The organism is uncultured Olsenella sp. (assembly GCF_959602185.1).
GTDB classification, from domain to species: domain Bacteria; phylum Actinomycetota; class Coriobacteriia; order Coriobacteriales; family Atopobiaceae; genus Olsenella_I; species Olsenella_I phocaeensis.
Window position 1 is genome coordinate 1 of the sequence record NZ_CAUGRZ010000002.1, and the last position, 57,325, is coordinate 57,325.

The following is a 57,325-nucleotide window of genomic DNA, read 5'->3' on the forward strand; positions in this document are numbered from 1 at the left end:
GCTCCTTCTCTATGCCACTTCCTGAACCTCGGCTCCTTCTCTATGCCACTTCCTGAACCTCGGCTCCTTCTCTATGCAAATTCCTGAACCTGGATCTCTCCCAACTGGGGTTTTACATGATCGATTTCAGAGAATGGCATAGAGAACGCAGGGGGAGGTCAATGGCGGGAGCGGACGGGTGCCACGACGCCGGCGCCACGAAGACGACGCCGTGGCGCCGAGGCTGCAATGTGAAGATTGCAAGGTACCTCTCAAATGATTCCTAGGTACCTTGACATCGATTTGCTAGGTACCTACCATCCCTCAGGTCAAACAACGCGAGGAAGGAATCTGGTGACCACGGAAGACGAGATGAACAGGGAGCTGGAGGAGGCATCGAAGTCCGTCGAGCGACGCATCCTGCGCCGCCTCGGCTACTTCGGCCACTTCCTGCACGTGCACGCGGGAGGGCGGGGCGGCAAGCAGTTCGTCCTCGTGCGCCTGCTGCACTGCGGGGGCCAGCTCACCCAGCGCGAGCTGCAGGAGAGCGTGGGCATAAGCTCCGCCGCCCTCTCGGAGGTGCTCGCGAAGCTCGAGGGAGAGGGACTGGTCGTCCGCACCCGCTCGGAGCAGGACAAGCGCCAGCTCGACATAGCCCTCACCGAGGCGGGCCGCGAGCTCGCCTGCGAGGTCGCGCGCAAGAAGATCGACTTCGAGCGCGAGGCCTTCGAGCCGCTCGACCAGGCGCGGCGCCTCGAGCTCGCGGACGACCTCGACCGGCTCATGGAGCACTGGAAGCTCATCGAGCAGAAGGAGAGGGAGGCAGGAAATGAGTAACGAGGAGAAGGCGATGCCGGGCCTGAGCTACGGCCAGATCCTCTCTACCCTGGGCGGCAGCGTCAGGGAGTTCAAGTCCACCTCTGTGTGGACGCCCATACTCGTCGTGGGCGAGGTGGTCATCGAGTGCATCATCCCCTTCATGACCGCCCAGCTCATCGACCAGCTCAACCTCGGCGCGGGCATGGACGTCATCGTCCGCTACGCGCTCATCCTGGTGGGGCTCGCCCTGGCGTCCCTCGCCTTCGGCGCGGGTGCGGGCTACACCTGCTCCGTCGCGGCGACCGGCTTCGCGCGCAACCTCCGCCACGACATGTTCCAGAGCATCCAGGACTTCGCGTTCTCGAACATCGACCGCTTCTCCACGAGCTCGCTCGTGACGCGCCTCACCACCGACACGACCAACGTGCAGCAGGCCTACATGATGCTCATCCGCACGGCTATCCGCAGCCCGCTGATGCTGACCTTCGCCATCGTGATGGCCTTCGTCACGGGCGGCAGCATGGCCGTCATCTACGTCGTCGTGGCCATCGTCCTCGGCTTCTTCCTCTTTGGGATTGCAGCCAAGGTCATGCCCATGTTCAGGCGCATCTTCCGTGAGTACGACCGCCTCAACGACTCCGTCGAGGAGAACGTCTCGGGCATCCGCGTGGTCAAGTCCTTCGTCCGCGAGGAGTTCGAGAAGCAGAAGTTCAAGCAGGCCTCCGGCAACCTCTACCACGACTTCGTGCACGTCGAACGCCTGCTGGCCTTCAACGCCCCCATCATGACCCTGGCCATCGACGTCATCTACACCGTGGTCATCTTCTTCGGCTCGCGCGCCATCATCCAGAGCCAGGGTGCCCTCATGAACGTGGGGCAGCTCTCGGCCCTCATCACCTACGGCTTCTCGATGCTCATGAGCCTCATGATGTTCTCGATGGTCTTCGTGATGATCACCATGTCCGAGGAGAGCGCGCGGCGCATCTGTGAGGTCCTGCTCGAGAAGAGCGACCTCACCAGCCCCGAGGGCGGCCTCACCGAGGTGCCCGACGGCTCCGTCGACTTCGACCACGTGGACTTCGAGTACTCCCGGAAGGCCGAGCGCATGGCCCTCTCCGACATCGACCTCCACATCAAGAGCGGGGAGGTGATCGGCGTCATCGGCGGCACGGGCTCGTCCAAGTCCACGCTGATCCAGCTCATCAGCCGCCTCTACGACGTCACCAACGGCAGCGTGCGCGTGGGTGGCCACGACGTGCGCGAGTACGACCTTGACACCCTGCGCGACCAGGTCGCCGTGGTGCTGCAGCGCAACGTGCTCTTCTCGGGCACCATCAAGGACAATCTGCGCTGGGGCAACGCCGACGCCACCGACGAGGAGCTCGTCGAGGCGTGCAGGCTCGCGCAGGCGGACGAGTTCATCCAGCTCATGCCCGACAAGTACGACACCTACATCGAGCAGGGCGGCACCAACGTCTCGGGCGGCCAGAAGCAGCGCCTCTGCATCGCCCGCGCACTGCTCAAGAGGCCCAAGATCCTGATCCTGGACGACTCCACCAGCGCCGTCGACACCAAGACCGACAAGCTCATCCGCGCCGGGTTCAAGAGCTTCATCCCCTCCACCACCAAGATCATCGTCGCCCAGCGAACCTCCTCCGTGGAAGACGCCGACCGCATCGTGGTCCTGGACAGGGGCCGCATCTCGGCTGTTGGCACCCACGAGGAGCTGCTGCGCACCAACGCCATCTACCGCGAGACCTACACCAGCCAGAACAAGCAGTCGCACGACCAGAAGATGGGCGCCCTCGCCTCGGACGGCTCGGCTGAGGGAAGGGGGGCGAAGTCCCATGAGTAGCAAGGACACCAAGGACCTACAGGCAAAGGCAGGCGCGGCCGGAGAAGCAACGTCCAAGGCGGACGAGGCCACGCAGCCCGAGGGCGGCTGCGGGCACGGTCCCGCCAACCCCATGAAGGTGCTGGGACGCACGCTGAGGCTCGTCTTTGGCTTCTATCCCGTGCAGACCGTCGCCATGGTCGTGTGCATCGTCGCGGCAGCGGTCATCGCGTCCCTCCCCTCCATCTTCCTGCAGCAGGCGCTGCAGGTCGTGACCGAGCACTGGCAGAGCGGCGACTGGGCGGGCGCGTCCGGCCCGATCCTGCAGATCGTGGCGTCGCTCGTCGTGCTCTACCTCACCGGGCTCGCCTTCGTCACCGCGCAGGCGCAGCTCGCCGCCGTCGTGACCCAGGGCACCCTCATGAAGGTCCGCAACACCATGTTCGACCACATGGAGGACCTGCCCATCCGCTACTTCGACAGCACGCAGCACGGCGACATCATGAGCCACTACACCAACGACGTCGACGTGCTCAGGCAGCTCATCAGCCAGGCGCTGCCCAACATCCTCTCGACCCTCATGGCCATGGCGTCGGTGCTCGCCATCATGCTGTGGTACTCCCTGCCCATGACCGTGGTCGTGCTGGTCATGGTCGCCGTCATGGCGCAGTCCGTGAAGGTGCTGGGCGGCAGGAGCGCCCACTTCTTCCTGGCCCAGCAGCGCTCCCTCGCCAAGGCGGAGGGCTTTGCCGAGGAGGCGATGACGGGCGAGAAGGTCGTCAAGGTCTTCACCCACGAGCGCCAGATGGTACGGGACTTCGACGTCGTCAACGACGAGCTCTTCGAGGCTTCCAAGAGCGCCAACATCTACGGCAACACGATGATGCCCATCCTCATGAACCTCGGCAACCTCGCCTACGTCGCGGTCGCCCTCATGGGCGGCGTATTCCTGGCGCTCAACGTGCCCAACCCCTCTATCTCGGGACTGGCGCTCACCATCGACATCGTGGTGCCCTTCCTCAACCTGACCAAGCGCTTCGCCGGCTCCATCGGCCAGGTGTCGCAGCAGATCAACTTCGTGGTCATGGGACTTGCCGGCGCGGAGCGCATCTTCGGCCTGCTCGACCGCGAGGCCGAGGTGGACGAGGGCTACGTGACCCTGGTCAACACCGAGCGTGACGCCTCCGGAGAGCTCGTCGAGTGCGACCGGCGCAGCGAGACCTGGGCCTGGAAGCACCCCCACGGGGACGGCAGCGTGGAGTACGTGCCCCTGGCGGGCGACGTGCGCCTCTCCCACGTCGACTTCGGCTACACGCCCGACCACACCGTCCTGCACGACGTGACCCTCTTCGCCAAGCCCGGCCAGAAGGTCGCCTTCGTCGGCGCCACGGGCGCGGGCAAGACCACGATCACCAACCTGATCAACCGCTTCTACGACATCGCCGACGGCAAGATCCGCTACGACGGCATCAACATCAACAAGATCCGCAAGGGCGACCTGCGCCGCTCCCTGGGCATCGTCCTGCAGGACGTGAACCTCTTCACCGGCACCGTCATGGACAACATCCGCTACGGCAGGCTCGACGCCACCGACGAGGAGTGCATCGGCGCCGCCAAGCTCGCGGGCGCGCACAGCTTCATCGAGCGCCTGCCCCAGGGCTACGACACCATGCTCACCGACAACGCCGCCTCGCTCTCGCAGGGGCAGCGGCAGCTCCTCTCCATCGCCCGAGCCGCCGTGGCCGACCCGCCCGTCATGATCCTGGACGAGGCCACCTCCTCCATCGACACGCGCACCGAGCAGATCGTCCAGAAGGGCATGGACGCCCTGATGTACGGCCGCACCACCTTCGTCATCGCCCACCGACTCTCGACCGTGCGCAACTCGGACGTGATCATCGTCCTGGACCACGGCCACATCATCGAGCGCGGCACCCACGACGAGCTGATCGCCCAGAAGGGCACCTACTACCAGCTCTACACCGGGGCCTTCGAGCTCGAGTAGGCAGGCTGGCGCCGCGCCGTCTCGACGTCGCGGCAGGGACGAGACGCGCCTCGCGGGCCCGTGCGGAGAGATCCGTGCGGGCCCGTCCCTTTGGCGCTCCCCCGCCGCTCGCGCTACCATGGTCGCCATGAGCCGAGCCAAGGGAGAGAAGCATGCCATACCTGGACAAGACCAAGGAACGGACCACGAGGCCGCGGGCGATCGGACGCCGGGCGTTCCTCTCGCTTGCCCTGGGAACGTGCGGGGCGGTCGCACTCTCCGCCTGCGGGAAGGACGCGGGAGGGAGCACGGGTGACGACGGAGGCAGCTCGGGCTCGGCTGGCGGCGACGCGGCCGGAAGCGGGACGTCGGGCGTGCTCGCGAAGCCGCTGGACAACGGCTACGGGAGCGGAACCCACCACGCGACCATCGAGGTCGAGGGCTTCGGGAGCATCTCGCTCGAGCTCAACGCGGGCGCGGCGCCCATCACCGTCAGCAACTTCGCGGAGCTCGCGGGCTCGGGCTTCTACGACGGGCTGACCTTCCACCGCGTGATAAGCGGCTTCATGATCCAGGGAGGCGACCCAAAGGGAGACGGCACCGGCGGCTCCGACCGTCGCATCAAGGGAGAGTTCAGCGCAAACGGCGTGGTGAACCCCATCATGCACAAGCGCGGCGTCATCAGCATGGCGCGCAGCAGCGACTACGACTCCGCCAGCTCGCAGTTCTTCATCATGCACGGGGACTCGAGCTCGCTCGACGGGCAGTACGCCGCCTTCGGCAAGGTGACGGACGGCATGGACGTGGTGGACGCCATCACCCAGCAGACGCCCGTCCAGGACTCCAACGGCAGCGTCGCCGCGGCGGACCAGCCCCGGATCGTCCGGATCGCGATGGTCGACTAGGGCGCCGCAGTTCGCTGCCCGGGCAGGCGACGAGCGGCGGGTAGCGAGCGGCGGACGGAGAGACGGGACGGACCCCGGACGGCAGGCGGGAGCCTCCGGACGATGGACGGGAGTCTCCGGACGCCTAGCGTCAAACGTCAATCTCCAGGCGATAAGTTCAAAAAATTGTATGCGGTTTTTCGATTTGAGCTTTGATTAGTTCTTTCAGCTGTTTGCGTCTCCGCAGGTAGGAGCTTTATAGCATTTGAGAGTTGTATGCGGAATCAGCATACAACTCTTGGGAGAGCGCCCAAACCGCCGCGCGAGAGCCCATTTGGCGCTGCGCGAGACTCCAGGCCGCTGCGCGAGAGCCGAGGCCGCCGCACGAGACCCCACGTCGCCGCGCGAGGGCCCGCCTGACGACGAGCGAAGGCACACCACCCCAGGCACGCGGGCCGCCACGCTGCCCCAACGCGGCGCACCACCCCGAATCGCCCCGCGCCGCCCCTAGCCCCGACCCCTAAGCCCCAAACCCTCAAGCGCAGGTTCATGTTTTTTCTGCCGAGGGGACGGCAAGGCCCTAACATATCAAAGATGCCCATTCGCTCACGAGGGCCAGGCAGGCCTTCTAGCTGCGGTTTCTCTGGCCGTGGCATGCCACCCTCGCCCGAGGAGGACCATGTTTGACCTAAATCCCAACAGTGGTAGAGTCGCTCGCGCAGCCGGGACGGCCGCACTCGTCGGCCTTCTCTGCCTGGTGAGCCCGCGCGTCGCCCTGGCGGCGGAAAGCCTCGAGTCCCTCGAGCAGGCCGCCATCCAGGCCGCCGACAACTACCAGGCGGCAACGGAGAAGGTCGCGCAGATCCAGGACCAGATCGAGGACAACGCCGCGCACAAGGCCCAGCTCGAGGCCGAGCTGCCCGCCCAGCGCGAGCGGGCCGCCTCCGCGATCAAGGCGCACTACATCCTCCAGCAGGACCAGGCGAACCTGGTCTCCATGCTCCTCTCGGCCGAGGACTTCAACCAGTTCCTCTCGCAGGCCCAGTACCTCTCCGCCATAACCACCAGCAAGCTCAACGAGATGGTCCAGCTCACCCAGATGGAGCGTGACCTGGACCAGACCAGCCAGGCGCTGGAGTCCGCCAAGGCCGCGGCCGACGCCCAGGCGAGCGAGGCGCAGAGCGCCTACGAGCAGGCGGAGGCGGCGAAGCAGGCCGCCATCCAGGCCGCCACCGCCAACGCTGCCGCCCAGCAGGCGGCCTACGAGCAGCAGCTCGCCGCAGGCACGCCGGACCAGTCGACCAACCAGGCCATCGAGGCTGCCACGGCCAAGCAGGGTGCCGACGCGGCCGATGCCTCCGCCCCCAAGGGCGGGCAGGGCCAGGACGAGACGACCCCCACCGCCAAGGCCGAGGAGCCCCAGCGGGAGGCGACGCCAGCCCAGCCCGCCAAGCCCAGCTACAACTACGTGGGAGCCTCCACCTACGGCGAGGGCGACGGGCTCATGTACAGCGCCACGGCCTCCGGTGACGTCGTGACCCCCACCTCCATGGGCGTCGCCATGAAGAGCATGCCCCTGGGCACCGTGGTCGAGATCACCTACGGCGGCAACACCGTGACCGCCGTGGTCAACGACCGCGGCCCCTTCATCGCCGGCCGGGAGATCGACCTCCAGCCCGCCGTGGCCCACGCCCTGGGCTTCGACGGCGTCGGCACGGTGGGCTACCGCGTGGTAGGCTAGGCCAGGGGGCTAATCCAGGCAGAGAGCGACACGAAGCACAGGCGCCCCGTGGCTCCCAGCGGCCACGGGGCGCCTTTCTTCTCTCGCGTGGGTGCTTCTCTCGCGTGGCCGCGTCGCGTCGGCGCAGGCTGCCCGCCCGGACCCGGACGGGGAGCAAGCTCCGGCCTGCCCTACAGCCGCTCCGCCATGTCGCGCACCAGGCGCTCGCTCGCGTCCCACCCCAGGCAGGCGTCCGTGATGGACTGGCCGAACACTCCCCCGCCCACAGGCTGGCTGCCGTCCACCAGGTAGGACTCCACCATGAAGCCCCGGAAGAGCCCCGCGACGTCGGCGCTCCGGCTCACGCTGTCCAGCACCTCGTCCACGATGCGCGCCTGCTCGAGGGGCCGCTTACCCGAGTTGTCGTGGTTGCAGTCGATGACCACGGCGGGGTTCTGGTATCTCTCACCCTGGTACTTCTGGGCCAGCCGCTCGAGGTACTCGTAGTGGTAGTTGGGATAATTGATGCCGCCGAGGCCCTGGTAGCCGCGAAGCAGCGCGTGCGCCAGGGGGTTGCCCGTAGTCTGGACCTCCCAGTTGCGGTAGATGAAGGTCTGCGGTGCCTGGGCGGCATAGATGGAGTTGAGCATCACGTCTGTAGAGCCGCCCGTGGGGTTCTTCATGCCCACGGGAGCGGCGATGCCACCCGCGACCAGCCGGTGCTCCTGGTTCTCGACCGAGCGGGCCCCCACCGCGACGTAGCTCAGCAGGTCCACGAGGTACTGGTAGTTGTCCGGGTACAACATCTCGTCGGCAGTGAACATGCCGCACTCGCGCACCACGCGCAGGTGCATGCGGCGGATGGCGCGGATGCCCCCGAGGAGGTCCGAGCCTCCCTCGGGGTCGGGGTTGTGGAGCAGGCCCTTGTAGCCCGTCCCGCGCGTGCGGGGCTTGTTGGTGTAGACCCGCGGGATCACCAGGACCTTGTCGCTTACCTCGTCGGCCAGGCGAGAGAGGCGGGACATGTACTCGAGCACCGAGTCCTCGCGGTCCGCGGAGCAGGGCCCCATGATGAGGAGGCGCCGGTCGCTCCTGCCGCAGACGACGTCGGCCACCTCCGCGTCGAAGGCCCGCTTGCGGGCGACCTCCTCGGCGCTGAGGGGCATCTCGTCGCGGATCTCCTTGGGGATGGGAAGGCGACGCTTGAAGTTCATGGGCATGCTGCGGACCTCCGGACGCTCGTCTTGGCGCAATGGCCCGGAGCGCGTGCCCGGGCCCAGGACCCGACGGCACGGGGGCCGCGGGCTCTGGGAATTATGGCATGCCCGACGTCACATGCGCGGGCGGCACGACGGCGTTCTCGCACGCGACACATACGCCTGCCTCACGCCCGGCCGAGGCGGCCCGCACGACTAGGCCAGGAGTCCCGCCAGCCAGTCCAGGGCGATTCCCACCGGTGTCCGCCCGTCTCGGTCCTGGAGCGCCTCCCGAACTCGCGGCACGTCGTCGGTTATCACGCCGTCCACGCCATTCTCCACGACGCGCAGCACGTTGGGCTCGTCGTTGACCGTCCAGGCCAGGACCTCGCGACCCTGCGTGTGCAGGTAGCCCACGAGCTGCGCCGTGCAGCTCGTCTCCTCCACCGAGAACAGGTCCGCCGCGTCCAGCTGGCAGAGGTCGCCGTACGCCAGGGTCATCACGTAGGCGCGCCTGACCTCGGGCGCCGCCTCGCGCAGGCGCAGCAGGCAGTCGTAGCTCATCGAGGTGAAGACGCACTGGGAGCCCATGCCCGCCTCCCTCACCTGGCGCGCGACCTCACCCTCGAGGTCGCGCTCGTGGCCTGTGGGCTTGAGCTCGATGTTCAGCCTCATGCCGGTCTCCTTGGCCCAGGCGAGGACCTCCCCCAGGGTGGGGTAGCGCTCCTCGGCGAACTCGGGCGAGAAGTGCGAGCCCGCGTCGAGCGCGCGAACCTCTTCCAGCGTGAGCTCCCAGGCGGCCTTGTCCACGCCCGAGACGCGCTTGAGCCGCGCGTCATGGCTCACGAAGATGCCCCCGTCCGCGCTCTGCTGCAGGTCGAGCTCGACCCAGTCCGCGCCTTGCTCCTGGGCCTGGCGGAAGGCGGCCATGGTGTTCTCGGGGGCCTCCAGGCACGCACCGCGGTGGGCGGTCAGCTGCACGGCGGCTCCCCCCTGGCCGAAGGGCTCGAGCAGCGCCGGTCCGAAGGCGAGGAGCAGGGCCGCGCACGCACAGACGCCCAGGCCTGCCAGCCCCGCCACCAGGGCGACCCTTTCCCTGTCCCACGCACGTTGCGTCCGCGCCACGGCATGGCGCCCCTCTCGCGCCAGGTAGAGCGCGCTCACGCTCGCGTATCCCAGGGCGGGAGAGAGCGCCAGGCACACCACCGCGAAGAAGGCGAGAGGCGCCAGCACGAGGGACGAGGCGACGGCCGCGGCGACGGGCCGCTCGGAGAGCGCCTGTGCCAGGACGCCCGCCGCGCCACCACCTGCGAGCAGCACGAGACCGGCGACAAGCGCGGCCAGCGCCTGGATGCCCACGAGCCAGAGGAGGTCGCGCAGGCGCCGACGCCGGCCCAGCTCGACCGAGCGGGCGAGGCTCTGGCGAAAGTCGAGCCCCTCCCACACGAAGGCGTTGAGCGCGTAGGACCAGCGCACGAGCAGGACCACGACGAGGACGAGCGCGAGCGCGTGGGCGACCGTGAGCGCGCCGCTCTGGTAGATGAACTCCTCCACGAACTCAGGCACGGCGAGCGAGCGCACCACGCCGGTCGAGACCCCCAGGTTCACGAGGGGGACGAGCACCAGGACGTAGGCGGCGAGGCCGAGGTTGCGCGGGGCGAGGGCCCGCAGGGAATGCCGCGCGGCCAGGGGCAGCAGCTCCCGGAGGCCCATCGCCTCTCCCCTGCTCCCACGCTCGAGGGTGACGAGGACACCTGCGAGCTCGAACACCGAGAGGAGCATGAGCAGCGCCCCCACGACGACGACCAGGGCCACGCTGAGCGGACGCAGCAGGAAGGATCCCACGTTCTCCCAGGTCAGGTACGCATAGCCCTGGGCGGCCATGGCGGCGTCGAGCAGCAGGCGGAGGAGCGGCGCCAGCCCCAGCGCCGTGCCGGCCCTGAACAAGAGCTCGAAGAGGGCCAAGGTGCGCCAGTTGGCGCACAGGAGTCGCAGGATGTCGCGAAGCGTCTTCATGGGGCCCTCTCTCCACGGGATTCGCCAAGACAGACTAGCAGAAGCCCCGGCGGACCCGATGCGGCTCCCTGCCGCGCGACGACTTCCCACGGACCTATCATGAGAGGGCACACGAGACGAGAAGCGGAGGTACCCATGCCCTGCACCACCCTACTGGTCGGCAAGAAGGCCAGCTACGACGGCTCCACCATCATCGCGCGCAACGAGGACTCCCCCTCTGGCGTCTTCACTCCCAAGCGCATGGAGGTCGTCCTCCCCCAGGACCAGCCCCGCCACTACCGCTCGGTCGTGAGCCACGTCCAGATCGAGCTCCCCGACGACCCCCAGCGCTACAGCTCCGTGCCCGACGCCGTCAACAGGGACGGCATCTGGGCGGAGGCCGGCGTCAACGAGTCCGACGTCGCCATGAGCGCGACCGAGACCCTCACCACCAATCCCCGCGTGCTGGGCGCGGACCCCTACGTGGAGCTCGTCCCCGCCAAGGGCACGCCCGGCGAGGAGGGCTACGTGCCCGAGGTCCCCGGGGGTATCGGCGAGGAGGACATGGTCACCATCGTCCTGCCCTACGTGAGGACCGCCCGCGAGGGCGTGCTGCGCCTGGGCTCCCTGCTCGAGGAGTTTGGCACCTACGAGCCCAACGGCGTCGCCTTCTCGGACCTGGACGAGGTCTGGTGGCTCGAGACCGTGGGCGGCCACCACTGGATCGCCCGCCGCGTCCCTGACGACTGCTACGTGACCATGCCCAACCAGCTGGGCATCGACTCCTTCGACCTCTCCGACGCCTTCGGGGCGCAGAGGGAGCACCTCTGCTCGGCCGACCTGCGCGAGTTCATGGCCAAGAACCACCTCGACCTGAGCCTGGAGCCCGGCGACGCATTCAACCCCCGCGAGGCCTTCGGCAGCCACTCCGACGCCGACCACGTCTACAACACGCCGCGGGCCTGGTCCATGCAGCGCCTGCTCAACCCCCACACCGGCAACTGGGACGACGGCTCGGGCGACCTCTCCCCCGAGTCGGACTCCCTCCCCTGGAGTCGCGTGCCCGAGCGCAGGCTCACCGTCGAGGACGTGAAGGACGCGCTCTCGCTCCACTACCAGGGGACGCCCTTCGACCCCTACGGACGCGGCGACGACGTCCAGCGCGGCAGGTACCGCCCCGTCGGCATCAACCGCAACGGCGAGCTTGCGGCACTGCAGCTCAGGCCCTACGCGCCCGAGGGCTGCCGCGCCGTCCAGTGGACGGCCTTCGGCTGCAACGCCTTCAACGCGCTCGTGCCGCTCTACGCGAACGTGCGCTCCATGCCCGAGTACCTCTCCAACACCACCGACGAGGTCACGACCCAGAGCTTCTACTGGTCGAACCGCCTGGTGGCGGCACTGGCGGACGCCCACTTCAACGCGACGGCGGCGGCCGTCGAGAGCTACCAGGAGGCGGTGGCGGCGCGCGGCCACGAGGAGCTGGCCCGCACGGACGCGTCTCTCCTCGCGCAGGGCTCGAGCCGCGAGGATGCCTGCGACGAGCTGGAGGAGGCCAACGGGCGCATCGCGAGGATGCTCCGCGACAAGACCGGCGAGCTCCTCTCCAAGGTCCTCCTCCAAGCCTCCCTCGACATGAGGAACGGCTTCGCCCGGAGCGACCGCTAGAGGACACGGGCCGCGAGGCGAGAGGGGCGTGGGCTGACATGCATGCGGGGGCGACGAACACGAGGGAACGGTCCGGGGACGCCGAGGGTCAGGGCCCCATTCCGCCCGAGGGCTTCACCTTGGGGCTCGCCCTCTTCGACGGCGTGCCGGTGGCGCTCTTCTGCCTCTCCACCCTCGTCCTGGGCGGCAGGCTGGGGAGCCCGGCCTTCGTGGCAGGAGCCGTCCTGGCCTTCGCGGCGGGCCTCGGCAAGGTGTGCTGGAAGCTCCTCCTCGCCCTGGGCAGGGGCGACCATCCCCTCCTCAGCCGACAGCTCCGCTACCTCATGCCCCTGGGCTTCGCCCTCATGGCGGCGGGGATCGCGACCAAGACGGCCGTGCTCGCCCTGGTCGCAGGCAGGCTCCTGAGCCTCCCCTCCTGCCCGCTCCTCGCCCTCTAGCTCGCCTGCATGCTGGCCATGGTCCGCTTCGCGCGGCACCGCGACCAGCTGGACGCCCGCTCCAACTAGGTCGAGCAGGCGACCAACTCCCTGGGACAGGCCGCCCTCCTCGCGGCACTGCTCCTGGCCTAGCGCCACGGCGAGTGACGCCGCCGCTCCGGGCGGACTCACGGTACGGCGGCGTCACCTCTCGCCTGGCGTATAGCCGGACGGCAACGAGAGCGACGCGGACCCGCTAGGCCAGCGCCGCCACCAACTCGTCGGTGCTCGCGACCACGGAGCCGAAGCACTTCCGGCAGTGCTCGACGGCGCCCTCCTGGCTGCCGCAGAGGAAGGTCCTCGTGGCATCCTCGACCAGCACGCTGTCGTAGCCCCTGAAGTAGGCGTCCGCGAGGGTGTGGAGCACGCAGACGTTGGTGTCGCAGCCCACGGCCACGACCGTCCTCACCCCAAGCTCCCTTAGGAGCAGGTCGAGGTCGGTCTGGAAGAAGCCGCTGTAGCGGCGCTTGGGCACCATGAAGTCACGCTCCCCCGAGCCCGCCCCGAGCGCCGCCGCGGGCGCCGTCCTCCCCTTGATGCCGTGCGGCCCCCAGAGCTCGAGCTCGCGGTCCACGCCCTCGAGGTGCTCGTCGTCGCAGAACACGACGGGGAGCCCCGCCGCGCGCGCCGCGTCCACCACGCGCGCGCAGTTGGCGACCATGGCCCCCTCCTCCGGCGAGGGCGCGTACACCGCGTCCTCGCCCACCGCCTCGAGCACGTCGATCACGAGCAGTGCCGTCGTCTTGCGGTCGATGTCCAGCGCGTTCCCCATGCCTTGCCTCCCTCTGCCGATATGGTGCCTTCCATGTTAGCCCAGTCTCCGCGTCCCCCTGCCCCCAGGGCGCGAGGACACGGGAGCCGCCCCCGCCCCAAGGCATGTGGAGCTTACGCAGATGAGGGCGCTCGCCTGCGTCTGGGTAGTATCCTTTCATGTCAGCACACGCCGATCTGCCAAACGCAGCCCAAACGAACAAGGGGACAACGTGGGACTCAACGACATGACGCGCCGGAGCGCCCTCAAGCTCCTCCTCGGCGCGGGAGCGAGCGCCACCGTGGCCGGCCTCCTCAACGTGACGAGCGCCTTCGCCGACACGGCGAGCGACCTCGAGCAGACCAAGCAGGACCTCAGCGCCGCGCAGGAGAGGTACGACCAGGTGCAGGCGCAGCTCGACCAGATCGCCTCCGAGTACGAGGCACTCTCGCGCGAGCAGTCCAAGACCCTCGACCAGATCGAGGGCGTCAACGACCAGATCGACAAGACCCAGGAGCAGATCGACAAGACCCAGGCCGACCTAGACAAGAAGAAGGAGCGCCTGGGCGAGAGAATCAACAGCGCCTACAAGTCGGGCAACACCGACTTCCTGAGCATCATCATGAACTCCGCCTCCTTCGGCGAGCTCACCTCGAACCTCTACTACATGGGCAAGATCACCGAGGCCGACGAGCGCATGATCCAGGAGGTCAAGGACGCCAAGGCAGCCCTCGACCAGCAGAAGGCCGAGCTCGAGGGCCAGAGGGCCGAGCTCGAGGCCCTGAACGAGACCCAGAGGCAGCAGCTCGCGCAGATGCAGTCCAAGCAGGAGGAGGTCCAGGGCGTCCTCGCGGGGCTCGACCAGGACGTGAAGGACCTCATCGCCAAGCGCGACGCCGAGATCCAGGAGATGGCCGAGGAGAAGGCACGCCAGGAGGCCGCCGCCGAGGCGGCCCGCAAGGCGGCTGCCGCTGCGGCCTCGTCCTCCGCGGGCGGGGGCGCCTCGTCCAACGTCTCCGGGAGCCTGGGGGCGGACGGCGCGACCACCGGCTCGCAGGCCCGCGTCCTCGCCGCCTGCCAGTCGACCCCCTCGCCGGGTGCCGGCCTCTGCGCCATGTGGGTCAGCCAGGTCTTCAGCAACGCCGGCTACGCCTATGCCGGCGGCAACGCCAACGACATGTACAACGCCTGGTGCACGAGCTCCAACCTGGGCCAACTCAAGCCCGGCATGATAGTCGCCGTGTCGAGCCACCCGCACACGAGCGCGGGACGCATCTACGGCCACATCGGCATCTACGTGGGCAATGGCACCATCATGGACAACGTGGGCTACGTGCGCACGGGCAGCCTCAGCGAATGGATCAGCTACTACGGAGGCACCGTCACCCCGCGCTGGGGCTGGCTGATGGGCATCGTGCTGGCCTAGGCGCGGCAGGCCTCCTAACAGGCACTCGAGTCGAGCAGGGCAAAGAGCGCGGCGGCAGGGGGAGAGAGCGGCGCGTCACGCCTGCAGGCGACGTAGGTCGTGCGGAAGGCGGGATTGTCGAGGTGCCGCACGATCACGTCGAAGGGGCAGCGCTCGAGCGCGAGCGAGGGCAGGAGCGACACGCCCAGCCCGCTCTCGACCATAGAGATGATGGCCGTGACGTCCGCCGTCTCGAAGCGCACCCTGAGGTGGCGCAGGTCGGCCTGGAGCAGGGGCGCCGTCTCGGCGTCCGCCACGAACTCCTCGTCCGCTAGCTCCTCGATGTCCACGCGCGCCCGCGACGCAAGACGGTGGCGTTCGGGGAGCACGGCCACGATCTCGTCCCTGTCGAAGGGCCGTGCCAGCAGGTCCTCCCTTCCCGCCACGTTGGGAAGGAAACCCAGGTCGACCTCGTCCTCCAGGATGAGCCGCTCGACCTCGGCGTAGGTTCCCAAAAGGAGGTCCACCCGGATTCGCGGGTTCTCGGCCACGAAGAGCCCGAGCGGGCGGGGCAGCCGGTAGGCGGCGATGCTCGAGGTCGCGGCGACCCTCACGGAGGGCAGGTCCTCGTCCGCCTCGTCGAGCTTCAGCTGGAGGCGGTCGTAGCTGCGGCAGAGCTCCTCGACCAGGGGGAGGAGCTCCTCTCCCCTGCGCGTGAGCACCACGGGGCCGCCACCACGCCCGAAGAGCCTCACGCCCCAGAGCCGCTCGAGGTCAGAGATCATGTGGCTCACGCCCGACTGCGAGTAGCCGAGGGCGCCCGCCGCCTTGGTGAAGCTCCCCCTGCGCGCCGCCTCGAGGAAGGCGCGGTACTTGTTGATGTTGGCGCTCATGTCCCCTCCCCAGAACGCCCCGAGTCTAGGACGCGGACGCGGCGAAGAGAAGCCCCCATCCACCGGACGGGGACGAGGGCGGGGGAGGCGGTCCCGGCACGGGCTGGGACCGCCTCCCGGGCAAGGGACCCCGCGGCCCGCAGCGCAGGACGGGCCGAGAGAGGGCGGGGGGGTGGGCGCCCCGCCCAGGGAGTGGGAGCGGGGCGCCTCGGGGGGTCGGTGGCAGGGCTACAGGGCGTCCTTGATGATGATGTCGCCCTCCTTCATGATCACGTCCATGTTGTCGGGCGTGAGGTCGTGGATGTCGGCCAGGACGTCACCCCTGACCATGAGGAGGTCGGCGAGCTTGCCCTTCTCGATGGAACCGAACTCGTCCTCCTTGTGGACCATCTTGGCGCCGTTGAGCGTGGCGGCCGTGATGGTGTCCATGGCCGGAATCTCGCAGTGGTCGACCCAGGCGTACATCTCGTCGATGGTGGTGTAGCCGTAGGGCGTGCTGAAGCTGAAGGAGTCGGAGCCCACGGTGAGGGTGACGCCCAGCTCGTAGGCGCGCTTGAGGTTGGCCCAGGTGCGCGCGATGCCCTTCTCGGCGTTGTCCTTGCCGGGGAACTTGTCCAGCTCGGGCGTCCACTCGGGCGGGTAGGTGCCGTACCAGCTGGGCAGGAAGCCCACGGTGGGCGTGAAGAAGGTGCCCTGCTCGGCCATGAGGCTCATGGTCACGTCATCCAGTTCGAAGCCATGGATCAGCTGCTCGCAGCCGAAGCGGACGGAGTCGTACGCGGCCGAGATGCTGTTGTAGGAGTGCGACCAGACGGGGATGCCCACCATCGCGGCCTCGTCGCAGACGGCCTTGATCTCTTCCGTGCTCATGAGCTGGGCACGGCCGGAGTCCCAGCGCCAGATGCCGCCGCCGGTCGCCCAGATCTTGATGGCGTCGGGGTTCTCGCGCAGGCGCATGCGGATGGCGTGACGCAGCTCCCAGGGACCGTCCACCTGATCGCCCCAGGGGTGCCCGTTCTTGGACATCTCGAAGGGCAGGTGGTGGGAATCGCCGTGGCCCGCGGTGCGGCAGAAGCCCAGGCCGGTGGCGAAGATGCGCGGCCCCTTCATGACGCCCATGTTGACCAGGTCGCGGATGGCTATGCCGTTGCGACCGATCTCGCAGCAGGTGGTGAGGCCGTGGGTCACGGCGTCGTAGGCCTGCTTGACGGCGCAGGCCTGCTTCTGCGCCACGGTCTCGATGACCCAGTCGTTGTCGTTGTCGGTCAGGTTGCCCGAGAAGTGGATGTGCGTGTCCACGATGCCCGGCATGAGGGTGTGACCGGCCGCGTCGATGACCTTGTATCCCTCGGGCACCTCGGTCGCCGTGCCGGCATAGGCGATGGTCTTGCCGTCCACCAGGACGAGGCTGTCCCCGACTGCGGCCGCGCCGGTTCCGTCTACGAGCTTGCCGCCCACGAATGCGTACTTGCCCATGATCCTGCCTCCACTTTCCTAGCTTGACTTCCTGCCTTGCGTGAGACCGCCCGGCATGCGCGCGGCGAATCCCGGGCGATGGTTGCCTTACTGGCGCCCTTGGGCCACGCCCGCGGACGCACGCCCCTCTCCCCTTCTGCCGAAGGCCAGGAGCAGGGCGAAGCCTAGGACCACCCAGGCGATGGTGATGGCCCACTCCACGCCGTTGAGGGCGGCGGGGCTCGCGGGGACCACCATGAGGGCGATGATCAGGAGCCCGGCCACTATGGCGCAGCAGATGCCAAACCTGCCGCCGTTCACCTTGTAGGGACGCTTGAGCTCGGGCTCGGTCCTGCGCAGGCGCAGGCAGGCGAAGCCGGCCATGGTGCAGGCGAAGATGAAGCCCAGGGAGGCCACGTTGGTGAGGGGGACGAGCATGTTGCGGCCCAGGAAGGGCCCGACGAGCGTCAGGACGGCCAGCACGACGTTGGCCTTCTTGGGAGCGCCGGACGCAGGGTCGATCTGGGCGAAGGACGCGGGGAGCATCTCCTTGCGTCCCATGGCGAGCATGAGGCGGGTCGAGGCGCCGAAGAAGGAGTTCATGGGACCCAGGGGGCCTAGGGTCGCGATGACCAGCATCGCGACATAGAAGAAGAGGTTGATGCGCTCGAGCACTGCCAGGGCGGGCACGGAGGCGCGCACGAACTCATGCCAGTCGATGATGGAGCCGAAGGAGTAGATGCAGACCAGGTAGAAGACCCCGGAGGCCAAAAGGGCGATGGCCGGGACCAGGCCGAACTTCTTCCAGTCGAGGTTGGCGGAGGCCTCCTCGGCCTGCTGCGGGATGGTGTCGAAGCCGGCATAGAAGAAGGGGGTCATGACCAGGACCGCGACCACGCCGCCCAGAAGGCTCGTGGCACCGGTCGACCTACCGCCCGCCGCCTCGCTCACCTGGGAGAAGACGGGCAGCGCGTTGGAGGGGGATCCCGTGGCGATGGAGATGGCCATGGCGAGGACCATGCCGGCGAGGAGCGCCTTGGTGAGGAAGGACGAGAGCTTGGCCGCGGCGCCGGCACCCTTGAAGTTGAGGTAGATCACCAGGACGGCGAAGCACAGGGCGATGACCGTGGGCCAGAGGTAGACGTCGGCGCCGAGGATGGTGTAGAGGCGCACGGAGCGCAGCCATGCGAGGGTGGGAAACTCGGCGAAGCGGTCGGTGAGCAAGGTCGAGATGGCGATGGCCTCCCAGGGACAGAGCGGGGCGTTGCCCAGGAGCAGCATCCAGCCGGTGAGGAAGCCGAGCTTGCGCCCGAAGGTGCGGTCGACGTACTCGATGATCCCGCCCGAGATGGGGATGGCGGCGGTGAGCTCGCCGAAGCACATGCCTATGGGAACGAGGAAGACGGCGCCCAGGGCGAAGGCGATCATGGCGGGCACGGGGCCTCCGCCCAGGACCATCCAGTCGCCCACCAGCAGAACCCAGCCCGTGCCGATGATCGCTCCGAAGCCGATGGTGAAGAAGTTGAAGAGCGTGAGCTCCTTCTTCATGCCACCGGAGGCGACGGGCTGCCCAGCCTTGTCAGACATGCGTCCCTCCCCCTCTTGCGCGGGGCGTGCCCGCGTCGGAATCGGTTCGCATCCCCCGACGGGGTGCGCCTTCTCACATAGCCTTCTCACATAGGAAAAGTTAGTAAGTGGGGTCCGGGGCCGACCCCGCCCGAAATGCGGGCGGATGCTCTGGCGGCGCGAACGGCAGGAGCGCGCGAGGAGGGCATGACGCTTCCTAATGGGCGCATGAGCGCGGATCATCTGGGTGCCTCGCAGAGGCAATGGGGCGAGCGTCGCGGGCCCCTGCCGTGTCAGGCAGCCCCTTTTGGCGCCCCCTAGCGAAGGGCGACCAGCAGGAGGGCGGCCACGGAGATGACCGGCGCCCAGGCGAAGTCCTGCCGGAGGAGGGAGCTGCCAGGTCCACCGCGACCCGCGCGCACGAGGTGCGAGACGAGCGCGGGAGGCAGGGCCAGGAAGCAGGAGAGGGCGACCAGGACGAGGCCCCCCTCGAGCCCCAGGTGGCAGGAGAGGGCGGCGAGGAGCTTCAGGTCTCCCCCGCCCATGCCGGGCGCATGCAGCAACCGCGCGGTCGCGAGGGAGAAGGCGAGGAGAAAGGCGCCCACGGCAAGGCCCGGCACGAGGGCGCCCGCGAGCTCGAGCGCGAGCGCGACCGGCCCGCGGGAGGGGTCGTGCGCCCAGACGACGCGCGCCATCCCCAGCACAAGGACGGCGACGACGCACCCGTTGGGGATCCTGCGCTCCCTGAGGTCGACGACCGAGGCCACGACGAGGACGAGCGCGAGGCCAGCGAGGGCAGGCAGGGGTGGCATGTCTCCTCCAAACCGTATCTTGCGTGTGGCTCGCGACGCCGCCATTGTCCCTTCACCGGGCCGCCACTCCCTCGTCCTTGCCTAGAATGTCAGCTGAGTTTGCCCGGTCAGGGCACTCCCCGATGCCAGCACGCAGGAAGGCCACGTTCCCATGCTCATGATCGTCTCGCCCGCCAAGAGGATGGTCCGCCAGGAGGGCGAGCCCCCCGCCGACGCGACACCGCGCTTCTTGGACGACGCCCACGAGCTCGCACACGCCCTGCGCGCCCTCGGGCCCGAGGGCGCGCGCGAGGTATGGCGCTGCTCGGAGGGGCTCGCCGCCTCCTGTTGGGAGCAGCTCCGCACCCTCCCGAAGGACCTGCTGGCCCCCACGACGTCCCTCTCCCCCGCTGTCATGTCCTACGTGGGAATCCAGTACCAGCACCTGTCCCCGCAGGTCATGGAGGCGCGCGAGCTGGAGTGGCTGGCCCGCCACCTGCGCATCGTGTCGGGGCTGTACGGGCTGCTCAGGCCCTTCGACGGCATCTGCCCCCACCGGCTCGAGATGCAGGCGCGGCTCGCCGTCGACGGCGCGGACGACCTCTATGGCTTCTGGGGCTCGCGCATCGCAGACGCGCTCGCGGAAGGCCCGGGAGCGGACGTGGTGGTCAACCTCGCGTCGCAGGAGTACGCCCGTGCCGTGCTCCCCTGGCTCCGGCCAAGAGGCCCCAGGCAGCTGACCTGTTCCTTCCTCGTGCCGCGCGGGCGGGACGGTAAGCTGGTCCAGCAGGCGACCGAGGCCAAGGCGGCGCGTGGCAGCCTCGTGCGCTGGGCCGCGGAGCGCGGCGTCGAGGACGTGGATGGCCTGCGCGGCTTCCGCGAGCGCGGCTACCGGCTCGACGGGGCTCTCTGCGACGAGGGGACGCTCGTCTTCGTGCGGCGCTAGGGCCGGCGCGGGAGGCCGGGAGCCTCCGAGGGCGCGGTGCCCCTCGCCTCGTCCCGGACGAGGGCCGAGGCGGGTGCGGGTGCCGCCTCCCTACTTGTTCTGGATGCTCCCCACGTTCTTGATGAGGATGGACACGCGCCCCTCGGCGTCGCGCGAGAACTCGATGTAGTCGTCGTTCGAGGCGTACTCGGAGGGGAAGCTGATCTCGATTCCCGTGTCGGTGCGTATCTTGTGGCTCTTCGCCATGCGGTTGGCCACGCCGCAGCGCACGCTGACCTCCTCGGGCAGGCGCTCCTCGCGGGCCGCCTGCTCGTAGCGCTCCTGGACGTCGGGCCTGCCCTCGAAGACCTCGCGGCCCACCTCCTCGGGAGAGAACGCCTCCTCGCGCTCGGCGCTGCTCGCCACGTAGGCCTTGGCCTGGGCCACGGCCTCGACGGGGCTGATGCCGCACTCCTCCGCCACGTCCTCCACGATGCGCTCGACGGCCTCCATCGCCTCGCGGCTCGAGGCCTCGGCGCTGCACTGCAGGAGGCCGTCGGGAATGATCAGGCGCTCCTGGCTACCCTGGGTGCGCGGCTTGTCCCTGAAGTCGATGCTCAGGTCCTGGAGGTCCACCAGGAGGTAGGAGTCCACCTTGGCGGTGGGGTTGGGCAGGGTGGAGTCCTGGCGCAGTATCTCGTTGGCGGCCATGCCGGACGCGTCGTTGCCCAGGTCGTGCACGAAGGCCTGCTTGCGGGGAAGGAGCACCGCGGCGAAGCAGCGCCGGCTCAGGTCCGGCGCCTCGTCCTCGTCCAGGCTGGTGGCCGCGTCCTCGAACGCCTGCGCCACCTGGGTCTTCTCCGCCGCCTTGGAGCCCATATCCTGCGTCTCGCTGAAGTCGGCCACCAGGAGGTCACACTCCTCGAGCTCCTCGCAGCGCCTCAGCTCCTCCCAGAGGTACCGTCCCAGCTGGTCGGATATCTCGACGAAGCCCACCTGCCCCCGTCGGTACTCGTCGAGGGTCTGCGCGAAGGCGCTCTGCTCGCTGAAGCTGCCATGCCGGTTGTCGGGGCTCGACGACACGCTCCTGAGCCGCCGCTGCACGTAGGACCTCACCGGGCGCTGCGAGAGGTCCAGCTCGCGCTCCGAGAGGTAGCTGCTCCCGGTCTCGAACTCGAAGGCGTGCAGTATGGCGTGGGTCACTCTGAGCATGGTCTCTCCCTGCTTGTCGTTCGCGGGCGGCCGGGGTCGGCCGCGGGCACCTAGGATAGCCCAGCCGAAGCCCAGGCAGGCATCGACAAGCAAGGTGGCCCCTCTCCCCTTTCGTGGCGAGAGGGGCGGACTGCCTCGCCCCTAGCGCTCCACCTGGAGCAGGGGGTCTCCGACCTTCACGAGGGGACGGCCCCCGATGAGCGTGCCGCTGCTCGACACGTTCTTGACCGACCTCAGGCTGTCGCTGTTGGTGATGGCGACCGTGACGACGTCCTCGTACCCCGCGGCGGCAATCCTGTCGCGGTCGAAGACGATCAGCGGGGTGCCCGCAGCCACCTCGTCGTTGGCCTCGACGAAGCGCGTGAAGCCCTTGCCCTCCATCCTCACCGTGTCGATGCCCACGTGGATGAGGACCTCGACGCCGCCGGGCAGGGTCATGCCGATGACGTGGTTGGTGACGGCCGTCACGCTGATGCGGCCGGTGGCCGGAGCGTAGACGATGCCCACGGAGGGCAGGATGCCGCAGCCCTCGCCGAAGAAGCCCGACGAGATCGCCTCGTCGTGGACCTCGCCCAGGCTCACGACGGCGCCCGTGACCGGGGCATAGACCATGTCGTCGTCCACGTGGAAGACGGCGGGCTTGGGCGCGCCCGCCTCGTCCCCGGAGGAGAAGAGGCTTCGCTTGATGGTGTCGATGAGTCCCATTGCGTTTCCTTTCGCGCGGGAGGTGGCTACCGCTCAGACAGTCCGACGATACCCGATTGCGGGGATGGGACGGGCCTGGCGGCGGCCGTCGGCGCCAAACGGCCCGCCTGGGGCTATGGCCCCAGGCGAGGTGGGGCTACGACCCCAGGCGAGGTGGGGCTACGACCCCAGGCGCAGGCCGTAGAGGTAGACGGATTCCTCGCCACCGTCCGCGGCCCGCCTGCGCTCCTGGACGAGCGAGAAGCCGCGCGACTCCATGAAGTCGACGTCACAGTCGTCGCCCATCACCAGGAAGCAGCCACGCTGCCCACCCTCGTCGAAGCGTGCCACCATGTCGCCCAGAAGGCGGCTCCCTATGCCCCTGCCCTGGGCGTCGGGGCGCACGACGAGGAGGTTGACCTCGGCGTCGGAGCTCGCGTACTCGCGCGAGATGAAGACGTCCGCCATGGTGTAGCGACGCAGGCGGCCGAAGAGCTTGTCCTCGACCTCGATGCCGCCGAGCTTGGCACGCTTGCGGGCCTTGACCATGACGTCGGCGAAGCGCTGGCCCCAGTCGGGGTCGACCTGGGCCAGGCCGCCCCGTGAGACGCCGCCGAAGCAGGCCCCCACGACGCGCTGGCCGCGCACGGCGACGTGCGCGTGCTGGGAGCGCTGGAGGGCGCCGAGCGTCATCACGCGGCCGAACACTATGCGGTCATAGACGCCCTCGACGCTCGAGCACCAGATGCGCGAGCAGATGTCGGTCACGTCGTCGAAGTCGCCCTCGCGGAAGGGGCGGTAGCTGATCTGCGGCTGGTCGGAGCCTGGTGCTGGGGTCATGCGCTGGTTTCTCTTTCGAATTGCTTCTCTGGGCCCTGATTATGAGACAAAGCGAGAGGGGCTGCCTGCGGCATGCGCGGCGAGCGGAGCGCGAGGCAGGGGCTCGTCCGGACGCCACGACGCCCGGCGGGCGGGGCGGGGCGCAGGTGTGGCGACCGACGGTCATAGCGTGCGCCACGGGCCCGCGTCACGGGTCGGCCGCCGCCCGCGCCCAAGGTGCCGGCGGCAGCCGAGGCCCTCGGCCACTCTCGCCTGGCCGTGGCTAGTCCTCCAGGGCCGCCCTGCCGTAGGCGTCGGCCGCGAGCATGGCGTTCGCGACCTTCTGGGGCGTGACCTCGAAGGGCATGTTGTGGAGGGTGTCGTTCTCCGCGCAGGCGAGCTTCGCCACCTCGAGCACGCGCTCCCAGCTCGCGTCCTCCACGCCCAGCTGCGCGAAGGTCACGGGCAGGCCGACCTCGACGCAGAAGTCGAGCACGTCGTAGAGCTCGTCGGCGTCCTCGAGCACGAGCTGGGTCAGGGTGCCGAAGGCCACCTTCTCGCCGTGGTAGCAGGAGTGGGTCTCGGGCATCGCGGTGAGGCCGTTGTGGATGGCGTGCGCACCCGCCAGGCCAGCGGACTCGAAGCCCAGGCCCGAGAGCAGGGTGTTGGCCTCGATCACGTTCTCCACGCTCTGGGTGCAGGCGCCTGCCTCGAGGGCGAGCTTGGCCTTCATGCCATCCGTCATCAGGGTGTCGTAGCAGAGCTTGGCGAGCGCCATGGCGGCGGCGGTCACCTTGTCGCCGGCGCAGGTGGTGGCGTCGGAGCGCCTGCAGGCGCGGGCCTCGAAGAAGGTCGCGAGCGCGTCGCCCATGCCGCTCACCGTGAGGCGCACGGGGCTCTTCGAGATGACGTCGGTGTCCATGAGCACCAGGTTGGGGTTGGCCTTGAAGAACTGGTACTCCTTGAACTGCCCCTCGGGGGTGTAGATGACCGAGAGCGCCGAGCAGGGGGCGTCGGTCGCGGCGATGGTGGGGACGATGACCACGGGCGCGTCTACCCCCGAGGCCACGGCCTTGGCGGTGTCGAAGATCTTGCCTCCGCCCACGCCCACCACGACGTCGGCCTGAGTCTCGCGGTACGCGGCGACCAGGCGGTCGATCTCGTCCTGGGAGCACTCGCCGTTGAAGCTGTCATACGCGAGCTCGACGCCGGCGTCGGCGAAGCTCTTCGAGACGAGGTCGCCGAAGCGCCTGATGCCACCGGCAGAGATGACGACGAGCGCCTTCTTGCCAAAGGCCGAGACGTAGCCGCCCAGGCGGGACAGCTCGCCGGGCCCCTGGACGTACTTGGACGGAGAGATGAAGATGCGTGCCATGGTGCTTCCCCTTTCGCCGTATGCGTGCGGCCGGGCATGTGCCACGGGCCACGTCCCCCAGTGTAGGGCAGCGGGCAGGGGCCGCCCCAGCATCGTTGCGTGTAATTTCTCGCCTGATGGGCTTGGCGGGACAGCACGACGGATGCTGGCGTACCATCTTGTCGGCCACTGCCCCAGAGGGGTACCAGGAGGAACGGAGCGACCCAGGATGCACGCAGGCTTTGACAACGACAAGTACATCGAGATGCAGGCGGCGCGGATCCGTGAGCGTATCGACCAGTTTGGCGGCAAGCTCTACCTCGAGTTTGGCGGCAAGCTCTTCGACGACTACCACGCAAGCCGCGTCCTGCCCGGATTCGAGCCCGACTCCAAGGCGCGCATGCTCCGCCAGCTCGCGGACGACGCCGAGGTCGTCTTCGCCGTCAGCGCCATCGACATCGAGCAGGGCAAGCGCCGTGGAGACCTGGGCATCACCTACGACGAGGACGTCCTGCGCCTGATGGACGTCTTCCGCGGCATGGGGCTCTCCATCGGCGGCGTGGTGATCACCCGCTTCTCGGGCCAGCCCAAGGCCGAGGCCTACCAGGCGCGCCTCGAGCAGATGGGCATCGAGGTCTACCGCCACTATCCCATCGCCGACTACCCCTCCAACATCGACCTCATCGTGTCCGACGAGGGCTTCGGCAAAAACGAGTACGTCAAGACCACCAAGCCGCTCGTCGTCGTCACGGCACCGGGCCCCGGCTCGGGCAAGCTGGCCGTCTGCCTCTCGCAGCTCTACAACGAGCATGTGCGCGGCATCGAGGCCGGCTACGCCAAGTTCGAGACCTTCCCCGTCTGGAACCTGCCCCTCAAGCACCCCGTGAACGTCGCCTACGAGGCCGCGACCGCCGACCTCGACGACAACAACATCATCGACCCCTACCACCTTGAGGCCCACGGAGAGGTCACGGTCAACTACAACCGCGACGTCGAGACCTTCCCCGTGCTCCGCGCCATGATGGAGAAGATCGCGGGCCACAGCCCCTACCAGTCCCCCACCGACATGGGCGTCAACATGGTGGGCTACTGCATCAGCGACGACGACGCCTGCCGCAAGGCCGCCCTGCACGAGATCGTCCGGCGCCACTACTGGTGCGCGGAGAAGATCGCCCGCACCGGCATCGGCGAGTCCGAGCTGAGGAAGATCGGCCTCCTCATGAAGGAGGTGGGCGTGGACAAGAACCTCAACCCCGCCCACGCCGCCGCGCTGCTCAAGGAGGAGGTCACCGGCAAGCCCGCCGGCGCCATGGTGCTGCCCGACGGCAGCGTGGTGACGGGCAAGACCTCCGAGCTCCTGGGCGCCGCCTCGTCGCTCCTGCTCAACGCCCTCAAGCGCGTGGCCGGGGTGGAGAAGGACCACTGGGTGGTCTCGGACGAGGCACTCGCGCCCATCAGCCGGCTCAAGACCACGCACCTCAAGAGCAAGAACCCGCGCCTGCACTCGGACGAGACCCTGATCGCCCTCTCCATAAGCAGCGCGTCGAACCCCGAGGCCAAGCGCGTGATCGAGGCCAGCAACCAGCTGCACGGCTGCACGGCGTACTTCTCGGTGATCATCAGCTCCACTGACGAGCGCGTCTACCGCAAGCTGGGCATCAACGTCTGCTGCGAGCCCAAGTTCGAGCGAGGCACCTTCTATCACCGCTAGGGTCGGGCAGGACGCCACCAGGGGCCGGGCGGGACTGTACATTTCAGCTTTGCAATGTACAGTCCCCAGCATTTGCGCAGCTCAGGGACGAGGGGTGTACATTCTAATTTTGAAATGTACACCCCTCCCCTCCTCAAGGCCTCAGCCCGCGCCGCGCGTCATCATTTCCCAGCTCAAGGCCTATTCGTGCGCAGCTGCCCGCAAGCCTCGTGCCAGCCTCGTGCAAGCCCACTTTTTTCTCTCGCCCGAAACGGGTCTGGAGCGGGCTAGCGTTGATGCATGAGGATCACGTTCTCGCATACCACGGCCTTGGCGCTTCTTAGGGCGCACCGGCGGGGAGAGCTGTGCCGCGGAAGGACCGAGCAGCCTCTTCGCATTAGCACCCTTCTCAACCACCCTGGAAAAAGGCGACCTGCCAGCAGGTATGAGTCGACGCTAGCCAATGCGCTCGAGTCGCTTGGTAAGGGAATGTCTGCGCTGCTCGATCGCCAAGGCCACCTGGACGTCCTGGTCGGGTCGCCGAACGATCGCATCAGGTCAAGGCATGTCACCTGCCATGTCTGGAGCGAGATGCCGCCACGGCCGGCAACGATCGAGCTCGCCCCAGGCATCCTGGCCTCGTCGCCCGAGCTCGCCTTCGCGCAGATGGCAGAGACCCTGACGGACGCGCAGCTCCTCGTCCTGGGCATGGAGCTCTGCGGCAGCTTCGCCTGCGACCCTCTCGACCCGGTGCACAGCCCCGCTCGTTACGGCCTGCCGCCCCTGACGAGCCAGGGCAGGATGCTCTGGTTCCTCTCGCACGCAAGGTGGCTCCGCGGCAGAGAGCGCGCCAGGAGGGTGGCGGCGCTCGTCGCCCCCAACGCCTGGTCTCCCCGCGAGGCGATGCTGGCTGCGCTCCTCCTGCTGCCCGCGCAAGAGGGCGGGTTCCCCCTGGCGCCACTCACGCTCAATGCCCGCGTCTTCCAGGCTGGCGCGCCCATGACCAGGCCCTCGCGCGTCCCGGACATCCTGCTCGAGGGCACGGGCGTGGGCCTCAACTACGACGGCCACGACCACCTTGCGCTCTCGTCCCTCGAGTCCGCCGCGATAGCCGTGGCATGCGACCCAGGAAACGCCGAACGCCAGCGCGTGGTCCAACGGCTGAGGGCACAGATACGCGAGAGGTACGTCGATGACCGGCGCCGGGACCGGGACCTCGCGAGCCAGGGGCTCACCATCCTTCCCGTGACCGCCGAGGACCTGAGGGGGCCCGCCGGCCTTGAGCTCCTCTTGTGCCAGCTCGTCTCCTGCGCCGAACGAGGGGCGAGAAGGCGAGACGGGCGAGCCCGCACGTTGTTGGAGGACCCAACGCTCCAGGCGGTTCGCGCCAGGGTCCTCGAAGAATTGAAAAGGTGAGAGAGACTGTACATTTCAACGACAGAATGTACAGTCTCTCCCATTTGCCCAGCTCAATCGCTTAGGGTGTACATTTCAAATCTGAAATGTACACCCCACAGCTCGTCTTACAGCACGTGGACATCACTCGCGTGGAAGTCGAGGAAGGCCTTCTCGCCCACCTCGTAGATCCTCTTGTTCTTGGGGTTGAACTCGGTGATCTTGACCAGGTGCTCGCCGCAGCGCACGTGGTAGTTCTGGTAGTGCCCCATGAAGCGCGAGAGCACGACCTCGCAGGGCAGCGCGCCCTCGTCGGCCACGTGGGCGGACTCCGGCCTCAGCACCAGCGTCACGTCGTCACCCACGGCCTTGCCGTTGCGCTCGGCGACCTCGATGGCACGGCCCTCGACCATGACCTGGCCGGACTCGCCGTCGATGGACGCCAGCTTGCCGCGCAGGAAGTTGGACTCGCCGATGAAGTCGGCCACGAACTCGTCCACCGGGCGGTAGTACACGGTGTGCGGGTCGCCAATCTGGTCGACGACGCCCTTCTTCATGACGATGATCTTGTCCGAGAGGGCCATGGCCTCGGACTGGTCGTGCGTGACGTAGACGGCCGTGATGCCTGCCTCCTGCTGGATGCGGCGGATCTCGGTGCGCATGTCCACGCGGAGCTTGGCGTCGAGGTTCGAGAGCGGCTCGTCAAAGAGCAGCACGCCTGGCTCGATGACCAGCGCGCGGGCCAGGGCGACGCGCTGCTGCTGGCCGCCCGAGAGCTGGTTGGTCATGCGGTCTTCCATGCCCTCGAGGCCCACGAGCCCCAGGATGTTGGTGACCTTCTCGCGGATGGTGTCCTTGTCCATCTTGCGCAGTTTGAGGCCGTAGGCCACGTTGTCGAAGATGTTGTAGTGCGGGAGCAGCGCGTAGCTCTGGAAGACCATGGCCGTGTCGCGCTTGTTGGGCGTGAGCTCGTTGATGGCCTCTTCTCCCAGGTAGATCTCTCCCTCGTTGGGGCTCTCGAATCCGGCGATCATGCGCAGGATGGTGGTCTTGCCGCAGCCGGAGGGTCCCAGCAGCGTCACGAACTCGCCGGGCTCGATGTTGATGTTGGCGTCATGGACGGCATAGAAGTCCTTGCCGGTCTTGGGGTCCTGGTAGATCTTGGAGATGTGCTCCAGGCGCACGCCCTTCTTCTCCTTGGCCATGGCTTAGTCCTCCTCGGTGGTCTTGATCTTGGCGCTGGTGCCGAAGTGCTTGATGGCGACGTTCATCAGGAGCACGGCACCGTAGGTGATGGCAATGAGGATCGTGGCGAACGCGCAGGCGACGCCGTAGGCGCCCTTCTCAGCGTACTCGTTGATCTGCACCGTGATGAGCAGGAACTGCGGCGTCACGAGCAGGATGATGGCCGAGATGGCGGTGATCGAGCGCACGAAGGCGGTCACGAGGCCCGAGAGGAACGAGTCCTTGATCAGGGGCAGCGTGACGGTCATGAAGACCTGCAGCGAGTTGGCGCCCATGTCGTAGGCGGACTCCTCGATCGACTTGTCGATCTGCCTCAGGGCCGAGATGCCCGAGCGCGTGCCGGTGGGCAGCGAGCGCACGATGAAGACGATGATCAGGATGGCGCCCGTTCCATAGAGCCCCTGCATGAGGCCGGTGTGGAAGATGCCGCCCGAGAAGCCGCGGATGTAGCCGACGCCCAGGACGGTGCCCGGGACGGCCATGGCCAGCATGGACACGGCCTCGATGAAGCCCTTGGTGCGGAAGTTCCTCTTGACCACCAGGTACGAGATAATCATAGAGAGGAGCGCGGTGATCGGGCTCGCGATCAGCGACAGCAGGAAGGAGTCGCGGAAGGCCTGGAAGCCATGGTGCATGGTAAAGACCTGCTGGAACCACTTGGTGGTCAGGCTGAAGTCGTAGCCCCAGGTCTTGAAGAGGGCGCCGAAGGGCACGCAGACGTACATCATGATGACGAAGATCGCGATGGCGCCACAGAGGGCCGAGAGGGGCAGGCGCACGGAGTTGTCGGTGATGAGCATGCGCGCGCGGCTCGCCTTGCCCGTGAGGGTGGCCGTGGACTTGGCCTCGAGCACGTACTTCTGGACCACGAACATGGCCAGGGTGATGAAGAGGAGGACAACCGCCATCGCCGCGGCGCCCTGCTTGTCGTAGGCACCGGTGATCTGCAGGTAGATCGAGGTCGCCAGCGTATCGTAGGAGCCGCCGATGAGCATGGGGTTGGCAAAGTCGGCGATGGACTCGATGAAGGTCACCAGGAAGGCGTTGCCCAGGCCCGGGAGGATCAGGGGCAGCGTGACGGAGGTGAAGACCTTCCAGCGGGAGGCGCCCATGTCGCGGGCGGCCTCCTCGAGCGACGGGTCGATGTTCTTGAGCAGGCCGCGGAACATCATGTAGCAGACCGGGAAGAAGGTCAGGGTCTGCACCAGGGCGATGCCCCAGAAGCCGTACACGTTGTTGTCATAGATGCCCAGCAGATAGCGGGTGATGATGCCCGCCTTGCCGAAGAGCATGATGACCGAGAGCGAGAGCACGAACGGCGGCGAGACGACGGGCAGCATCGAGACGACCTTGAACAGGCCGCTCACGAACTTGGTCTTGAGCTGCACGTACTCCTCGACGTAGGCAAAGAGAAGGCCGATGAGGGCCGCCAGGATGCCGACGAAAAAGCCCACCCTCAGCGTGTTGGTGATGGCCGTGTCGAAGGACGGCATCGAGAGCACGCGCTTGAAGACGTCGAGCGTGGGGCCATTCTCCCCCACGATGCTGTCCACCATCAGGATGGCCAGCGGATACAGAATGAACAGCGTCAGGAACGCTATGAGCACGGCAATGGTGGTGACCATGATCGGGTCGGCCATCAGCTTCTTGCGGTCAAGCTGGGCGCTCTGATTCTTGGCCATTGCTCCCCTCCCTAGGTCGTGGGCCAATACGGCGCGCACCCCGATGCAGAAGAGCCGGGCGGATGGAATCTCCACCCACCCGGCTCGCTGCCGCGTCAGGGCGCGGTTGGGGCTTCTCCGCTACTCGGTCTGGAAGCGCTTGGTGTCGCCGGTGTCGGCGCCGGAGCTTGCGAGCGCCTTCATGATGTCGTCGACGTACTGCTCGGTGTTGGCCTTGGCGTCCGCGAAGTCGTAGTTCATGACGTTGTCGGGGTCGAGGCCGAACTGGCTGACGACCTCGGGCTGCTTGGCGTCGTCGATGACCAGGAACTGGTAGGCGCCGACCTCCTGTGCGCGCTCGACGCACTCGGGCGAGAGGGCGTACTCGATCCAGAGCTTGGCGGCGTTGGGGTGCTTGCAGCCCTTGAAGATGGCCGTGGCGCCGACCTCGTAGGACGCGCCGGACGAGGGGATGGACATGCCGATGTTGCCATAGCCGTTGTCGACCATCTGGAAGACGGCGTCGTGCAGGAAGCCCAGGCCGATGGTGCACTCGCCGGTGCCGACGTTCTTGGAGGGGCCAGAGCCGGACTTGGTGTAGACCTGGACGTTCTTGTCGAGGTCTACCAGGTACTTGATGCCCTCGTCGTGGCCGTACTTCTGGATGACGGTGTTGAGGATCAGCTTGGCGGTGCCGGCCGTGTTGTAGTTGGACATCCAGATGAGGTCCTTGTACTTGTCGCTCAGGAGGTCGGGCCAGTCGGTGGGAGCCTCGAGGGACTTGCGCTCGAGCTCGTCCTTGTTGAAGAAGAAGCCCAGGATGCCCTTGTAGATGCCGTACCAGTTGCCGTCGGGGTCGCGGTAGACGTCACTGATGAGGTGGCTGGCGTTGTTGGCCTGGTAGGGCTCGAGAATGCCCTTGGTGACGGCGACGTTGTAGGGGTCGGTGGTGCCGCCGAACCAGACGTCGGCGGAGGGGTTGCCCTTCTCCTCCTCGACCTTGGACTCGACCTCGCCGGTGGAGAGGCGCTGGTACTGGGTCTCGATGCCAAAGAGGTCCTGGAAGTGCTGGCAGCAGGCCGCGACGTGGGCCTCCTCGCAGGAGCCGTACACCACGAGGGTGCCTTCCTTCTTTGCCGCGTCGATCATCTCCTGCGAGGCGATGCGGCTCAGGTCCTTGCCGGAGTCCTTGGCGGCGTCGGTGGCGGCGCCGTTGGACCCGCCGCCACAGCCGGCGAGACCGGCCGTCACTGCAAGAGCCGCAGAGCCGGCGAGGAAGTTCCTACGGGTGATGTGTGCCATGTCGTCCCTCCATAAATGGTTTGGGCTGATGTTTGCTCGGGGCCGGCTGGCCCACTCCGCCTACCATGGCACCCAAGCGGCGCAAGATGTGGTGCCAAGCAGGCAGATATCGCCAAACGGTATGCAAGGGGTGACCAATAGCATGCATGCCGGCCACCAATGGCACGCGGGCCGGCCGACAAGGCCAGCCCGCGAGAATCTAAGCCTGCGAGAAGTACGCCAGGGCGATGCCCCCGGGACCCACGTGGGTGCCCACGGTGCTCCCCACGGTGTGCACGGGGATCTCGTCGAGCCTCCCCTCCCAGAGCCAGCGCGAGTCCTCCACGTACTTCCTGAGCAGGTGGTCGGAGGGGCCCGAGTAGCCGATGGCGAGGGGTAGGCCGATGTCGATGCCGCCGGAGCGCTCCACCTCCTCGCTGAGGAGGTTGCGGCCGTTCTTCGACCCACGCGCCTTGCCCAGCGTGACCACGGCGCCATCGCGGATGGCAACGACGGGCTTCACCTGCAGCATGGTCCCGATGCCCGCGCTCACGGCGTCGATGCGCCCGCCGCGGCGCAGGTACTCGAGGGTGTCGAGCAGGGCCACGAGCCTGACGTCGCCCCTCTTGCGCATGAGCTCCGAGGCGATCTGGTCGGCGTCCCTCCCCTCGGCCGCGAGCCTCAGCGCGAGCTCGACCAGGATGCGCTGGCCCAGGCAGGCGTTGAGGGAGTCGACCACGTGCACGCGACCACCGAAGCCCTCCGCCGCCACGACGGCGCTCTGGTTCGTGCCGCTCAGCTTGCTCGAGATGGTGACGCATACCAGCTCGTCCTCCGGCCCCTCGAGCGCCGCATCGAAGGCCTGCTGCCACTCGAAGGGCGTGACCTGACCCGTAGTGGGAAGCTCCTCTCGCTCGACGAGAAGCTCGTAGAAGCGGGCGTGGTCCAGGTCCACGCCATCCTTGAAGGTCTGGTCCCCGAAGCTGATGGAGAGGGGCACCACCCTCAGCCGGGGATCGTCGATGTCGTCTATGTCCGACGCGGAGTCGGTGATGATGCGCACTGCCATGTCTCTACCTCTCGCCGATCTTGAACAGGTTGTCCCTTATGGAGCCGAGGGCGCGGTACATCGCCGCGCGGTCGGGCTCGTCGACGCCATGGGCCGCTCGGGCCACGACGTCCTCGATGATCTGGTTGACCTCGCGCATGGTGCGAAGGCCCCTCTCGGTCAGACGGATGGGGGACTTGTAGCGCGTGCCCCCCTCGGGCACGTCGATCCCCACGAAACCGCCGCGCTCGAGCGCCGCCACCGTGCGCGAGACCGCGGCCCGGTCGTTGCCGATCAGCCGCGCGAGCTCGGAGGCGGTGTAGCCCGCGGGCTCCCGCTCCAGGTAGTAGAGGCACATCACGTCGGTGCCCTTGAGCCCGAAGCGCCGCATCTCCTGCGCCTTGATGCGGTTGACCTCCTTGCCCACCGCAGAGACCAGCCCGACGAAGTCCTCGAAACGCGAGTCCACGCTTCCCCCCTTCTCCCAGGCCGGCCGATGCGGCCCCGTTGGTGGTGACCAGCTCGTAGCGATCCGCTTACGGCGGCCCCATTTGTTGATTGGTCAACATTCTAGGCTTGTATGTTGAGCAGTCAATAAGTTTGTGGGACGTACGCGCGCAAACCACAGACTGCCTGCGCTCAGCCCGACGTTTGCCCAGCTCACAAGAAAACGGCGCGCACCCCACGGATGGAATGCGCGCCAAACCGCCCTTCCCTCTACTGGCGACCCACATCGTAGCCCGCGGCCTAGATAAGCGAGAGGAGCTCCCTCTTGCAGTCGAGGAAGTCCCGCGTGAGCGCGAACTCCGCCGCGCTCGTGCCCGACGCCGGTCGCGGCACGGCCAGCTCCGCCACGACGCGGCTGGGCACGCCGGACCTCGGGTCGCCGCGAAGCACGTACACCCTGCTTGCCATGGTCACGGCCTCGTCCACGTCGTGGGTGATCACCAGCGAGGCGATTCCCAGCTCCGTAGCCATGTCGCAGTACCAGCTGCGCAGGTCGACCCTCGTGAGGGCGTCCAGGGCGGAGAAGGGCTCGTCCAGGAGGGCGACGTCGTTTCCCATGAGGTAGGTCCTCAGGAAGGCAGCGCGCTGCCGCATCCCGCCCGAGAGCTCCGAGGGCCAAAGGCCCTCCGTGCCGGCGAGACCGAAGCGTTCGAAGAGCGGCAGCGCCCTCTCGCGCGCCTCGGCGCGGGGCGTGCCCGCGATGGTCAGGGGCAGGCAGACGTTGTCCAGGATCCTGCGATTGGGCAGGAGGAGGTCCTTCTGCAGCATGTAGCTCACACGCCCGGGGACGCCGGTCACGTCCTCGCCGTGCAGGAGCACCTTCCCCGCGAGCGGGCGGGCGAGGCCCGAGAGCGCATGCAGGATGGTGGTCTTGCCGCAGCCGGACTTGCCCACCAGGCAGGCCACCTCGCCAGGCCGCAGCGCGAGGCTCACGTCCTCCGCCACGACGTGCGCGCCCCCGTCCCAGGAGAGGGTCAGCCCCCGCGCCTCGAGGGCGAGCCCCTCTCCCCCGCCCGGTCGCGAGCGAGACGTGGCCGCCGTCGCCCCGGTGGCCGCCGTCGCCACGTCCGCAGACTCCGCGTCCGTCGCCCGCTCCCCCGGCACCTCCTATGCCTCCAGGTAGTCTGCGGTCCAGCCAGCATCCACGTCGATCTTGTTGGCGACCAGGCCGTTGTCGTTGAGCCACTGGAAGTAGCGCGCCCAGCGGGCCTTGTCGATGACGCCCCAGCTCGCGGCGTCGGCCACGTACTGGTCCTTGAGGTAGGACTGGCTCTGCCTCACCAGGGCCGCGTCGAGCTCGGGCACCTCGGCACAGAGCAGGTCCGCCGCGGAGTCGGGGTCCTTCACGGCGTACTCGTAGCCGCGTCGGACCGCGCGCAGGAAGGCCTTCACCACGTCGGGGTTCTTCGACGCGAACTCGGGGTTGGCCGCGATCACCGGCGTATAGAAGTCGAACACCTCGTCCATGTCGATGAAGCTGAAGTAGTTGACGTCGTAGCCCTGGACGGCGGCGTTCTGCACCGCCCAGCCCTCGTAGACCCACACGGTGTCGAACATGTTGGCGCGCAGGCCCGCGATCTCGTCGTCCACGGCGTAGGGGACCATCCTCACCTTCGAGTAGTCTCCGCCGTCGGCCTCGACCACGTCCTTGATGGTCGCCTGCTCGATGGGCATGTCCCAGGTGGCGTAGACGTGGTCCTCCATGCCCTTGGCGGAGGTTATCGCATCCTCCTTGCGGCTCATGATTCCGGAGGTGTTGTGCTGCAGGATGGCAGCGACCGCCGTGACGGGGAGGTCGGGCGAGTTGCTGAGCACGTTGGCGATGTAGTCCTGGTAGCTCACGCCGAGCTGGGCCTGGCCCGAGCCGATCATGGTCTCGGCCGTGTCCTCGGCGGGTTGGACGATGCTGACCTCCAGGCCCTCCTCGTCGAAGTAGGCCTCGTGCTGCGCCACGTAGATGCCCGTGTGGTTCGTGTTGGGCGTGTAGTCCAGACAGAAGGTGACCTTCGTCTTCTCCTTGGTGTCGGCGGCGGGCGCGGCGGTGCCGGCGCCGCAGCCGGCGAGCACAAGCGAGCTCGCGGCGGCGGTCGATGCGGCGATGAGGCCACGGCGGCTGAGGTTGGCAGTGGTGACGAAGCTGTTCATCTCTATTTCCTCTCTGCCCTCTTCCAGGGCATGCAGATGCGTTGCAGAAGGTCGACGCCGGCCATGAGCGCCAGCGAGAGCGCCGAGATCAGCACGATCACGGCGAACATGCGGTCGTACGAGAAGGACTTGCGCACGCGGGTCATGTAGACGCCCAGGCCAGAGAAGCCGCCCAGCCACTCGGCAATCACCGCGCCCACGATGGCGTAGGTGGCGCTGATGCGCAGGCCGCTGAAGAACTGCTCGGCCGCAGCGGGGAGCTTGACCTCCCAGAAGACCTGCCAGCGGGTGGCGTTCATGGTGCGCATGAGGTCTATGAGGTCAGGGTCGACCGAGCGGAAGCCCCCCACGAGCGAGACCGTCACCGGGAAGAAGGTGGTGAGCACGATGAGAACCACCTTGGGTGCCAGGCCGTAGCCGAACCACAGCACCAGAAGCGGCGCCACGGCGACGGTCGGGATGGTCTGCGACAGGGTGACGAGGGGCTCGAAGGCCAGGTAGACGATATCGAAGCGGTCCATGAGCACGGCGAAGGCGAAGCCCACGGCGCAGCCGATGGCGAGTCCCAGGGCGGCCTCGACCAGGGTCGTCGCGGCATGCGCGGCAAGGAGTGGCAGGTCGCCCGCAAGGGCGGCAACCACCTGGACGGGCGTGGGCAGCAGGAAGTTGGGAACGAGCCCCCCTGTCACGACGAGCTGCCACAGGGCGAGGAGCGCCGCGACGGCGAGGAGCGGGACCAGGACCTTGCGCGTGCGCGTGCGCGAGGGCGTGGTCACCTAGGCCACCGCGCCCTCTGCCTTGGGGGCGAACTCGGAGTCCGTCTGGTGGTACTTGCCGATCTTGTGCTCGGTGGACATGACGTCGCCGCCAGGACGGTACGAGATCTTCACGTAGCTGGCGCTCTCGGCGCAGCCGGCCTTGGCACCTGCCTCGATGCAGCGCTTCACGAGCTCCATGCAGGCGTCGAAGTCGCCTTCTATCGCGGTCTCGAAGGGCCCGACGTAGTAGTCGAGGCCCGAGGCGTCGATCGCGGCGATGACCTCGTCCACGATGCGGCAGACCTCGTCGTCGGAGCCCGCGTTCATGGGCAGGTACTGGAGGGCAACGGAACAGTTCATAGGCACTCCCCTCTGCGGGTGCCTCGCGGCGGCCCGCCTAGACCGGGACCCGCGCAAAGCGTGTGCCTTGGTCCCTACGCTGGCATTACCCAGATCAGGTACGGGCGGCAGCCGTCGGCGGCCGCCCCAGGGTCAGGGGCGCCTTGGCCCCAGTCTCAGCCGGCGTGCGCCAGCTCCCCTTTTTTCGACAAGCATTATAGTGCTTTGGATGTGGCACATCACACGATCCCTGACGGGGTGCCGGGGTGGGATGGTCCGCAGTTGGGTTTGTCACCGCCCGAATCCGAACCGCCTTTCCTCCGACACAAAGCGGATGAGGTTCTCGTGGATGACGCCACTACGCTTCTGCAGCAGATGATCGCAGGTGAGGAGGTATTTGGGATAGCCGTCGCGGGCCTTCTCGAGTGATGCGTATTCGCGGTCCTCGGTGGAGCGCTCGGCGATGGTATAGGAGACCTGCACGTACGAGTAGTCCTGCGCACCATCGCGCAGGATGAAGTCGCACTCGAGCTTCCCAATCCTACCGACACTTGCGGAGTAGCCTTGCGCGCGGGCGTACTCGTACACCACGTTCTCGAGCACGGGACCGTAGTTGATGCGATTGTCGGTGTTGAGGGCAAAGTAGAACCCGAGATCGGCAAGGTAGTACTTCTGCTCGCGGGCAAGAGAGCGCCTCGACTTCATGTCGAAGCGCGGACAGCGGTAGAGAATCTTGGCCTCTTCAAGAACGGTGACGTAGCGGTGCACCGTCTCCTCCTTGATGGGTACCCCCTCGACATCACGGAAGTATGCAGCGATGTTCCTGATGCTCGTCGTCGACCCAAAGTTGTTGATCATGTAGTCTCGGACGCGCTCGAAGACCGACACATTACGCACCTGAACACGGCGTTTGACGTCCTTCTCGAAGATCTCACGCACAACACCTTCGACGTAGGTCCGCTTCTCCGCCAACGTGGCGAGGTCGACCGCGCGGGGAAAGCCGCCCTCGAGGATGAAGTGGTCGAACTCCTCGGCGACATTGGGGCTTATCTCCTTCCCGTAGAGGCGTTTCATCCCCTCGTACTCAGCAAAAGTGAGCGTAAAGACCTCGAACTCCAAGTAGCGACCGGTGAGCTTGGTGGCGAGCTCGCCGGAAAGCAGGTAGGAGTTCGAGCCTGTGATGAAGATGGAGTGTGTCCCCTCCCCACGCCAAGCGTTGAGCACCTCCTCGAAGCCCTCAACGTTCTGCACCTCGTCAATGAAGAGGTAGGTCATGCCCTCCGGGGCCGAGACGCGCTCGATGAGCTCGTCGAGCGCGTCCGCAGTCCTCACCTTGCGGTAGCCGCGCGAGTCGAGGTCGAGGAACACGAGGTTGCGCTCCGGCACGCCCTGCTCCGCCAGCTCGTCGGCCACCATCCGCATGACGGTGGACTTCCCGCAGCGACGCACCCCCGTGATTACCTTGATAAGGTCAGCGTGCTTCACGAAGGGACGGATCCTCGAGAGGTAAAGCTCGCGCCGATAGATAGGCTCCATACATGTCTCCAAAGGCGTTTTAGGGTAGTACTCTTACAAATTTTAACAGAAGTACCACCCTATAAATGGTTTTATACAGCCTTCGATATTTCAACAAGATCAGGAACCGCATCGCCATAAACGTCAAGTCTCAGGGCTTCCATGGTCACTCCCGTCTGATGGGGTTGCCAGTCTCTATCGAGGCGATCAGTAATCTGTGAATGCTTTCGGCAGTCCAATACTCACCCTCGGAGAGAAGAGGTGCCTTATTGGAAGTCACATAGAACTCTCGCGCGACCTTCGCCTCATCCTGCAGTCCCAGCGAATCAAAAGCGACGGTCTCCGCCTCTTGGTCGAGACATACGATTCTCATGCACTGCGCTCCATGCGCGCCAGACTCCCCAATTGGCTCCTGACAAAGGTGAGGCGTCTCGACATAGGGGCTGGGCCCGTCGAAAAAACTTGTTTCCGTGCATGCCGATGCGCTGGTTGAACGAGTGCATCCAAGTATAGGAACCACCCTCGGTCGAAGACCAAACCTCGGCTTCGGTTCCCTCCGTACAGAGAGCCCACTCGTCTACGGCGCTCACTTTTTCGATGAGCCAATCAAGCTCTACGAGCGTTTTCTCGACGAGCTCAGCCGGGTGGCAGCCGCCGTATGGCCCCGCCGCCGCCCGCCACGACGACCGTCGCGACAGCCCGCCACGACGACACCCCATGCCCCCGACGTGTCAGAATGGCCCCGAAGGGAGCCGCATGTCACTGTCCCACCTCATAGACGGCCTGCTCGGACGCGTCGCGCCCATGCGCGTCGTGGCACGCTACCCCCACGGCATGTTTGGTCCCGTCCGCGTCCTGGACACGCTTGACGTGGACGGCCTGCCCGTGCGGATCCTCGAGGTCGACGGCAGCTGGCAGAGCGCCACCTACCTGGACGACGGCTGGTGCGAGCTGGCCTTCCCCTACCATCGCCTCTACGACGATGTACTCGTGGCCGCCCATGCCACCGGCAACGTCCTCATGCTGGGCGGAGGTGCCTGCGCCTACCCCAAGTACGCCATCGCCCACCATCCCGAGGCGACGGTCGACGTCGTCGAGGTCGACCCCCTCATGCTCGAGCTCGCACGGCGCCACTTCTTCCTCGACCGCCTCGAGGAGCGCTACCATGCCCAGGCGAAGGGTCGCCTGCGGCTGCACCAGGCCGACGCCCTGGACTTCCTCCGCACGACGGACCAGCGCTACGACGCGATACTCAACGACTGCTTCCAGGCGGAAGAACCCCTCGCAAGCCTCTCCTCGCCCGAGGCCCTCGACCTTGTCCGCACTCGCCTCCTGTCGCACGGCCTCTACCTCATCAACGTCGTGAGCGCACTCGAAGGGCCGGGCTCAGCTCCCCTGGCGGGACTCCTTCCCCTCCTCGGTGAGCGCTTCAAGACGGTACTCGTCCTGCCCTGCGGCGCCGACGAGGCCGACCTGCCCGACAACAACGTCGTGGTGGCAACAGACGCCGCGCCCGAGCTCGACGGAGCCCTCGACACAAGCGCGCTCGGCCTGTAGTGCAGGCCCCGTCCTCGCGCTCGCCCCTACGCGACAACCCAGCCGCGCGCTCGCCGCCGCACGCCAGCCTCGGCCACGCGCCCCCGCACGATGGCGGCCCGCCCCGGCCGCACCCACCCGGCCCCCTCCCGCGAACGGCGCAAAAACGCCTCTGAACGCATATATTATCCAATCATCCCGCGCCCATCGAAGCATAGGAACTCCTCACGGAAGCGCCCCGCAGACCCCCTTCTGACCTGCATACAATCTGACGCACAGGACGTCTGTGACGGAAGGGAGGGACCCATGGAGCAAGAGGCGTCGCCGTCACTGCGCGTCGAGCGCCAAGAGGTCGGGTTCGACTCCGCGGACGAGGTCTCCCGCATTCACGGCTACGTCTGGAGGGGCGTGGGAGAGGAGCCCCGCGCCGTGGTCCAGCTGATCCACGGCATGGCGGAGCACGTCGGGCGCTACGACGAGTTCGCCCGCCACCTCGTGCGGCGGGGCTACGCCGTCTGCGGGCACGACCAGATCGGCCACGGCCTCAGCGCTCCCGCAACCAAGTGGGGCGTCCTTCCCTCGCACGGCGGCCGCGACATCCTCGTCGAGGACGTCCATCGCCTGAGGCGGCTCGTCTCGCCCATCTTGGGAGAGGGACTCCCCCACTTCGTCTTCGGCCACTCCATGGGCAGCTTCGTCGCGCGCGCCTACGTCTCCGAGCATGCGGACGGCCTTGCCGGCGCCGTCATCTGCGGCACGGGCTTCGTGCCCCCCGCCACGTCCGCCGCCGGTCACGCCCTGGCACGCCTCATCGCCTGCCTGCGCGGCGACGCCCACAAGAGCGAGCTCCTCCACTCCATGGCCGACGGAGCGTACGCCAAGGCAGTGCCCCACGCGCGCACCGAGTTCGACTGGCTCTCGCACAACCAGCGCAACGTCGACGAGTACATCGCAGACAAGTCCTGCGGCTTCCTCTTCTCGGCCGGGGGCTACGCCACCCTCACCGAGCTCACCCGCGAGGCCTGCTCGCCCGAGTGCGCGCGGCACGTCCCCAACGACCTGCCGCTCCTCTTCGTCGCGGGGGCGGAGGACCCGGTGGGCGACTTCGGCCGTGGGGTCACCCGGTCCGCAGACCTCGCCCGCGACGCCGGCTCGGCCGACGTCGCGTACCACCTCTATGCCAACATGCGCCACGAGATCTTGAAGGAAGACGCGCGCCAGCTCGTCTTCGACGACGTTACCCGCTGGTTCGACGAACACTTGGGAGAAGAGAGATGAGCAAGGACTACGTCATAGCCCTGGACCAGGGCACCACCTCGTCGCGCGCCGTGCTCGTCGACCGCGAGGGTCGCATGGTCGACTGCGTGCAGCGCAGCTACCAGCAGATATATCCCCAGCCCGGCTGGGTCGAGCACAACCCGCAAGAGATACTCCTCTCGCAGCTGGGATCGCTCACCGAGCTGGTGAGCCGCCACGGGCTGAGCGAGCGCAACGTGGCGGCCATCGGCATAGACAACCAGCGCGAGACCACCATGGTCTGGGACCCCAGCACCGGAGAGCCCATAGCCAATGCCATCGTGTGGCAGTGCCGCCGCACGGCGGACATGGTGCAGGAGCTCTGCGGCACGGACGAGGTCCGCCGGATGGTGCAGGGCAAGACGGGCCTCCTGCCCGACGCCTACTTCTCCGCCAGCAAGCTACGCTGGCTGCTCGACAACGTGTCCGGCGCCCGCGAGCGCGCCGAGGCGGGCGAGCTCCTCTTCGGCACGATAGACAGCTGGCTCGTGTGGGTGCTCACCGGCGGCATGGTGCACGCCACGGACGAGACCAACGCCAGCCGCACCCTGCTCTACGACATCCACGAGGGCCGCTGGGACGAGGGGCTGCTCGCCCTCTTCGACGTCCCCGCCTGCATGCTCCCCGAGGTCAGGCGCTCGGCCAGCCTCTTCGGCGAGACGAGCTACCCCGGCGTGCCCGCGGGCATCCCCATCTGCGGCGTGGCGGGAGACCAGCAGAGCGCCCTCTTCGGCCAGTGCTGCTTCGAGGCGGGAGAGGCGAAGAACACCTACGGCACTGGCTGCTTCCTGCTCATGAACACCGGCGACGTCGCGGCTCGGTCCAAGAACAACCTGGTCACGACCATCGCCGCGGCAGCCCCCGGCACCGAGCGCACGCAGTACGCGCTCGAGGGCAGCGTCTTCGTCGCAGGGGCGCTCATCCAGTGGCTCAGGGACGAGCTGGGGCTCATCCGCAGCGCGGAGGAGACCGAGTACCTGGCCCGCAGCGTCCCGGACAACGGCGGGGTCTACATCGTGCCCGCCTTCACGGGGCTTGGCGCCCCCTACTGGAGACCCGAGGCGCGCGGCCTCATCTGCGGCCTCACCCGCGGGACGACGCCCGCCCACATCGCCCGTGCCGCCCTCGAGGCCCTGGCCTACCAGACGACCGACCTGGTGAGGGCCATGGAGGCGGACGCTGGACGCGTCCTCTGCGCGCTCAACGTGGACGGCGGTGCTTCCAGGAACGACTTCCTGGCGCAGTTCCAGGCGGACGTCCTGGGCATGCGCGTGAGGAGGCCCCAGAACATAGAGACCACCTCGCTGGGGGCCGCCTACCTCGCCGGCCTCACGAGCGGCTTCTGGTCGGGCACGGACGAGCTGCGCGGCCTGCGCGGCGACGATGACTGCTTCGAGCCCCGGATGGGGCGTCCCGAGGCAGAGCGGCTGCTCGCGGGCTGGGCACGGGCCGTGGGCCGGGCCATGTGAGGCACCGGCAGCGGCGTGGACCATCCCCTCTCCACAGTGAACAACGCATGGCTCGGTTCACCACCGGCTGCCTATAGTGAACGGTGTTCACACACGGCGGCGCGCGGCCCTTGGGGAACCGCGCCCACGGCTCGGGGAGCAGACATGGGCAGCACCATCGCATTCGCGTCCGTCGCCATCACGGCGGCGCTCGTCCTCTACACGGCAGGCGTCTTTGGGGAGCGCAGGCACCACTACCTGGGCAAGGCACAGCTCGCGCTCTACTGGGCGGGACTTGCCTGCGACAGCACGGGAACCGCCCTCATGGGCAGCTACGCCCGCACCAACGGCATCTCGGGCCTGGGCGTCCATGCCGTGACGGGCGCCGTCGCCATCGCGCTCATGCTCGCCCATGCCGTCTGGGCCAGCCTCGTCGTCTGGCGCGGGAGCGAGCGGGCCCGCCAGGGCTTCAGCCGCTACTCCGTCGCCGTCTGGCTCGCGTGGCTCGTCCCCTACCTTGTGGGGCTGCTCATGGGCATCCCCGCACTGGGCATGACGGGCACGAAGGCCGGCGTCGCCTCCGTCGCCATCGTCGCCGCGATCGCCCTCGTGCTGCGCCTGCGTCAGGAACCCACGACGCACGAGGACGCCGACGGCACGCGACGCCAGGCATAGACACCCCGACAGGACCGGGAGGCAAGGATGCCCAGGAGACGCACGAGCCAGGAGCAGATACTCGACGCGGCCTGCGGCCTGGCGCGGAACCACGGCCTCGACGCGATCAGCATCCGCGGTGTGGCGCGTGCCTGCCAGATCTCCGTCGGTTCGGTCTACAACTACTACCCCTCGCGCGACGAGCTGGTCGCGGCCACGGCGGAGGCGCTCTTCAGGGACGCCTTCTTCGCGGACTTCTGCCAGACCCGAAGCCAGGAGCCCTACCTCGACTACTGCCGCCGGCTCTTTGCGGGCCTGGACGAGCGCCTCTCTCCCCTGGGCTCCAACTGGCTCGCCCAGCTCCACGCCCTGGGCCCCGGGGCGCGCGAGGCGGGGCGGGAGCGCATGGACGCCCTCCTCTCGCACATGCTGGAGGGCCTGGCGCACGTCCTGGAGTCGGACCCCTCCGTCAGGCGAGAGGTGCTCCGGGGCCAGCTGGAGCCCGAACGCATCTGCAGGCTTACCCTCGACGCGATGTTCGACGCCCTCAGGCGGCGCTCGGACTGCCAGACCCTCTTCGCCCTGATGGAGCGCGCCCTCTATGGCGGCGGCTAGCGCCTCGGACCGCGAGCGAGGGGCGGAATCACGGAGGGAGAGGTAGCGCGGGCATCCGTCGTGCAGAACTCGCCCGAGATGGCACCAATCTGTCAACTCGGGCGAGTTCTGCACGACGACGCCAAGCTTCGCCGCCTAGTCCCGCGACCTAGGGAGCTGTTCCTCTCCCCCGGAAGGGGGAGCCACGTCCCCTCCGCCCCTCCCGGGCAGCCTCCCCGCCCGGCGCAGCGCGTCCCGCACGATCCACTCGACCTGCGCGTTAGAGCTGCGCATCTCGTCCGCCGCCCACCTCTGGACGGCGGACCAGAGCTCGGGGTCGATGCGCAGGGGGTACTGCTTCCTCGCCAACGCGACGCACCGCCCTACTGGTACAGGCTGCCGGTGTTGAGCACGGGCTGCGCCTCGGACTCGCCGCAGAGCACCACCATGAGGTTGGATGCCATAACGGCCTTGCGGTCGTCGTCGAACTCCACGATCCCGCCGTCCGAGAGCTGCGCGAGCGCCATGTCCACCATGCTCACGGCACCCTCGACGATCTTCTTGCGTGCGGCGATGACGGCGTCGGCCTGCTGGCGGCGGAGCATCGCCTGGGCGATCTCGGGCGCGTAGGCCAGGTGCGTCAGGCGCGCGTCGTCCACGGCGACGCCCGCGACGGCCAGCTTGCGCTCGAGCTCCGCCTTGAGGCTCTCCGAGACCTCCTCGATGTTGGAGCGCAGGGTGATGGAGCTCGCGCTCTCGTCCTCGTCCTCCATGTGGTCGTAGGCATAGATGCTGGCAACGTGGCGCAGCGCGGTCTCGGTCTGCATGCAGACGAAGCTCTCGTAGTCATCCACGTCGAAGACAGCCTTCGCCGTGTCGGCCACGCGCCACACCACCACGGTCGCAATCTCTATGGGGTTGCCCATCTTGTCGTTGACCTTGAGGCGGTCGCCGTTGAGCGTGCGTGCGCGGGTGGAGATCTTGGCGCCGTGCACATGAGAGGGAGAGCCCGCGCTGGCGCTCGAGATGCCCGTGATGGAGGCTGCGATGTCCACCGAGGGCGAGGCGTTGGAGCTGCCCAGGTTGCGGGAGTAGAAGGGGTTGGCCCAACGCAGCCCCTCGTCACGCACCGTGCCCACGTACTTGCCAAAGAGGACGCAGATGCGCGCCTGTCCCGGCTGCAGGGTGAAGAAGCCGCAGCTCAGGATTATTGCCACCGCCAGCATGACGAAGCCCAGCGGAATGGCCACCCAGGCAGTCACGGGGGCGACGAGCCCCAGGTCGTCGTAGAGGCTGACGTTCATGATGCCTCGCACGACCATGTAGACGCTCGCCAGGTACAGGACGACGACCACCAGGAGCATCGCCCAGCCGGACGCCGCGTGGGCCTTCTTCTCTACGCTCATGTCTCGTTCCCTTCTGCGCGAGGGGCCGACCTCCCCCATGGAGGCGCTGCCCTCGTGTCCCTCCCCGCACGGAGAGGCTGAGGTCATAGTGATATCACTTTGAGGTCTTGTCAACGTACCATAGGAGAGAAGGAGAGAAACGCTCCAAAATCGTGCGCAGGTCACTCCCAGTCTGCGCGCCGTGCCGACAAAAGGCCAGGTCAGCGCAATTTCGTGCACAGGCCATTCCTCGTCTGCGCACGAAGAACTCCACGACGCACCCCAAAACGCCCATTGACTCGCGCAACCGAACCCCGTGCCCGCGCGCCTCGCGCGCCTGCCTCCGCGCCTCGCGCGCCTGCCCGCGCACCCCCCGCGCCCCACGCACCTACCCCCCACGCCTCGCGCGCCCGCGATCCCCCCTGTGACATCATGGAACCAGCCACGGACCAGGGAGGCCAGGATGGACGAAGCACTGCTGCAAAGGCTCCGGGCCTACGCGCGGGACCACCACGACCAGGAGCTCGAGCTGCTCCGCACGCTCGCCGGCATCCCCGCCCCGACCCGCCACGAGGAGCGCCGGGCGGCCTTCGTGGCGGAGTGGCTCAGACGGCAGGGCGCAAACGAGGTCTGGGTGGACGGGCAGAAGAACGTCCTCTGCCTCCTCAGACGTCCCTCGGGCGAGAGCGACCACGCCGCGCCGTCCAGGCCCCAGGCCAACCCCGGAACGCCGTCCCCCTGCCGTGACCTCGTCCTCTTCTGTGCCCACACCGACGTCGTCTTCGACGACGTCGAGCCCTTCGAGGTGTGCGAGGAGGGAGGGCGGCTGCTCGCGCCGGGCATAGGCGACGACACGGCGAACCTCGTGGCGCTGCTCATGGCGACGAGCTGCCTGTTGGAACACCCACAAGAGCTCGCTGCGGCCACCGCACGGGCGGACCTCCTCGTCGTGGCCAACAGCTGCGAGGAGGGCTTGGGCAACCTCGACGGGACCAAGGCCGTCTTCCGCTGGCTGGAGGCCTGCGGCACGACCGTGCGAGCGTTCGTCTCGCTCGACCTGTACCTGCCCCAATGCATAGGCGTGGCCGTGGGCTCCGAGCGCTGGAGGATCGAGGTCAGGACCCAAGGCGGGCACTCCTACCACGATTTCGGCCGCCCCAACGCCATCGAGCGCCTCTGCCGCGTCGTCGGCGAGCTCTATGCCAGCACGCTGCCGCAGGACCCGACCACGGGCGCCCGGACCACCATCAACGCGGGACGCATCGAGGGCGGGAGCACGGTCAACGCCATCGCGTCCCAGGCGAGCTGCCTCTTCGAATACCGCAGCGAGTCCGCGGCAAACCTCGCGGCGATGCGCACCCGGCTGCAAGAGGTCGTCGCCAACGCGGGCGAGAGGGGCGTCCGCACCTCGCTCGAGCGCATAGGCATGAGGCCCGGGAACGCAGGCACCCGTCCCGAGGCGCAGGAGCGCGTCACAAGGCTCGCCTGCGAGGCAATCCGCTCCGTCACGGGAGAGGAGCCCGACCTCTCCCCCGCCTCCACGGACGCCAACATCCCCCTCAGCCTAGGGATCCCCGCCCTCACGGTGGGGACGGTGCATGGCGGCCTCCTCCACACCAGGGACGAGTGGGTAGACCCCGGGAGCCTGGAGGACGGGCTCGTCCTGGCCCTCGCGCTGATGCTCGAGCTGCCCGGCGGGGCAATGTCCCAAGACGACCTTATTCACAAGCTGAATTGCCCCCAAGCCCCCATAACCACCTTCCACGGCAGCGAAAAGTGACAAGTCACAGGTCACTGGCGTAAGATAGTCCAACGCTTTTTGGGACAACCTGTCCCACGGCCCTGCAGGAAGGCGAGAGGAACCAGCGTGACCGACGACAGCGACCGCATGCCAAGGGTCGAGGACGAGCCCAGCCCGACGGGCGAGGGCAACGTCCCGCGCCATATGGCGACGAGCTGCCCCTGGTCCAACGGGCAAGAAGAGGTCGTGCTCCCCGAGCACTCGGCAGCCGAGCACGCGCGCGTCGAGCACGTCGATGCGGCGCTGGAGCCCGCGAGTGCGGCGTCGCCCGATGGCGTCGGCACACTCTCCGAGGACGAGCGCCTGGAGCCTGGTGCCACCTCCGCCGTGGCGCCAGGGGACGCGGCGCCCTCCCAGGCGCTGGACGAGCAGCTCCCCACCATCGAGGCCGCGCCCACCCCCAAAGAGGACGGCGACGACGCCGTCGACGATGGCAACGCCCTGGGGCCAGGCGCGACCGGAGCCGTGAAGGCCGCGGACGTGAGGGCCCCCAAGATCGAGCAGGGCTGGGCCGTCGACGAGGGCACGGGGACGCTGCCGGGAGGCCGAGGGTTCCCCCACCTGCTCGTCGCCGGCATCATCGCGGTCCTGGTCGCCATCCTGGGGTCCAGCCTCATCCTCACCAGCTGCTTCGGGCTCTTTTCCGACCCCGAGGTACCCAACGTCGTGGGCCTTGATGCCGCGTCTGCCCAGGCGGAGCTCGAGTCGCAGGGCTACGACGTCGAGGTGAGCGAGCAGGTCACCCAGAGCTCGGAGGACGCGGGCCGCGTGCTGGCAACGGAACCCACGGCCGACAGCGCGCTTCCCAGCGGCGGGGACGTGACGCTCAAGGTGGGCAAGTCCCCCGAGGTGACACAGGCCGTTCCCGACCTGGTCGGGCTCTCGCTGGACGACGCCGTCACGGCGCTCGCGCAGACCAAGTTCTTCGTGAAGGACGACGTCACCTTCGCCTACTCGGACACCGTCGCCGCGGGAAAGGTGATCAGCCAGGGGCCCGAGGCAGGGGCCATGGAGGTCATGGGCACCAAGGTGGACCTCGTCGTGTCGGACGGCCCCAACCCCGACGCGGGCGACACCAGCGACTTCGCAGACGACAACGAGCAGAGCAGCGTCTCGATCCCGGACCTCAGGGGCATGACCGTGGCAAAGGCCACCGTGCTCCTTCGCGGTATGGGCCTCGAGGTGGCCAGGGGCGAGGCGGTCCTCACCGACGACTTCGTCAACGGCACCGTCGCCGCCGTCGAGCCCCCCACGGACAGCGTCGTAGCCGTGGGCAGCACGGTCACCATCCACGAGGCACAGCCCAAGGCCGGCACGGCCAACTAGGCCGCGGGGCTAGGCGCCTGTCGGGACCACAGCCTCCTCCCACAGCACAAGCCGCTCCTCCTTGCCAACGGGCTCCCACTCCCCTCCCGCAAGCTCCGGGGCAGCAAGCAGCTCCAGCTTCTGGGGGCGGCTCGCATGGTGCAGGCGCCACTCCAGCCTGCAGGCCAACGAGCGGCCCTCGCAGGCCCAGAGCCCCCGCAGGCCGACGGGCCGATGTCGCTGCGTGTAGCGGGCCCCAGGAGGCCTCTGGGAAAGGTGCTCGCGCAGGCGCCGCACCACGTCCGTGGTGATGCCGGAGTAGAGCGAGCCATCCTCGCATTCCAGCACGTAGACGTAGTAGGTTCTTGGCTTTGGGGCCGATTCGTCCGAGACGGGTCCTCCCTTTTGCCCGGCGGACGGCTCAGCCTCAGGCAAGGCGCGGGCCCTCGTCGTCCCAGATAAGGGGAAGTCCCATTCCCGCAAGGGCCTCGACCACGTCGCGCAGCCCCTCGGGAGCGCCGTCGTGGCCAAAGCCGCTCGCCCCCATGCCCGCGCCGGCGCACTCCAGGGACCAGTGCCATCCGCCCGGGCGCGCCGGTGCGCCCCCGCCGTGCTCCCAGGGCTCCAGGTCCAGCCCTCTGAGCGCTGACGCCAGGGCGCTGGCCTGTCCCCCTTCCAGGTGGGACACCCGCCTCGCACGATGGTTGCCCTCGGCCCACCAGAGCTCGAGCGCGTCGTCCTCGGTTCGGCCGACGAAGGCCTCGAAGCCGCCTCCCGCAGCCGCACCGCGGCTCACGCGCAGGTGAAGGAGGGCGAGCCGTCCCGCAAGCTCGCCCATGGACTCCGGATACGCCCGCTCGAGCGGCTCGACCATGGCCTGCGGGACGGACAGGAAGTCCTCCTCGGCCTGGGGGTCGATCAAGGCGACCTCGCACACGCCCTCCTCGACGGAGTAGACCGTGCCGTAGCCGCCCGTCGCGGCGACCCTCACCAAGGCGTCCCTCTCCATGCTCCCTCCCTCGCGCTGGCCCTAGACGGACGCGAGCGCCTGGTCCAGGTCGGCCACCAGGTCCTCCCCCGCCTCCAGACCACAGGAGAGCCTGACCATGCTGGGGGATATGCCCGCCGCCACAAGCTCCTCGTCGCTCATCTGGCGATGGGTGGAGCTGGCGGGGTGCAGGCAGCAGCTGCGCGCGTCCGCCACGTGCGTCTCGATGGCAAAGAGGCGCAGCGCCGCCATGAACCTCTCCGCCTCCGCGCGGCCCCCCGCCACCTCGAAGCTCACCACGCCGCAGCTGCCGTTGGGCAGGTACTTCTGCGCAAGGGCGTGGAACTCGTCATCGGGGAGTCCGGGGTAGCGAACAGAGGCCACCTTGGGGTTGGACTGCAGGAACTGCGCCACCGCCTGGCCGTTGGCGCAGTGCTGCGGCATGCGGACGTGCAGGCTCTCGAGCCCCAGGTTGAGGTAGAAGGCGTTCTGGGGCGACTGTATGGAGCCGAAGTCGCGCATGAGCTGGGAGGTCGCCTTGGTGATGAAGGCGCCTGCCCGGCCAAAGCGCTCGGCATAGACGATGCCATGGTAGGACTCGTCGGGCGTGGTGAGACCTGGGAAGCGCTCGGCGTTGGCCATCCAGTCGAAGTTGCCGGAGTCCACGATGGCGCCACCCACGCCGCAGCCGTGGCCGTCCATGTACTTGGTGGTGGAGTGGGTCACGATGTCGGCGCCCCACTCGATGGGCCGGCAGTTGACGGGCGTGGGGAAGGTGTTGTCGACGATCAGGGGCACGCCGTGGGCGTGCGCGGCGGCGGCGAAGCGCTCGATGTCCAGGACCGCGAGGGCGGGGTTTGCGATGGTCTCGCCGAAGACGGCCTTGGTGTTGGGGCGGAAGGCCGCCTCGAGCTCCTCGTCCGAGCAGGTGGGAGAGACGAAGGTGGTCTCGAGCCCCATCTTTGCCATGGTGTGGGCGAGAAGGTTGTAGCTCCCGCCATAGATGGTGGAGCAGGCGACGACGTGGTCGCCTGACTGTGCGATGTTGAACACGGAAAAGAAGTTGGCCGCCTGGCCCGAACTGGTGAGCATGGCCGCGCTGCCGCCCTCGAGGGCGCAGATCTTCGCGGCGACGGCGTCGTTCGTGGGGTTCTGCAGGCGGGTGTAGAAGTAGCCCTCCGCCTCGAGGTCGAAGAGCTGCCCCATGCGCTCGGAAGTGTCGTACTTGAAGGTCGTGGACTGCACGATGGGAATCTGGCGCGGCTCCCCGTTCCCGGGCGCATAGCCAGCCTGGACGCAACGCGTGGCAATCTGGGTCATGTGAGCTCCTTTGGGTCAAAGGGCAACCAGACGAGGCACCGGTCGCGAGGAGGGCCCTCCCCCGCCGCGGCCACGTCCGAAACCTTACACCAAGGAGAGGGCCGGCTACCCGACGTTCAAGCGGTGGAAACGAGAGTTGAAAGCCGTAGACAACAGTCTCCAGGCCATGACAAACAACAAAGTCAGAGCCAACGCAATTGTCACGTGAATTATTCTGCCGCCGCGAATGCCACTATAGAGAGTCTTGAAAACATCAATCGCCGCAATGCGACAGGCGGTTTGATGAAAAAGATAGAAGGACATCTCAATTGCGTAAAAGCTCTGGAGAGGCGCCAGGGACAAAAAGCGAGAGATAGGCCCTTCCCCCCTAGCAAAGACCACCACCAGTGGGCATGCAAGGAAAACAAAAGCAGAGCGCGGAAGCAGCGCATTACCGTACCAGACAGCGGTTACATAGACGGCAACTATCGACAACTCGAGAGTCGCCTTCTTCCAAGGACTGATACCTCTCGTGGGCAAAAAATCCGTAAAGACGATGCCAACGCAATAGGCAAGCGAAAATTCCAGGAGACGGACGAGAGGATTGCTGTGGACGCTGTAGGAATAGATATCTGGAAATGTCACGGCAAGTAATTCGGCAACCGTCCGCACCAAGAAGATCGTCGCCATGAGCAAAGACATCTTTAAGACCTTTGAGCCGAGAGCGGTCGCACCCATCACTCTTTTCACGACGTATGCAACGAATGGGGTCGCTGCATAGCAAAGCAACAGCGCAGATAGGAACCAGCTTGCACCATTGTATTCCGGAAGCAATGCAATCTTGGGAAACCAAGATTGCATCAACAAGAGGTAAGGCAGCATTGTTCCCACGAACCTCAACTCGAGGGTGATTTTTCCAGTCAGGAAAGACAGGGCGACAGCCGACAGGAGGGATGCGAGATACATCGGATAAATGACACGCAACTTCCTACGCACGGAGAGAAAGCACTCCTCCAATGTGAACTCCCAAGAGAAGCCATGTCGGTACGCCTCAAGGAAGCCAGAGGAAACGAAAAATATCTCGCAGCACCTAGCACCCAAATCGGGCGCTTTCAACACTCCACAATGCCAAACCAAAATGAGAAGAAGCGCCATGGACTTCATTCCCGAGACTGCCCTTAGCCATGGCCTGGACTCACCCAAGTAAAATCTCCTCGTTAGTCACGTATCTTCAGACGAAGCATACCGCTAAACACACCTCAGTCTGCACTACCCAAGTAGGCCCTCGATGTGACGATACGAAAATCAACTCTCATGACATGTACGCCCTTTTGAGCGCATCTCGGAAAAGACCACAGACTCCTTTCTGGATAGTTTTAGGAGGCATGGTCATTCCGTTCGTTTTATCAACACGCGAGAAAATTGGCGCATTCAACGCGCAGAATACTGACTCATCTTTCCATGACGTATCAAAAGAACCTGCACCTATCTCGCCTAATATCCTTTCTTTCCATGCGCCCGCCGGTACCAAGAGACAGACGCATCGCGCCTTCCCTATACTTCTCCCATGGACAAAAGAACCCTTATCAAGAATGTTTCGGTAGCCTTCCTCGCCCAGGGGGTGAGCATGCTGCTGAGCATCGTCCAGTCGCTGATTGTCCCGAAGCTCCTCGGCACCGAACAGTACGGCTATTGGCAGCTCTTCATCTTCTACATAGGCTATGTCGGCTTCTTTCACCTAGGGCTCAATGACGGTGTCTACCTCATCAAGGGAGGGCAGTCACGCGACCAGATTGACAGACGGTCGGTCAACTCACAGTTCGTCTTCGCTCTATCGTTCCAACTGGTCATGGCCATCGTCATCGTCGCGATAGCCGTCCTTGGAGGCTTTGGCCCCGAGCGGGAGTTCGTTATTGTCTGCACGGGCATCTTCCTCGTCATACAGAACGCGGCGACATACTTGACCTTCCTACTGCAGGCAATGAACGAGACCAGGCTCTCCTCCTACTCGTCCATTGTCGAGCGCCTGTCTTTTCTCGTCCCACTCCTATTACTCCTAACGGGGCGGATCCATGCGTTCGAGCCATACGTCATCTCCTACATCTTTTCAAGTGTCGTGCAGCTTGGCTTCTGCCTGTACCTACTACGGGACTTTACAAAATCTGGCATCCTAGCACCGAGCCAAGCCGCCCGGGAGGGTATCCAGAGCATCCGCGTGGGCATCAAGCTCATGCTTGCAAACATCGCCAGCCAGCTGGTTCTCGGCATCGCGCGCTTCGCCATCGATGCGACGTGGGGCATCAAGACATTCGGAGAGCTCTCGCTCGCTCTCTCCATGGTCAACTTCTTCCTAGCGTTCGTCTCACAGGCAAGCATGGTGCTCTTCCCTGCCCTCAGGCAGAGCAGCGCCCAGTCCGCCAAGCACTTCTACACCGTGGCCCGCGATGCGATGGGACTCGCCTTCCCTGCGGTCTACTTGCTGTACCAACCGATGACCTGGCTCCTCGGACTGTGGCTGCCCCAGTACGCGCATAGTTTCGTTTTCTTCATCTATCTGATGCCCCTCTGCGTCTTTGACAGCAAGATGAACATTACATGCACCACGTTCTTTAAGGTGCGCCGCGAGGAGGCGGTGCTATTCAGAATCAATGCGTGCATTGCGTTGCTCAGCGCCCTCGGCACCTTCCTAGGAACCAACGTCTTCCACTCGATCTACATGGTCATCGGTTCCGTCGTCTTGGCAATCATAATCAGGAGCCTCTACTCAGAGAGCTACCTCAACCGTGCCATCGGCGTCCCACCCACCAGCATCGGAATATGGGAGCTTGTATTGACGGGAGCCTTCGTCACCATGACGATTCTCCTGCCTCCCCTCGTAGCAACCACAGCGTACCTGTTGTTCTATGTGGCATTCCTCGTCGCCAACGGGAACCGCGTCCAATCAACCTACAAAGCCCTCAGAACATAGGGTGCCAGCGCGGTCGGTCTCACTGCGCACATGGGTCCCGAACGAAAGCCCACAATGATACGGTATGCGCAAGGCCACATGCGCCAACGACTACCATGGGGACAACGTGATGCTATTCAACCTGCTTCTTGCAATCGTCTTGCTCATCGAGTTCTGGCTCTGCTTGACGAAATCGGACTTCGAGCTCCTGTCACCCGCACCCCTCAACACCCTTGTCTTCTGTCTCGCCGCCGCGCTCTCCATCCTGGGAATGCGTACCTGGAACGAAGTGCCTCTCAAGGTGGACGGTTTCTCCTTTCTGTTGCTTGGCTGCACGTGCTTCGCTCTAGGGGCACTTCTCGTGCGAGCGTTTTGGCAAACCAGAAACCCCCGAGGTCGACACTATGCCAGGCCAGGTAGTCTAGACAGCCACCACACCCACTCTTTTGAGGTGGCCTCATGGAAGTACCTCGTCCTCTTCGTCGTGGTCATCGCCGCCGCAGCCATCCGCATCCACGACATGACCGAGATGGCAGCTGGGGCAGGCAAGCACTTCGAGAGCTACGTCGACCTTGCGAAGTGGGCTCGACAAGTCACCAGCAGCTCGTTCTCAACCGCCAACATACGCATGGGCGAGGGGTATAGCTTCGTCTCTCGTCAGTCCGATAAGCTCGTGACCGTCATCGCATACTGCTCCGTCTTCTTCTCAGTACGGAGCATCGCAGATGCTCGTGGCTGGAAAGGAATCGTTCCTCCCCTGTCCTGCCTTCTGGCAACGTGCGGATACACCATTCTCATGGGCAGCCGAGGCCCCATTGCGAACTACGCCTTCGCAAGTGCCCTAGCTTTCTTCCTCCTGCAACTCCGAGACGGACGCAGTGCGAGACTGATTACCAAGAAGATGATCACCATCGGTGGCATCGCTGTCTTGCTTGGCATCCCGTTGTTCTACTTCTCGTCCGCGCTTGTGGGGAGAATGGCATCAAGCTCGCTCGACAGCTACATATCGTTCTATGTGAGCGGGGGGCTTCCCTCGTTTCAGCTCGCTCTCGACAGAGGCATTGCGGCATCCCCATACCCAGGCATGCGCAGCTTTTACAACCTGTACGTCTTTGCCTACAAGTTCGGAATCATCCATAGCCTCCAGCCCTACGCATCCGACTTCGTCCGCATAGGCAACCATGACAGCAATATCTACACGATGTTCTTCAGATACTTCGCCGACTTCGGCATAGCGGGCATCATCGTCCTGGGCACTGCAGCAGGAGGTATCTTCGAGGCGATGTACGAGTACGCCCGAAGGCACACCATCCCCGCAGTCGTCGTGCCCTTCTTGTACGTAGGGAGCAACCTATTCGATCTCGAGCGTGAGGAGTACGTGTTCAGCAGAATGCTGAACACGAGCGTGCTGGTAATCGTGGTGCTCGCCGTCATCGTAACGCTCTGGCTTACCGGAAGCCTAGGTACGTATATCTTGCAACTCCGTCGGCATATGCGCGGAGCACTTAGACGTGAGGATGCCTTAGACGATATTTAGCTCCATATACAACCATGCAGGCAAGATGGAGGACGCGGTAGCGTCCGGACCACAACAGGTGATAGGCCAGGCGGTCACGCGGCCTTAGGCACTTTTCGTCCAAACGGTGGACGCCACTTTCGCAAAACGTCTGACGTAAGGACTCGTAAAAGGGACGATTCGCCTCCAGGCTGACACTCGCCCCACTTTTGCTCGAGATGCTGAGACCGTTATGCAGATAGAAGCACATGCACTTCGCGTATATGTCTGGCCTCCTGCCAGAGAATCCATTTCTGTCAAGCAACCTCGTTTCTGCCAAGGCCGCCAAGCGAAGGCCAAGGAAGTAGTCATCCCGAATTTTCATTGACGCACTGTGCGACGCGCGCTGAGACCAGACGTAGAGAACAGAGGGGTTAAGGGCTACGCCGTTGGCCACTTCCATAAACCGTGCGTTGAAGATGTGGTCTTCGTAGCCGCTCCTCAGCCTCTCATCGAACTTGATGCCATTCTCAAGGATGGTCGACCGTCGGTACATGCCAGTCCAGACTCCCGAGCCTGCTGTCATGACCGTATCGTAGTGCTCGACGACGTCATCACCCCACAGCACCTCCTCCTTGGAGGGGCACAGCACGTCCGTCCGGCACACCCGCCCGCCCATGATGAGGTCGTGCCTGCGACCGAAGCGGACGCAGTCGACACCATACCTGTATGCCAGATTAAAGTTGGCAGACAGAAAGCCCGGAAGGCACTCGTCGTCGTTGTCGCAGAAGGAGACGTACTCTCCCCTTGCGTATTCGATTCCCAGGTTCCTGGCCCGGCACATGCCACCGTTTTCGAGATGGAAAACGCGTACCCTTTTATCGTGAGCTGCCATGTCGTCACAAATCGATCCACTGCTGTCGGACGATCCATCGTCCATCAGCAGAACCTCAAAGTCCTCGAAGTCCTGCTGCAGCAGTGTTTCTACGGTATGGCGTACGAACTCATCCGAGTTGTATACCGGCACGATTACGCTCACGCGCACGCCGACGGCCATGTCAGGGGCAGACGGGGTCAAGGTTCTAGTCCTCCCGGGGTTCGTCCTGCTCTTCCAGATACGCGATGGTACGAAGCATGGCCTCGCCAAGGTCGACCTGCGGCTCCCAGCCAAGACGTCGAAGCTTAGAAGAATCGAGGAACAGCCTGACGTCCGCCGCATAACCACTGGAATTTTGCTCGTCGACATCTATGACAACCCGACTCCCCCTTGTGGGAAAGACCCTAGTGGCAAAGTGCGCAAGCTCACGGATAGTCATGTGGGCTGACTCGTTGGAGACGTTGTATGCCTCTCGGGCCTCACCCTTCAGGAGTACTAGAAGGATGGCCCTCACCGCATCGGAAGCATAGACGTAGTTTCCCTCCGAAAGACCCCTCGTCTTGAGAACGATATCGTCTCCCGCTGCCGCCTTGCGAGCGAACTGGACGACGGCTCGACTTTCCGTGCGGCCTACACCGGCGCCAAAGGTTTGAGCCAGCCTGAGGATTGACACGTCGAGGCCGTGCTGCACCGCAAAAGCGACGCAGAGGTTCTCGCACAGTCTCTTGCTTTCCGGGTAACAGGAGCGCACTGACCCCAGATCGATGAAGCCGAGCTGGTCTTCTCCCACCCTGTCTTTCCCCGGAATCGTCCCGTACACCTCCATCGATGAGAGGTATGCCATGCGTGCACGCTTTTGGACAGCCATTCCTAGGACCGACCTAGTCCCACAGACGGACAGGTCGATGACATCGACGGGACGTTCTACCATGAGCTTCGACTGTGTGATCGCGGCACAATGGACGATATAGTCAACTTCCCCGTCTATCTTGGGCACGTCGTGCATAAGATCGCAGACCACCAGATCAAGCTGGCCACAGTGGGGCACGAAGGTCCTCCGCGCCTTCGACCCATCGCGCACGACGGCCATGACCCTTGTGTCTATCCCATATGTCTCGCGGGCATAGACGAAGCCCTTCACTATAAGCGAGCCGACGAGTCCTGTAGCGCCCGTTACGAGGACGGTCTTCCCATGGAACGGCTCGAACTCGTCCCTGGGAATGCGGGAAAAATCCTCGTCGAGCACACGGGACCAAACGACAGGCACCATCGGCTTCCTCCGGTCCGAATTCGAACAATGCCTAGCTGACATAGATCTGCTCGTTCTCGCGCGCATCAAGTATTGCCCTCATGGCAAAGAAGTCACCAGGGGTCGTGATCTTGATGTTCTCCTCAGGCCCATCAATCAGATGCAGGGAATGGCCATACTCCCGCATCATGGACGCTGAGTCGACAAAATCCTGCCGACCCTCTGCAATCGCCCTACGATGCGCACGCAGAATCTCATCAAGCCAGAAGCTCTGGGGTGCCCTTGCAAGACGGATGCTACTGCGTGCAGGGATGTCCCTGACGGCCCCATCCCCATCAATCTCCACGACTGTCTCCTTGGCTGATACGCAAGTAATGGCAGAGCCGAAGGAGCGCACCGATGAGATGCTGTCATCGATTGTCTTCTCACAGATAAGGGGTCTAACGCCATCATGCACGAG

The 57,325-nt window shown here is 66.3% G+C and carries 50 protein-coding genes and 1 riboswitch (1 of these 51 cut by a window edge); of the genes, 20 read left to right on the forward strand and 30 right to left on the reverse strand.

The features are described 5' to 3' along the window. The first annotated feature begins 333 nt into the window (after positions 1–333). The 5 genes from Q5923_RS01840 (at position 334) to Q5923_RS01860 (ending at position 7,241) form a co-directional block, all read left to right on the forward strand. Positions 334–816, forward strand: coding sequence for a MarR family winged helix-turn-helix transcriptional regulator (locus Q5923_RS01840; protein WP_009279523.1), 483 nt, complete (start codon positions 334–336; stop codon positions 814–816). Further along, positions 809–2,653, forward strand: a complete 1,845-nt coding sequence (locus tag Q5923_RS01845) for an ABC transporter ATP-binding protein (RefSeq protein WP_303131769.1) — start codon at positions 809–811, stop codon at positions 2,651–2,653. The genes Q5923_RS01840 and Q5923_RS01845 overlap by 8 nt, the downstream gene beginning before the upstream one ends. Further along, positions 2,646–4,637 (forward strand): ABC transporter ATP-binding protein, encoded by a 1,992-nt coding sequence (locus tag Q5923_RS01850; protein WP_303131771.1) that lies wholly within the window; start codon positions 2,646–2,648, stop codon positions 4,635–4,637. The genes Q5923_RS01845 and Q5923_RS01850 overlap by 8 nt, the downstream gene beginning before the upstream one ends. A 152-nt stretch (positions 4,638–4,789) precedes the next feature. After that, positions 4,790–5,521, forward strand: a complete 732-nt coding sequence (locus tag Q5923_RS01855; protein WP_303131773.1) for a peptidylprolyl isomerase — start codon at positions 4,790–4,792, stop codon at positions 5,519–5,521. A 658-nt stretch (positions 5,522–6,179) separates the two neighbouring features. After that, a complete protein-coding gene (locus tag Q5923_RS01860; protein ID WP_303131775.1) occupies positions 6,180–7,241 on the forward strand; it encodes an RlpA-like double-psi beta-barrel domain-containing protein in 1,062 nt (353 codons plus the stop codon). A 170-nt stretch (positions 7,242–7,411) separates the two neighbouring features. Here Q5923_RS01860 and Q5923_RS01865 read toward each other — a convergent pair whose 3' ends face one another. Both Q5923_RS01865 and Q5923_RS01870 read right to left on the reverse strand, forming a co-directional pair. Then, positions 7,412–8,440: a 3-deoxy-7-phosphoheptulonate synthase gene (locus Q5923_RS01865; RefSeq protein ID WP_303131777.1), complete on the reverse strand. Its 1,029-nt coding sequence runs from the start codon at positions 8,438–8,440 to the stop codon at positions 7,412–7,414. A gap of 192 nt (positions 8,441–8,632) precedes the next feature. Further along, on the reverse strand, positions 8,633–10,432 hold the full coding sequence (locus tag Q5923_RS01870) for a glycerophosphodiester phosphodiesterase family protein (RefSeq protein ID WP_303131779.1): 1,800 nt from the start codon (positions 10,430–10,432) through the stop codon (positions 8,633–8,635). A 135-nt stretch (positions 10,433–10,567) separates the two neighbouring features. On the opposite strand from Q5923_RS01870, the gene Q5923_RS01875 reads away from it, so the two are divergent. Beyond that, the gene (locus Q5923_RS01875) at positions 10,568–12,076 is read left to right on the forward strand and encodes a C69 family dipeptidase (protein WP_009279530.1); all 1,509 of its coding nucleotides are present in this window, start codon (positions 10,568–10,570) and stop codon (positions 12,074–12,076) included. Positions 12,077–12,114: 38 nt separating this feature from the next. Then, on the forward strand, positions 12,115–12,513 hold the full coding sequence (locus Q5923_RS01880; RefSeq protein ID WP_009279531.1) for a hypothetical protein: 399 nt from the start codon (positions 12,115–12,117) through the stop codon (positions 12,511–12,513). Positions 12,514–12,748: 235 nt separating this feature from the next. Here Q5923_RS01880 and Q5923_RS01885 read toward each other — a convergent pair whose 3' ends face one another. Beyond that, positions 12,749–13,324, reverse strand: a complete 576-nt coding sequence (locus Q5923_RS01885; protein ID WP_009279532.1) for a cysteine hydrolase family protein — start codon at positions 13,322–13,324, stop codon at positions 12,749–12,751. Positions 13,325–13,535: 211 nt separating this feature from the next. On the opposite strand from Q5923_RS01885, the gene Q5923_RS01890 reads away from it, so the two are divergent. Further along, a complete protein-coding gene (locus Q5923_RS01890; RefSeq protein WP_156797633.1) occupies positions 13,536–14,729 on the forward strand; it encodes a CHAP domain-containing protein in 1,194 nt (397 codons plus the stop codon). Positions 14,730–14,743: 14 nt separating this feature from the next. Here Q5923_RS01890 and Q5923_RS01895 read toward each other — a convergent pair whose 3' ends face one another. The 4 genes from Q5923_RS01895 to Q5923_RS01910 form a co-directional block, all read right to left on the reverse strand. After that, positions 14,744–15,601, reverse strand: coding sequence for a LysR family transcriptional regulator (locus Q5923_RS01895; protein ID WP_009279534.1), 858 nt, complete (start codon positions 15,599–15,601; stop codon positions 14,744–14,746). 228 nt (positions 15,602–15,829) lie between these two features. Beyond that, positions 15,830–17,077, reverse strand: a complete 1,248-nt coding sequence (locus Q5923_RS01900; RefSeq protein ID WP_009279535.1) for an amidohydrolase family protein — start codon at positions 17,075–17,077, stop codon at positions 15,830–15,832. A gap of 87 nt (positions 17,078–17,164) precedes the next feature. Continuing rightward, positions 17,165–18,643 (reverse strand): APC family permease, encoded by a 1,479-nt coding sequence (locus Q5923_RS01905; RefSeq protein ID WP_009279536.1) that lies wholly within the window; start codon positions 18,641–18,643, stop codon positions 17,165–17,167. A 296-nt stretch (positions 18,644–18,939) separates the two neighbouring features. Beyond that, positions 18,940–19,434, reverse strand: coding sequence for a prepilin peptidase (locus Q5923_RS01910; RefSeq protein WP_009279537.1), 495 nt, complete (start codon positions 19,432–19,434; stop codon positions 18,940–18,942). A gap of 151 nt (positions 19,435–19,585) precedes the next feature. Here Q5923_RS01910 and Q5923_RS01915 point away from each other — a divergent pair, with 151 nt between their 5' ends. Continuing rightward, on the forward strand, positions 19,586–20,359 hold the full coding sequence (locus Q5923_RS01915; protein WP_303131784.1) for a YaaA family protein: 774 nt from the start codon (positions 19,586–19,588) through the stop codon (positions 20,357–20,359). Positions 20,360–20,449: 90 nt separating this feature from the next. Here Q5923_RS01915 and Q5923_RS01920 read toward each other — a convergent pair whose 3' ends face one another. The 4 genes from Q5923_RS01920 to Q5923_RS01935 all read right to left on the reverse strand — a co-directional run bounded on the left by Q5923_RS01920 (position 20,450) and on the right by Q5923_RS01935 (position 24,428). Then, positions 20,450–21,643: a nucleoid-associated protein gene (locus Q5923_RS01920; protein WP_303131785.1), complete on the reverse strand. Its 1,194-nt coding sequence runs from the start codon at positions 21,641–21,643 to the stop codon at positions 20,450–20,452. Between the two features lie 48 nt (positions 21,644–21,691). Further along, positions 21,692–22,255: a PTS glucose transporter subunit IIA gene (locus tag Q5923_RS01925; RefSeq protein ID WP_062529969.1), complete on the reverse strand. Its 564-nt coding sequence runs from the start codon at positions 22,253–22,255 to the stop codon at positions 21,692–21,694. Positions 22,256–22,414: 159 nt separating this feature from the next. Further along, positions 22,415–23,074 (reverse strand): N-acetyltransferase, encoded by a 660-nt coding sequence (locus tag Q5923_RS01930; RefSeq protein ID WP_062529968.1) that lies wholly within the window; start codon positions 23,072–23,074, stop codon positions 22,415–22,417. A gap of 262 nt (positions 23,075–23,336) precedes the next feature. After that, positions 23,337–24,428: a glycerol dehydrogenase gene (locus tag Q5923_RS01935; RefSeq protein ID WP_009279542.1), complete on the reverse strand. Its 1,092-nt coding sequence runs from the start codon at positions 24,426–24,428 to the stop codon at positions 23,337–23,339. Between the two features lie 208 nt (positions 24,429–24,636). On the opposite strand from Q5923_RS01935, the gene Q5923_RS01940 reads away from it, so the two are divergent. After that, a complete protein-coding gene (locus Q5923_RS01940; RefSeq protein WP_009279543.1) occupies positions 24,637–26,118 on the forward strand; it encodes a DUF1846 domain-containing protein in 1,482 nt (493 codons plus the stop codon). Positions 26,119–26,688: 570 nt separating this feature from the next. Beyond that, positions 26,689–27,513, forward strand: coding sequence for a hypothetical protein (locus Q5923_RS01945; protein WP_303131792.1), 825 nt, complete (start codon positions 26,689–26,691; stop codon positions 27,511–27,513). Positions 27,514–27,620: 107 nt separating this feature from the next. Here Q5923_RS01945 and Q5923_RS01950 read toward each other — a convergent pair whose 3' ends face one another. The 10 genes from Q5923_RS01950 to Q5923_RS01995 form a co-directional block, all read right to left on the reverse strand. Continuing rightward, complete coding sequence (locus Q5923_RS01950) at positions 27,621–28,697, reverse strand: ABC transporter ATP-binding protein (RefSeq protein WP_009279545.1); 1,077 nt, start codon at positions 28,695–28,697, stop codon at positions 27,621–27,623. 3 nt (positions 28,698–28,700) lie between these two features. Beyond that, positions 28,701–30,419, reverse strand: coding sequence for an iron ABC transporter permease (locus tag Q5923_RS01955; RefSeq protein WP_303131794.1), 1,719 nt, complete (start codon positions 30,417–30,419; stop codon positions 28,701–28,703). 120 nt (positions 30,420–30,539) lie between these two features. Continuing rightward, positions 30,540–31,700 (reverse strand): extracellular solute-binding protein, encoded by a 1,161-nt coding sequence (locus tag Q5923_RS01960; protein WP_009279547.1) that lies wholly within the window; start codon positions 31,698–31,700, stop codon positions 30,540–30,542. Between the two features lie 199 nt (positions 31,701–31,899). Further along, the gene (locus Q5923_RS01965; RefSeq protein WP_303131797.1) at positions 31,900–32,748 is read right to left on the reverse strand and encodes a DegV family protein; all 849 of its coding nucleotides are present in this window, start codon (positions 32,746–32,748) and stop codon (positions 31,900–31,902) included. 4 nt (positions 32,749–32,752) lie between these two features. After that, the gene (locus tag Q5923_RS01970) at positions 32,753–33,196 is read right to left on the reverse strand and encodes a MarR family winged helix-turn-helix transcriptional regulator (protein WP_303131799.1); all 444 of its coding nucleotides are present in this window, start codon (positions 33,194–33,196) and stop codon (positions 32,753–32,755) included. 278 nt (positions 33,197–33,474) lie between these two features. Next, positions 33,475–34,338 (reverse strand): ABC transporter ATP-binding protein, encoded by an 864-nt coding sequence (locus Q5923_RS01975; protein WP_303131801.1) that lies wholly within the window; start codon positions 34,336–34,338, stop codon positions 33,475–33,477. Between the two features lie 3 nt (positions 34,339–34,341). Then, positions 34,342–35,379 carry an ABC transporter substrate-binding protein gene (locus Q5923_RS01980; protein ID WP_303131803.1) on the reverse strand — a complete coding sequence of 346 codons (1,038 nt, stop codon included), beginning with the start codon at positions 35,377–35,379 and terminating at the stop codon, positions 34,342–34,344. A 2-nt stretch (positions 35,380–35,381) separates the two neighbouring features. Beyond that, entirely contained in the window at positions 35,382–36,155 is a 774-nt protein-coding gene (locus Q5923_RS01985; RefSeq protein WP_303131805.1) for an ABC transporter permease, read from the reverse strand. Then, on the reverse strand, positions 36,156–36,497 hold the full coding sequence (locus tag Q5923_RS01990; RefSeq protein ID WP_009279553.1) for an MTH1187 family thiamine-binding protein: 342 nt from the start codon (positions 36,495–36,497) through the stop codon (positions 36,156–36,158). 54 nt (positions 36,498–36,551) lie between these two features. Beyond that, a riboswitch (TPP riboswitch) is annotated at positions 36,552–36,632 on the reverse strand. Between the two features lie 135 nt (positions 36,633–36,767). Then, the gene (locus Q5923_RS01995) at positions 36,768–38,012 is read right to left on the reverse strand and encodes an ATP-binding protein (protein WP_009279554.1); all 1,245 of its coding nucleotides are present in this window, start codon (positions 38,010–38,012) and stop codon (positions 36,768–36,770) included. A 735-nt stretch (positions 38,013–38,747) separates the two neighbouring features. On the opposite strand from Q5923_RS01995, the gene Q5923_RS02000 reads away from it, so the two are divergent. The 5 genes from Q5923_RS02000 to Q5923_RS02020 all read left to right on the forward strand — a co-directional run bounded on the left by Q5923_RS02000 (position 38,748) and on the right by Q5923_RS02020 (position 43,540). Then, complete coding sequence (locus tag Q5923_RS02000) at positions 38,748–39,548, forward strand: spermidine synthase (protein ID WP_303131808.1); 801 nt, start codon at positions 38,748–38,750, stop codon at positions 39,546–39,548. A gap of 285 nt (positions 39,549–39,833) precedes the next feature. Continuing rightward, on the forward strand, positions 39,834–40,805 hold the full coding sequence (locus Q5923_RS02005) for an alpha/beta fold hydrolase (RefSeq protein WP_303131810.1): 972 nt from the start codon (positions 39,834–39,836) through the stop codon (positions 40,803–40,805). Then, positions 40,802–42,292, forward strand: a complete 1,491-nt coding sequence (gene glpK / locus Q5923_RS02010; RefSeq protein WP_303131812.1) for a glycerol kinase GlpK — start codon at positions 40,802–40,804, stop codon at positions 42,290–42,292. Before Q5923_RS02005 ends, glpK begins: the two co-directional genes overlap by 4 nt. 144 nt (positions 42,293–42,436) lie before the next feature. After that, positions 42,437–42,946 (forward strand): HsmA family protein, encoded by a 510-nt coding sequence (locus Q5923_RS02015; protein ID WP_303131814.1) that lies wholly within the window; start codon positions 42,437–42,439, stop codon positions 42,944–42,946. A gap of 27 nt (positions 42,947–42,973) precedes the next feature. After that, complete coding sequence (locus Q5923_RS02020) at positions 42,974–43,540, forward strand: TetR/AcrR family transcriptional regulator (RefSeq protein WP_303131815.1); 567 nt, start codon at positions 42,974–42,976, stop codon at positions 43,538–43,540. 135 nt (positions 43,541–43,675) lie between these two features. Here Q5923_RS02020 and Q5923_RS02025 read toward each other — a convergent pair whose 3' ends face one another. After that, positions 43,676–43,888 carry a hypothetical protein gene (locus Q5923_RS02025; protein WP_009279561.1) on the reverse strand — a complete coding sequence of 71 codons (213 nt, stop codon included), beginning with the start codon at positions 43,886–43,888 and terminating at the stop codon, positions 43,676–43,678. Between the two features lie 14 nt (positions 43,889–43,902). Further along, positions 43,903–44,925 (reverse strand): SPFH domain-containing protein, encoded by a 1,023-nt coding sequence (locus Q5923_RS02030; protein ID WP_303131817.1) that lies wholly within the window; start codon positions 44,923–44,925, stop codon positions 43,903–43,905. A 442-nt stretch (positions 44,926–45,367) separates the two neighbouring features. Between Q5923_RS02030 and Q5923_RS02035 the strand changes: the two genes are divergently transcribed. Both Q5923_RS02035 and Q5923_RS02040 read left to right on the forward strand, forming a co-directional pair. Further along, a complete protein-coding gene (locus tag Q5923_RS02035) occupies positions 45,368–46,684 on the forward strand; it encodes a M20/M25/M40 family metallo-hydrolase (RefSeq protein WP_303131819.1) in 1,317 nt (438 codons plus the stop codon). A gap of 87 nt (positions 46,685–46,771) precedes the next feature. Continuing rightward, on the forward strand, positions 46,772–48,031 hold the full coding sequence (locus tag Q5923_RS02040; RefSeq protein WP_303131820.1) for a PASTA domain-containing protein: 1,260 nt from the start codon (positions 46,772–46,774) through the stop codon (positions 48,029–48,031). 9 nt (positions 48,032–48,040) lie between these two features. Here the strand turns inward: Q5923_RS02040 and Q5923_RS02045 are convergent, their stop codons facing one another. From Q5923_RS02045 to Q5923_RS02060, 4 genes are all read right to left on the reverse strand, one after another. Next, a complete protein-coding gene (locus Q5923_RS02045; protein ID WP_303131821.1) occupies positions 48,041–48,445 on the reverse strand; it encodes a GIY-YIG nuclease family protein in 405 nt (134 codons plus the stop codon). After that, the gene (locus tag Q5923_RS02050) at positions 48,438–49,019 is read right to left on the reverse strand and encodes a hypothetical protein (protein WP_303131822.1); all 582 of its coding nucleotides are present in this window, start codon (positions 49,017–49,019) and stop codon (positions 48,438–48,440) included. The genes Q5923_RS02045 and Q5923_RS02050 overlap by 8 nt, the downstream gene beginning before the upstream one ends. A gap of 21 nt (positions 49,020–49,040) precedes the next feature. Then, complete coding sequence (locus tag Q5923_RS02055) at positions 49,041–50,318, reverse strand: O-acetylhomoserine aminocarboxypropyltransferase/cysteine synthase family protein (RefSeq protein WP_303131824.1); 1,278 nt, start codon at positions 50,316–50,318, stop codon at positions 49,041–49,043. A 105-nt stretch (positions 50,319–50,423) separates the two neighbouring features. Further along, a complete protein-coding gene (locus tag Q5923_RS02060) occupies positions 50,424–51,461 on the reverse strand; it encodes an acyltransferase family protein (protein ID WP_368501941.1) in 1,038 nt (345 codons plus the stop codon). A gap of 403 nt (positions 51,462–51,864) precedes the next feature. Between Q5923_RS02060 and Q5923_RS02065 the strand changes: the two genes are divergently transcribed. After that, complete coding sequence (locus Q5923_RS02065) at positions 51,865–53,265, forward strand: lipopolysaccharide biosynthesis protein (RefSeq protein ID WP_050796684.1); 1,401 nt, start codon at positions 51,865–51,867, stop codon at positions 53,263–53,265. A gap of 109 nt (positions 53,266–53,374) precedes the next feature. Next, positions 53,375–54,781 carry an O-antigen polymerase gene (locus tag Q5923_RS02070; RefSeq protein ID WP_303131826.1) on the forward strand — a complete coding sequence of 469 codons (1,407 nt, stop codon included), beginning with the start codon at positions 53,375–53,377 and terminating at the stop codon, positions 54,779–54,781. Here the strand turns inward: Q5923_RS02070 and Q5923_RS02075 are convergent. The 3 genes in view from Q5923_RS02075 to Q5923_RS02085 are tightly spaced (at most 31 nt apart) and all read right to left on the reverse strand, a layout consistent with a single transcriptional unit that may run on beyond the window. Beyond that, on the reverse strand, positions 54,750–55,796 hold the full coding sequence (locus Q5923_RS02075) for a glycosyltransferase family A protein (protein ID WP_050796686.1): 1,047 nt from the start codon (positions 55,794–55,796) through the stop codon (positions 54,750–54,752). The two genes, Q5923_RS02070 and Q5923_RS02075, sit on opposite strands and share 32 nt — an antisense overlap. 25 nt (positions 55,797–55,821) lie before the next feature. Beyond that, entirely contained in the window at positions 55,822–56,886 is a 1,065-nt protein-coding gene (locus Q5923_RS02080) for an NAD(P)-dependent oxidoreductase (protein ID WP_303131828.1), read from the reverse strand. Positions 56,887–56,917: 31 nt separating this feature from the next. Next, positions 56,918–57,325 carry the 3' portion of a 2-C-methyl-D-erythritol 4-phosphate cytidylyltransferase gene (locus Q5923_RS02085; protein WP_009279572.1) on the reverse strand. It continues 315 nt past the right edge of the window, so 408 of the gene's 723 nt are visible here — the last part of the coding sequence; its start codon lies off the right edge, out of view; its stop codon occupies positions 56,918–56,920.

Excerpts from the sequence above, each read along its gene's own strand:
- Q5923_RS01845 (WP_303131769.1), top strand. The coding sequence starts at position 809 with ATGAGTAACGAGGAGAAGGCGATGCCGGGCCTGAGCTACGGCCAGATC.
- Q5923_RS01850 (WP_303131771.1), top strand. The coding sequence starts at position 2,646 with ATGAGTAGCAAGGACACCAAGGACCTACAGGCAAAGGCAGGCGCGGCC.
- Q5923_RS01855 (WP_303131773.1), top strand. The coding sequence starts at position 4,790 with ATGCCATACCTGGACAAGACCAAGGAACGGACCACGAGGCCGCGGGCG.
- Q5923_RS01860 (WP_303131775.1), top strand. The coding sequence starts at position 6,180 with ATGTTTGACCTAAATCCCAACAGTGGTAGAGTCGCTCGCGCAGCCGGG.
- Q5923_RS01865 (WP_303131777.1), bottom strand. The coding sequence starts at position 8,440 with ATGCCCATGAACTTCAAGCGTCGCCTTCCCATCCCCAAGGAGATCCGC.
- Q5923_RS01870 (WP_303131779.1), bottom strand. The coding sequence starts at position 10,432 with ATGAAGACGCTTCGCGACATCCTGCGACTCCTGTGCGCCAACTGGCGC.
- Q5923_RS01875 (WP_009279530.1), top strand. The coding sequence starts at position 10,568 with ATGCCCTGCACCACCCTACTGGTCGGCAAGAAGGCCAGCTACGACGGC.
- Q5923_RS01880 (WP_009279531.1), top strand. The coding sequence starts at position 12,115 with ATGCATGCGGGGGCGACGAACACGAGGGAACGGTCCGGGGACGCCGAG.
- Q5923_RS01885 (WP_009279532.1), bottom strand. The coding sequence starts at position 13,324 with ATGGGGAACGCGCTGGACATCGACCGCAAGACGACGGCACTGCTCGTG.
- Q5923_RS01895 (WP_009279534.1), bottom strand. The coding sequence starts at position 15,601 with ATGAGCGCCAACATCAACAAGTACCGCGCCTTCCTCGAGGCGGCGCGC.
- Q5923_RS01900 (WP_009279535.1), bottom strand. The coding sequence starts at position 17,077 with ATGGGCAAGTACGCATTCGTGGGCGGCAAGCTCGTAGACGGAACCGGC.
- Q5923_RS01905 (WP_009279536.1), bottom strand. The coding sequence starts at position 18,643 with ATGTCTGACAAGGCTGGGCAGCCCGTCGCCTCCGGTGGCATGAAGAAG.
- Q5923_RS01910 (WP_009279537.1), bottom strand. The coding sequence starts at position 19,434 with ATGCCACCCCTGCCTGCCCTCGCTGGCCTCGCGCTCGTCCTCGTCGTG.
- Q5923_RS01915 (WP_303131784.1), top strand. The coding sequence starts at position 19,586 with ATGCTCATGATCGTCTCGCCCGCCAAGAGGATGGTCCGCCAGGAGGGC.
- Q5923_RS01925 (WP_062529969.1), bottom strand. The coding sequence starts at position 22,255 with ATGGGACTCATCGACACCATCAAGCGAAGCCTCTTCTCCTCCGGGGAC.
- Q5923_RS01930 (WP_062529968.1), bottom strand. The coding sequence starts at position 23,074 with ATGACCCCAGCACCAGGCTCCGACCAGCCGCAGATCAGCTACCGCCCC.
- Q5923_RS01935 (WP_009279542.1), bottom strand. The coding sequence starts at position 24,428 with ATGGCACGCATCTTCATCTCTCCGTCCAAGTACGTCCAGGGGCCCGGC.
- Q5923_RS01940 (WP_009279543.1), top strand. The coding sequence starts at position 24,637 with ATGCACGCAGGCTTTGACAACGACAAGTACATCGAGATGCAGGCGGCG.
- Q5923_RS01945 (WP_303131792.1), top strand. The coding sequence starts at position 26,689 with ATGCCGCCACGGCCGGCAACGATCGAGCTCGCCCCAGGCATCCTGGCC.
- Q5923_RS01950 (WP_009279545.1), bottom strand. The coding sequence starts at position 28,697 with ATGGCCAAGGAGAAGAAGGGCGTGCGCCTGGAGCACATCTCCAAGATC.
- Q5923_RS01955 (WP_303131794.1), bottom strand. The coding sequence starts at position 30,419 with ATGGCCAAGAATCAGAGCGCCCAGCTTGACCGCAAGAAGCTGATGGCC.
- Q5923_RS01960 (WP_009279547.1), bottom strand. The coding sequence starts at position 31,700 with ATGGCACACATCACCCGTAGGAACTTCCTCGCCGGCTCTGCGGCTCTT.
- Q5923_RS01965 (WP_303131797.1), bottom strand. The coding sequence starts at position 32,748 with ATGGCAGTGCGCATCATCACCGACTCCGCGTCGGACATAGACGACATC.
- Q5923_RS01980 (WP_303131803.1), bottom strand. The coding sequence starts at position 35,379 with ATGAACAGCTTCGTCACCACTGCCAACCTCAGCCGCCGTGGCCTCATC.
- Q5923_RS01990 (WP_009279553.1), bottom strand. The coding sequence starts at position 36,497 with ATGAACTGTTCCGTTGCCCTCCAGTACCTGCCCATGAACGCGGGCTCC.
- Q5923_RS01995 (WP_009279554.1), bottom strand. The coding sequence starts at position 38,012 with ATGGAGCCTATCTATCGGCGCGAGCTTTACCTCTCGAGGATCCGTCCC.
- Q5923_RS02000 (WP_303131808.1), top strand. The coding sequence starts at position 38,748 with ATGTCACTGTCCCACCTCATAGACGGCCTGCTCGGACGCGTCGCGCCC.
- Q5923_RS02005 (WP_303131810.1), top strand. The coding sequence starts at position 39,834 with ATGGAGCAAGAGGCGTCGCCGTCACTGCGCGTCGAGCGCCAAGAGGTC.
- glpK (WP_303131812.1), top strand. The coding sequence starts at position 40,802 with ATGAGCAAGGACTACGTCATAGCCCTGGACCAGGGCACCACCTCGTCG.
- Q5923_RS02015 (WP_303131814.1), top strand. The coding sequence starts at position 42,437 with ATGGGCAGCACCATCGCATTCGCGTCCGTCGCCATCACGGCGGCGCTC.
- Q5923_RS02020 (WP_303131815.1), top strand. The coding sequence starts at position 42,974 with ATGCCCAGGAGACGCACGAGCCAGGAGCAGATACTCGACGCGGCCTGC.
- Q5923_RS02030 (WP_303131817.1), bottom strand. The coding sequence starts at position 44,925 with ATGAGCGTAGAGAAGAAGGCCCACGCGGCGTCCGGCTGGGCGATGCTC.
- Q5923_RS02035 (WP_303131819.1), top strand. The coding sequence starts at position 45,368 with ATGGACGAAGCACTGCTGCAAAGGCTCCGGGCCTACGCGCGGGACCAC.
- Q5923_RS02050 (WP_303131822.1), bottom strand. The coding sequence starts at position 49,019 with ATGGAGAGGGACGCCTTGGTGAGGGTCGCCGCGACGGGCGGCTACGGC.
- Q5923_RS02055 (WP_303131824.1), bottom strand. The coding sequence starts at position 50,318 with ATGACCCAGATTGCCACGCGTTGCGTCCAGGCTGGCTATGCGCCCGGG.
- Q5923_RS02060 (WP_368501941.1), bottom strand. The coding sequence starts at position 51,461 with ATGAAGTCCATGGCGCTTCTTCTCATTTTGGTTTGGCATTGTGGAGTG.
- Q5923_RS02065 (WP_050796684.1), top strand. The coding sequence starts at position 51,865 with ATGGACAAAAGAACCCTTATCAAGAATGTTTCGGTAGCCTTCCTCGCC.
- Q5923_RS02070 (WP_303131826.1), top strand. The coding sequence starts at position 53,375 with ATGCTATTCAACCTGCTTCTTGCAATCGTCTTGCTCATCGAGTTCTGG.
- Q5923_RS02075 (WP_050796686.1), bottom strand. The coding sequence starts at position 55,796 with ATGGCCGTCGGCGTGCGCGTGAGCGTAATCGTGCCGGTATACAACTCG.
- Q5923_RS02080 (WP_303131828.1), bottom strand. The coding sequence starts at position 56,886 with ATGGTGCCTGTCGTTTGGTCCCGTGTGCTCGACGAGGATTTTTCCCGC.